Raw genomic sequence first — 56,088 nt, forward strand, 5'->3', positions numbered from 1 at the left:
CATAAAATCTGCAGCAGCAGCGCCGGCATCCGGCTATGTATCAGGGCAATCGTGCGGGGATACAAATCGATAAATGGTATTTTGTTAAACATAAAAAAGCACACGCGTTCTTTTATTGTTAACATTTCTCCCTATCGAGGACTATTTGAATCCCCTTTCCTACCTGCCCTATACCCCTGAGGTCGAAGTCGTCGCCGCCGATGAAGCCCTCCTGACCACCGAAATCGTCGAGACCATGGCCGCCTCGTCGCGCTGCGCGTTCGAGCGCCACCGCCATGCGATCCGCGATGCGCACGCCAAGTCGAACGGCCTGCTCAAAGGCGAACTGACCATCCATGCCGGCCTGCCTGCCGAATTGCGCCAGGGCGTCTTCGCCGAGCCGCGCGTCTATCAGGTGGTCGCGCGCCTGTCATCCGCGCCCAGCGACATCCATTCCGACAAGATCCCGGCCGCGCGCGGTTTTGCGCTCAAACTGATGGCCGTGGACGGCGAACGCCTGTCGCCCGACATCGAGGGGCACAATCAGGATTTCCTGATGGTGAATTTTCCCGCCCTCGCCTTTGGCACCATCGCCAAATACAAGCGCATGCTGGCCCTGCTTGAAGCGAATTCGCACGCGCCCGACACCTTCCAGCGCCTGCTGGCCGGCACCGCCCATGGCGCCAGGCACTTGCTGGAAAGCCTGGGCGGCACGCCCGGCGCGACGCTCGATGGCCTGGCGCGCGACAACCATCATCCACTCGGTGAAACCTACCATACCCAGGCGGCTCTGCGCTTCGGCAACTACATCGCCAAGCTGTCGCTGCACCCGGCCTCGGACAGCGTGGCCAGCCTGGCCGGCCGGGCAATCGACGATGTACAGTATGCGAGCCTGCGCGATGTCGTCAGTACGCATTTTGCCGAACACGGCGCCGAGTACACCTTGTGCGCGCAGCTGTGCACGGACCTGGAACAGATGCCGGTGGAAGACGCGGCCATCGCCTGGCCCGAGGCACTGTCGCCGCATCAGCCGATTGCCACCCTGCGCTTCGCGCCGCAGGCCACGGCCAACCCGGCACGCCAGGTGTATGGCGACGACGTGCTGTCGTTCAATCCGTGGAACGGCGTGGCGGCGCACCGGCCGCTGGGCGGCATCATGCGCATCCGCCGCAGCGCCTATGAGCGCTCGACCACTTTCCGCCACGCCATGAACGCGCAGCCGCGCGTCGAACCTGCGCAAGCTGCAGATATCCCCGATTAAAGGACACACCATGACCGACCACAGTCCAGACCCGCGCCTGGCCGATGAAACCATGCTGGAAAAAATCCGCCGCCAGGTCGACGCCGTCGCCCACGACGCGCCCCACCTGGCGAAGATCGCCCTGGAGGCAATGGTGCGCAAGCATAATCCCGACCTGAAAGGCACGGCCAACTTGGCCGGCAGGGTCGGCAAGCAGTCCGGCAACGTGTCGGAACTGACGGCGATTGCGCCCCTGAAGCCGGGCGGTGCCGAACGCCTGCGCCGCATTTTCGATCTGACCAATGGCAATATGGATGGCGCGCAGCGCGTGTCCACCATGCACGACATGCGCTTCGTTTTTTTTCGACGATGACACGCGCATCCTGTTTGCCACCACCTATGACGGCGACTGGGACAGCTATATCAACGATTTCGCCACCAAGATCCCCGAACTGATGGACCTGCTGTTTGCGAATATCGAAGGCTGGCCCGGCATCGACAGTCCAGCCGTAAAAGACTTTATCGCCGGCCACCAGATCGACGCGGCCGGCTGGTTTGTCGCCAATCCGCAAGTGACCGTGGTCGATACGCGCCGCTTCCAGCGCATGGACAAGGCGCTGACCATTTTTCTCGACCAGATGGCCGCCCACCCGCCGCAGGACGAGGCCACCCGCAAGGCGCTCGACACCCTGAGCCAGTCCCTGGCGCAACCGGAAGGAGTCGATTACTGATGGCCTTTCTGACCGACCTGAAAGCGCGCTTCACGCGCGAACATGTGACGCTGGCGCTGGACGATATCCAGGCATTGATATTGCGCTCGCGCCCGGAACCGTACGTGGGCATCCACGCCATGCTGCATATCGATGATGCCGAGGGCGGCCGCGACTTGCTGCTGCGCATGGCCGCGCATGTGCCGTCGGCCGCCGGCTGGACCGACGACCGCGACGCCTGGATGGGCGTGGCGCTCAGTTTCGAAGGTCTCAAGGCGCTGGGCGTGCCCGACAGCTCGCTGGCCAGTTTTCCACTGCCCTTCCAGCAAGGCATGGCCGGCCGCGCCGAGCATTTGCGCGACGTGGGCAGCAACGCGCCAGAGCACTGGGACGAGGCTTTCCAGCCCGGCACCTGCCATGTTGCGCTGACCATTTACGCCCGCGACGAAGCGGCGCTGGCCGTGGCGCTGGCGCAGGCGATGGGCGAGCTGGAACGCGCCAAAGGCGTGACACTGGTGGGCAAGCACGCGTTTGGTGCCGATGCCGACGCGAAAAATCCGTTCGGCTTTCGCGACTCGATTTCGCAGCCCTTCGTTGCCGGCAGCGGTGTGGCTCCCCTGCCCGGCCAGGAACGTCCGATCGCTGCCGGCGAATTCATCCTCGGCGAAAACAGCGAAACGGGCAAACCGGTGGCGATGCCCGAGCCACCAGAACTGGGCCGCAATGGTTCCTTCGTCGTGCTGCGCAAATATGAGAGCAAGGTCGGCGCCTTCAACGATTTCATCCGCAGCCATGCGCAGGACGAGGCCGCCGAAGAACTCCTCGGCGCCAAGATGGTGGGCCGCTGGCGCAGCGGCGCCCCATTGCCGCTGGCGCCCGAGCGCGACGATCCGGCGCTGGGAGCAGATCCGGCGCGCAACAACGGCTTCGATTTTTCAAACGATGCGCGTGGCCTGATGTGCCCGCACGCTGCCCATATGCGCCGATTGAACCCACGCGACAGCCAGCTGACCATCATGACCGACGTCAATATCCACCGCATTATCCGCCGCTCGTCCACCTTCGGCCCGAAATGGCGGCGTGAACTGACGGCAAGCGACGACAAGGGCGAGCGCGGCATCTTTTTTATCTTTATCAGCGCGCGCGCCTACGACACCATCGAATTTTTCCAGCAGGAATGGATCAACCGCGGCAACTTCATCGACCTGGCGGAAGAACGCGATCCGGTGGTGGGCCTGCAGGAGCGGCCGGGCACCTTCACCATGCCGCAAGTACCGGTGCGCAAACGCGTCGATGGCGTGGGCACCTTCAACCAGTTGCGCGGTGGGGAGTATCTGTTCATGCCGTCGCTGGGGGCGTTGCGGTGGATAGGTGCTGCCGCATGGTCTGCGCCAGCGCAGTCATGATTCAGCCAAGCCGCGCCGCCACTTGCGCCACGCGCTGGCCATAGGCCTTGGCCGTATCGAGGTCGCCCTGTGGGATTTCTTCGACGCTGGCGTCCGATGGCGACTGCACCAGGAGACCAACCGAGCCGCCCAGGTTGTTCAGGTCGGTGCGTTGCGCGGCCTTGCTGTTCGATGGCAACTGGCCCAGGCTGACCCAGATGCCGCCATGCTGCGAAGCCAGGGTCTGCAGGGCAATCAGGGAGACGGCCTTGTCGCCATTGAAGCTGGCGCTGTTGCTGAAGCCGCCAAACACCTTGTCCTGCCAGGCGCGTGCAAGCCAGGCCTTTGAGCTGGCTTCGGCAAATTTCTTGAACTGCCAGCTCGGGCTGCCCATGTAGGTCGGCGTGCCGAAAATGATAGCGTCGGCCGCCTGGAGTTTTTCCCAGCCACCCTCGGGCAGATTGCCTTCGGCATCGATGGCCAGCAGTTCGCCTGCCGCGCCTTCGCTGACGTATTCTGCAACGCGCTTGGTATGGCCATAGCCGGAATGATAAACAACCACGGTTTTTGTCATGAGATTCTCGTTGTAAGGAAGAATCTTCAGTGTAAATGAGGCAGGGCCAGCTTGAAAGTACGTACCAAAAGGTAAGTGTCGGCCCAGCCTGTCGCCTCAGTCAAGCAACGTCACCACCGTCTTGCCAAGCTTCGACTCGGTACGATGGCGTTCGATCGCCGCCGGCAACTCCTCAAAGCGCACTACCGCAACGACCTTCGATTGCAAGCGGCCCTGTGCCACCTCCTCGGCGATCGCTTGCAGGCGTGCCGTATCGAGGGCGTTGACGAACCACAGGCCGCGCTGCCCGGCCGGGGTGTTTGCGGCGATATCGGGCGCAGCGGCGCTGACGATGGCGCCGCCGGCGGCCAGCACCGGCCACGAGCGCTGCACGGCGTCGCCACCGGCGTAGTCCAGCACCAGGTCGATATTGCTGGCGACGTCCTCGAAGCGCTCCTGGTCGCAGGCGATGACATGATCGGCACCCAGGCTGCGCAGGTAGTCCAGGTGGCTGCTGCGCGCGGTGGCAAACACCACGGCGCCGGCCTGGCGCGCATATTGCACCGCAAAGCCGCCCAGGCCGCCGGCCGCTCCATGGATTAATATGCGCTGGCCGGCGTGAAGCGGGCCGGCAAAGTGCAGGCTGCTCCAGGCGGCGCCTGATGCCAGCGGCAAGGCCGCCGCCTGCACGAAGTCCAGCGCATCGGGCACCAGGGCCAGGTTGGCTTGATTGACGGCGACCAGTTCGGCATATGCGCCCAGGCCACCGAGCGGCCCTAGCACCCGGTCACCCTGGCGCAAACGGGTCACACCCTCGCCCACCGCCTCCACCACGCCGGCCAGTTCCTAAAATGGAGACATACCTTGTCGCGCCGTGTCGCCGAGCTTGAAGAGGCCATCGGACTGCGCCTGATCGAGCGCGGCGCGCGGCGCCTGGAGCTGACCGAAGCGGGCCAGTTGCTGCTGCGGCGCACGCAAGGCCCGATGCACGAGGTGGCCGAAGCGGTGGCGGCAGCGCGCGACGGCCTGGCGACGCCGCGCGGCCGGCTGCGGCTCGCCGCAACGCTGCTGTTTTCGCAGGTGGCGCTGGGCGCGATTGCCGCGCGCTTCCTGGCGCGTTATCCGGCAGTGGAGCTCGACGTCGTGGCGGAAGGCCGTGTCGTCGATCTGGTCGACGAGCATTTCGATGTCTCGATCCGCATCAACCCGCCCAACAGTGCGCTGGTCGGCCGGTGTTTTGCGCGGGACAGGATGGTGCTGGCGGCCGCGCCATCAGTCCTCAAACCAACGACCGAGGGCAACACGCAGGCCCTGGTGCCGGCGGTTGTAATGCCCAGCTACCGCGACGGCGACATGTGGCCGGTAGACAGGGGAAACTTTACGGTTGTGCCACGGCCGGTGCTACGCGCGTCGTCGCTGCTGATGGCGCGCGAAGCAATTGCCGCCGGCGCGGGGGCGGCGCTGCTGCCGCGATCGATCATCGGCGCGCTGCTCGATGCCGGTACGCTGGTGTCGTGGGGCGAAGCAGACGAGGAAGTCGAACTGTGGGTGCTGCACACCTCGCGCCGGCTGCAAAGCCCGAAAGTGCGCGCGTTTGTCGACTTCATGTGCGAGCAGTATCCCGCTGGCGCGTTCCAGGCGCCGCTGCGCTAGAAACCGCTAGCCCGGCTCGCCCTCCAGGCGCTGCTTGATAAATTCGATGAAGCGCTGCGTTTTGGCCGGCAGCAGGCGCGTTTCGGTGACGGCGTACACCGGCACCGGCTTGCCATGCCATCCCGGCAGTACCTGGCGCAGCCGGCCCGCCGCCAGGTCGTCGGCGACGATGGCCGGCGGCGTGAGGATAATGCCCTGGTCGAGGGTCGCCAGGCGCCGCAGCATGCCCATGCTGTTGAGCGTGTAGCGGCAACCCACCGTCACCTGCGCTACCTCCGCGCTGTTGTGCAATATCCACTGGCCATTCTTGCTCATGTTGAAGCACTGGTGGCGCACCAGGTCCGCAGGCAAGACAGGCTCGCCTTCGCGCTCCAGATACGTGGGCGAGGCGTACAGGAACGGTGCCAGCGATGCCAGGTGGCGTGCCACCAACTGTGAATCGTCCAGCGCACCTATGCGTATCGCCACATCGAACGGTTCGCTCACCAGGTTGATCTGGCGCGGCGTCAGATCGAAATCGAACGCAATGCCCGGGTACATCTGCGCAAATTCGGCGATCAGCGGCGCCATGTAGGTTACCGCGAAATCGACTGGCAGCGAGGCGCGCAAGGTGCCGCTGGGCTGGGCCAGCATGTCGCCCAACTGCTCATGCGCCAGCCTGGCCTCGTCGACGATGCGCTTGCAGCGCTCGAAATAAATCTGCCCCGCCTCGGTCAGCTCGACCTTGCGCGTGGTGCGATGCAAGAGCCGCAGCCCGATGGCCTTTTCCAGCAGGCTGATCCTGCGTGAAATGGTGGAATTGGGCATGTGCAGCGCTTCGGCAGCACCGCGAAAACCCTTGGCCTTGACCACCTCGACGAACAGTGCCATGTCATTCAAGAACGCCATCATTGCTCCATTTTTGGATCAGTGTATTGCAAATATGCGTATTTATCCTGCTGGATAAGCAGTGCATGATAGCGCAATCGAACAACACGAGATAAGCAAAATGAAGCGAAATACACAACTGTCGTGGGTACCGGCCCAACCGACCTCGGCGGCAGGAAAGCAGGTAGTGATAGTCGGCGGCACCGGCGGCATCGGCCGGGCCCTGGGCAGGCAACTGGCCGCCCAGGGCGCCAAGGTCACCGTGGTCGGCCAGACTTTTCGCGACGCCGACGTGGCCGGCATCAGCTTTATCCAGGCCGATCTGGGCCTGATGAGCGAAGCGCGGCGCGTTGCCGCGCTGCTGCCGGCGCACGCACTGGACTTGCTGATTTTCACCACCGGAATTTTCGCAGCGCCGCAGCGCCAGCAAACGGCTGAAGGGCTGGAGCGCGACATGGCGGTCAGTTTCCTGAACCGCCGGCTGATGCTGGCCACCCTGGCGCCGGCCATGGCGCAGCGCGGCGGCAAGCGCGCCACGCGTCCGCGCATCTTCATGATGGGATACCCCGGCACCGGCGCCGCCGGCAACCTGGACGATCTCAATGCGCAGCGTTCGTACAAGGCCATGCAGGTGCACATGAACACGGTGGCCGGCAATGAAATGCTGGTGCTCGACACGGCACGTCACTACCCGCAACTCGCCAGCTTCGGCCTCAATCCCGGCCTGATCAAGACGAATATCCGCGATAACTTCCTGGGCCAGGGTTCGTGGAAATCGCGCCTGGCGGAGTTCCTGATCGGCGTGCTGTCGCCAAGCGCCGAAACCTACGCGCGCCGCATCGTGCCACTGCTGCTCAGTCCTGGCCTCGATGTGCACAGTGGCGCCATGTTCAACAACAAGGGCCAGTCCATCCTGCCCTCGCCTGCCCTGACACCCGCCCACATCGACAGCTTCATGCAAGCATCGGACACCCTGATCGCCCGCGCCATCACTACCAACCCAACCAGGAAAGAGCATCCCATGACCACCTTATTCGACTCCGTCCGCATCGGCCGCCACGAACTGCCCAACCGTGTGGCCATGGCTCCGATGACGCGCTCGCGCGCCCGATACGACGGCACGCCAGGCGAACTGGCAGCGCTCTACTATGGCCAGCGCGCCAGCGTCGGCCTGGTGATCAGCGAAGGCACCCAGCCATCCGAAGACGGCCAGGGTTACCTGGTCACGCCTGGCATCTATACCGACGCCCATGTCGCCGGCTGGAAGAACGTGGCCGACGCCGTGCACGCCCGGGGCAGCCGCCTGTTCATCCAGCTGATGCACGCTGGGCGCATGTCGCATCCCGACAATACGCCGCACCACCGAGCCCCGGTCGCACCATCGGCCGTCGCCCCCGGCGTGCCGATGTTTACCGCCAGCGGCATGCAGGACATCCCGACGCCGCGCGCCCTGAGCACGCAAGAAGTCCCAGCCACCGTGGCTGACTTCCGCCTGGCCGCGCGGCGCGCCATCGAAGCCGGCGCCGACGGCGTCGAGATCCACGGCGCCAATGGCTACCTGGTGCACCAGTTCTTCGCACCCAATGCCAACACCCGCGGCGACCAGTATGGCGGCGAGATCGCCAACCGCGTCCGCTTCGCGCTGGAAGTGGTGGCGGCGGTGGCCGATGAAATCGGTGCGGACCGCACCGCCATCCGCCTCTCGCCAGGCAGCACGGCCGGCGGTATCGCCGAAGGCAAGCAAGGTCCCGACCTGTACCGCTATCTGGTGGCGGAACTCGACAAGCTGGGCCTGGCCTATCTGCACCTGATGGACCAGGGCGACGAAGATTTGCTGCGCCAGCTGCGCGCCGCCTGGCACGGCACCCTGGTGCTGAACCGCCCGGGACGAGCGCGCGAACAAATAGGCTTTGACGTGGCCAGCGGCCTGGCCGACGTGGAAGCGATAGGCCAGCTGGTACTGGCCAACCCCGACTTCATCGCCCGCCTGCAGGCTGACGCACCGATGAACTCGCCACGGCACGAAACCTATTACGGCGGCACGGAGGTGGGGTATACCGATTATCCGACGCTGCAGGAAAATTCTGGCACCGCAGACGGCAAGGTTCACGCCGCAAATTAAGCGCCGCGCATTTCCAGGCCGCCGCAGCAGGGACTTCGTGTGGCAACCGATGCGCTGGCGATGGCATCATTGCCGCATACCATATGAACAAGGATTATTGGGTCAGTATCGTGTTAGATGGTTCAGTGCCGGCCGACTTGATCTGGAAACTGCTCGATGCCAGTTTCAAGCTGACAAAATAACCAATCAGCAAGGATTCGATCAGCGCATCAGGGGCAGGCTGCACGATTGCATTTTGTGCATTTCGTCAGCCAGTTTGTTATTATAAAGAAATGAAAAAACTCCTCCTCCTGATCTGCCTGCCACTGCTGCTGGCTGCCTGCGGCGCGTTTTCCGGCGCCTTGAGCGACGCTGATGTGGCCCGCTACATCAAGGCCTACGACAACTTTGCCGCTGCGGCGCCTGAACTGAACAAGCTCAAGAGCGAGGACCAGGCCATGTCGCTGCTGACATGCGGGCCGTGCCTGGTGCGGCTGGAAAAAGCGGTGCAGGATGCCGGCTACAAAGACATGAAGACCTTCATCGCGTTTGATATCCGTATGCATGTCACGCTCAGGGCCTGGGCTTACGTGGCCATTACCAAACTGGCCGGGGAGTCCGGCCAGGCGGTGGCGGCGGAGGATTTCTGCAAGATCAAGGAAAATATCGCACGATCAAAAGATGCCGCGGAAATGAAGGTGCATTGCACACGCCTCAAATCCTATACCAGCTTCCTCGACAAGGCCGGCGCGTTTGCGGTGAAACTGGCGGAAAAGCTGCTCAAGGACGGCGATATCGATGTGGTTGCCAGGCATATCGATGCCATCAGCGCCGCCCTCTCTAACGAAAAGCTACCGGCGGACTTGCGTCACAGTGGTGGCGGCTTCGACGACTGATATGTATTGACCTGTCAAATGCTTCGATAAAAATTCCTGTTTTTGTACAGCGCGTTGGTAGCAGAACGGGCGGCATGCCGACGGTTGATCAGTCTGATATGCGCGGGTTGGTTACCGCATGACAACCGATTCGTCGGGGAGCTGCCTTGCTCTAGGATCGAGGATCATTCCATCGCTGGATGCCTCATAGTCGTACCGAGGGTTCTCCCACCGTTGCCCATTCTGCTACCGACGCGCTGTGTGTTCATGCTGCTCTTCTTTATTGATTGACGGCTGGCTGAGGCAGCGCCTGACCGATGGCCCAAATAAAGCCAGCTAGTTCGCGGGACACGGCTGTACATGCCTGTACCTTCAATTTCCCTTTGCCTTCCATCAGCCGATAGCGGGCGCACAGACGCTTTTGTGCTTTCCAGGCAATCTCCTGAACCGCATCGGATGTGCGCTCGGCACGGCGCTCCAGGTGCTTGGTCTTGCGAGCCGGGTGACGGTAGCTCCACGCAGCTTCCACCAACACCCGGCGCACATGGCCGTTGCCGGTCTTGGTGATACCGCCGCGCGACTTGGTGGCGCCGCTTGAGTGTTCGCTCGGCACGACGCCGAGATAAGCCATCAGTTGCGGTGCACTGGCAAATCGCCGCAAATCGCCGATCTCGGCGATGATCGTCACCGCTGTCAGCAGATTGACACCGCGTAACGCCATCAAACCTTCGATCACCGGCCAGAACACCGATCCGCTTGCCGTGACTTCGAGCTGCCGGTCCAGCGCATCGACTCGTTTGCTGAGCATCTTGACCGCGTCCACATATTCTTGGAACACGATCTGCTGGACTGGTTGGAATTTCATCTGTTCAAGCCAGCGGAAATGAGCTTGGGTCCAGTTGGTCTTACCTGCGTAGCTCTTGCCATACCGTAGCAGGAAGGCTGACAGCCGCTGCTTGGCCTTCAATTGCAGACTCTTCATATCTTCGCGCGCCCGTGTCAGATCGCGCAAGCCCTCCTGCGCATCGTCGGGCACCCATACCGCCGTCAGCTCGCCGGCACGATGCAGCCGCGCCAGCATCAGGCTGTCGCGTCTGTCGGTCTTGACACGGTCTCCGGCCTTGCGTGGAATCAGCGACGGCGCCACCACCTGGCAGTCCCAGCCCAGGTCGGTAAGCTGGCGGTGCAGGCCATACCCGCATGGTCCGGCTTCGTAGCAGAAGGACAGTCGCGCGTCGCTCTTGCGCAACTGCCGCACCAGCTTGGCAACCGCTTCTGGCGTATTCTCGATTTCTCCGTGCTAGCGCAACTCGCCTCCGTTTGCCTCAGCTACCGAAACCGCAATCGTCGCCTTGTGCACATCCATGCCCACGTATTTGCTAAACTGTTCCATGACCTGCCCTCCTCAATTGCGGCTCTGCGCCTGGGGTTCCTCGGACCTCAAGCTTAACCCGCGTCGCTTGAGGTCCGGCAGGTCAAATACATTATGTCTAGCGCTTTACTCCCGCTCCCCTTTGGCCATTTGCCCAAACACCTCATCACGCCGCACCCAGGCATGAAACAGGGCCGCGCCGAGGTGGGCAAGAATGGTGGCGAACAGGACATACGCCAGCACGCCGTGCAAGGGACGCAGCATGCCATACACCTCGGGGCTGTGCGGCATGATCGCCGGCAGGGTCACCACGCCGAACATCGGGATCGGATAGCCGCCGGCCGACAGCATGGCCCAGCCGATCAGTGGCATCGCCAGCATCAGGCCATACAGCAGCCAGTGCGAAACATGTGCGGCAAACTTCTGGATGGCAGGCAGGTCGCCCGGCAGCGCCGGCGTCGGCCGGCTCAGGCGGTTGAGCAGGCGCACGATGGCTAGCAGCAAAATGGCGATGCCGAGCGGGCGATGCAGGTCCAGCAAGGGGGCGCGGTATTGCAGTGAGACGACCATGCCGGCGCCGACGAACAGCATGGCGAGTATGGCGGCGGCCATCGACCAGTGCAGCGCGCGGGCCAGCAGATTGAAGTGGCGTGGGCGATTCATCGGGCAGCTCCGTTCTGGTTGACAGGATACGCGGATTTGCCGGTGCTGATTTCGCGTTCGCGGCGGTTGAACGACACCGAATATGCGGCCGAGCGGGCACGCAGGATGGGATCGTCGCTGCCGGCTATGCCGACTGGCAATATCATGGGATCGAAATTGAGGTCGCGGCAAGGGCCGGTCGCTTGCGGCTCAGCATGCGCCAGGGTCAACGTGCCGATGGTGGCCTCCTTGCGTGAATCGGGCCAGGCCTTCGAGGGATCATTGACCGGGTCATCGGCTTCGGCAAATTGCAGCACCATGTCCCACACCAGCGGACCGGCGGCCAGGCGCTGGTCCAGGTCGGTCATCAGGAAATTCGGATCGGCCGCTTTCAGCTGTTCAGGGCTCATGGCGACGAATGGCGTGCGCGGACGCATCGACCAGCGCACCATGCGGTCCACTCCCTTCGGGTCCGTCAGGCGAAACGCGTTGACACCATTGAAACGGGTATTGCCCAGGCTGTCGGAGCGCGGTGCGGTTTTCGCCCAGGCCTGGAAGGCGGCGATCTCGGGATGCGCGGCCAGCACCGCCTTCATCTTCTCCGGGTCGGACTTGCCGGTGGCGGGATCGGGCTTGCCGGCCTCGTTCATCGCCTGGAATGCCTGCGGCGTGGCGGCGGCAAAAAACGGGAAGCTGTTCATGGCGATGCGCCATTCCTGGCCGTCGTCGGTTTTCAGCTGCACCGCCATGCCACGCACCGGAGAAGCACCGTCCGGCGCATAGGGATTATTGGACGACGCAGAGAAGCGTCCGATGACGGCAATCGACGGCTGCGAGAATGCGCGCGCCTTCGACAGGCTGGCAGCGTCAAGCGTGGGGGCAAAGGTGCCGGCAAAGCAGACGCCCTTGCTGTGCGCACGCCGGAAGCCAGGCGCCTGCGTACCCGATCCCTGGGCCAAGTCCATCATTTTTTGCGGGGTCAGCCTGGCGTTGCCGAACCAGCCGCCGACCCACGCGAACAGCGCGGCCAGGACCAGCAGGATCAAGGCAATTGGTAACAGCAGCAGCAAGGAGCCGCGGCGCGGCGGAGAACTGGGGGTGGACATGTCGGTCTGGCTTTCGTTGATATGATGGCTGGCGACAAAGAATAGTCGTTTTGCCGGCGATGATAACGCGTCCGGCACAGCTGCGTGCGCCAACCAATAAACGCCGCACCGCGCGCACGATAGCGAGGCATTCTCCTACAGCGGCTTCGCGGCACCGCATTTGCTGGTAAATTGCGAACTTACCAGATACACGACTCCCAACTTCTTTTCCCGGCACCCCATGAAAACGTTTCATTGCAACAAGTGTTCACAGCAGGTTTTTTTCGAAAACACCCACTGTTCCAACTGCAACAGCATGTTGGGCTTCGAGCCCACGCTGCGCACCATCAACAGCTATGAACCAGCCGGGGATGGCTTGTGGAGTAGCCTGAACAGCAAAGACGCAGGCAAGCTGTACAAGCAATGCAGCAATTATGTGCAGTACAACGTCTGCAATTGGATGATTCCTGCCGACGATCCGCATGAGCTGTGCCAGTCTTGCCAGTTCAACGATGTCATACCGGAGCTGTCCACGGAAAAGAATCTGGTGTTGTGGTCGCGCCTGGAAACGGCCAAACGCCGCCTGCTGTTTTCCCTGGCCGCCCTGAACCTGACCCCGGACTCGAAAGACGATCAGCCTGAAACCGGCCTGGCCTTCAATTTCCTCGAAGACGGCGTGACGGATGAGTGCGTGATGACAGGCCATGACAACGGACTGATCACGCTCAATATCGCCGAAGCCGATCCTGCCGAGCGTGAGCGCACGCGCGAACAGATGCATGAGCGCTACCGCACTTTGCTGGGGCATTTCCGCCATGAAAGCGGACACTATTATTTCGACCGGCTGGTTGCTGACACCCCATGGATAGACGGTTTCCGTGCCCTCTACGGTGACGAACGCGCCGACTATGGCGAAGCCCTGCAGCGCCATTACAGCGCAGGCCCGGTTGCCAACTGGGAAGAGCGCTTCGTCAGCAGCTATGCCAGCTCGCACCCCTGGGAAGACTGGGCCGAAACCTGGGCACACTACCTGCACATGCTCGACACGCTGGAAACAGCGCACGCCTGCGGCCTGTCGCTCAAGCCTGCCAGGCCTGACGAGCCCTCCATGGAAGGCGTGACCCTGCCGGCGCGGCTCGACACCTTCGACGATACGATAGCCGACTGGTTTGCCCTGACGTATGTGCTCAACAGCCTCAATCGCAGCATCGGCATGCCGGACTCCTATCCGTTCAAGCTCAGCACGCCGGTGCTGGAAAAACTGACCTTCGTGCACAAGGTAGTGGCGTCGTACAAGCAGACCGGCATCAAAAACCTGGTCAAACCGGCGGCTCCAGCAGCTGCACCGTTACCTGCATCCGATGCGGTGGCACCGCCGGTCCAAACTGGTTGAAAATGGCCACGTCGGCCGCGTCGCGCCCGTAGGCAAGGGTGACGCGGCCGCCGCGCGCAGCTTCTTGCGTGGGGTCGAAGGTATACCAGCGCCCCCCTGCCCAGGCCTCGAACCAGGCATGCAGATCCATCGGCGCCAGGTCGTGCAGATAGCCCACCACGATACGGGCCGGAATACACAGGCTGCGGCACAGCGCAATGCCCAGATGGGCCAGATCGCGGCACACGCCTTCGCGCCGCAGGTTGACCTCGGCGGCCGTCATTTGGCCGTAGGCCGTGGCCGGATCGAAGCGCACCTCGCGCCGTATCCAGTCGCACAGTGCGGCTACCTGGTCGTAGCCCGGCGCCACGCCGGCGACAATCTCGCCGGCCATGGTTGAAAATTGCTCGGATTCACAATAGCGGCTCGGCAGCAGGAAGGCCAGCACGGCGTCGGGCAGATCTTGCACGGCATCGAACGGCGCACCGGGCGCCACATCGATGTCGTGCGAGGTCATCACGTCGGCATTCGTGTCGATGGAAAATTCGCCGGCCGGCGCCACCAGACGCTGGCACAGGTTGCCGTACATATCGGTGAACTCGATCACCGGCACGCTGGGCGTGAGCAGGTAGGCTTCGCGCGCCACCCATTGTTGGGCGCCGCTGCGGGGACGCAACATCAGGATGAACGGGGTCGCACTGTCAAGTGTGAAGTCCAGCTTGCAGGCAGTACGCAGCCACATGGCGTTAATCGCTTTCAATTTTTGTGTGATTTGCACCATCATGGTGCGTCGCGCGAGACACAGATCGTCGCTGCGGTGCATTGCTGGCGTGCAGAAGGCAGGAAGTATCTTAGCACTACAGTATTATCAAGAACTGTGCCTGCGGTACGCGGCGTGTTACGCTGATACTTATGGTATGAATTATGCTTACCCAAGCTTATCGCGATGATACAAATCGCGTCCACATGAAAAGGCATTCCGCATGGCTATCCGTATCGCGCTGCACCACAAGACCAGTTACCGCTATGACCGCCTGGTCAATCTGTCGCCGCATGAAGTACGTCTGCGTCCGGCACCACACGCGCGCACACCGATCCTGTCGTACTCGCTGACGGTGCAGCCCCAGGATCACTTCATCAACTGGCAGCAAGACCCCTACGGCAACTACATCGGCCGGTTTGTCTTCCAGGAAAAAACTGACGTACTCGACTTTACGGTTGACCTGGTGGCCGACATGACGGTCATCAATCCCTTCGATTTCTTCGTTGAAAAATACGCCGAAAAATTTCCATTTTCCTACCCGGAACAGCTGGCAGCGGAACTGAGCCCCTACCTGATGACGGAAACGGCCGGGCCGCTGCAAACCGAATGGGTGGCGTCGGCCCGCGCTGAGCTGCTGGCGCAGCCCATGCTGACCAACGACTTCCTGGTGGCCATCAACCAGCGCCTGCAGCGCGATATTGCCTACCTGCTGCGTATGGAACCAGGCGTGCAGGCGCCCGAGGATACCCTGGAAAAACGCTCGGGCTCGTGCCGCGACACAGGCTGGCTGCTGGTGCAGATCCTGCGCGAAATGGGGCTGGCGGCGCGTTTTGTGTCCGGCTACCTGATCCAGCTGCGCCCCGACCAGGAGTCGCTTGACGGCCCCAGTGGCGCGGCCGAAGACTTTACCGACCTGCATGCATGGACCGAAGTCTATATTCCCGGCGCCGGCTGGATCGGGCTGGACCCGACCTCCGGCATGCTGGCCAGCGAGGGCCATATTCCGCTCGCCTGCACCGCCATGCCCTCGTCGGCCGCACCGGTCAGCGGCTACACAGACCAGGCCGAAGTGACGTTCTACCATGAAATGACGGTCACCCGCATCCACGAAGACCCGCGCGTGACGAAACCATATTCGGAAGCGGACTGGCAAAAAATCGACCAGCTGGGCCAGCAGGTCGATGCCGACCTGAAACGCCAGGACGTGCGCCTGACGCAGGGCGGCGAGCCGACCTTCGTGTCGATCGATGACATGGATGGCGCGCAGTGGAACACCCTCGCCCACGGTGACGAAAAACGCGAACTGGCCGGCAATCTGATGCACCGCCTGAAAAACCACTTTGCGCCGGGCGGCATGCTGCATTACGGCCAGGGCAAATGGTATCCGGGCGAGCCGCTGCCGCGCTGGGCGCTCAATATCTTCTGGCGCGTCGACGGCCAGCCGATGTGGCTCGACGCCACCCTGTTTTCCGACGAACATGTGGACGACGGCTATGGCAGCGAGCAGGCAGCCAGCTTTGCCGCCGAACTGACCCGTACATTGCGCCTGCCGGCCGGCAGCGCCATCGCCGCCTATGAAGACGTGCTGCTGCAGGCCCAGCGCGAACAGGCGTTGCCGCGCAACCTCGACCCGCTGCAAGCCGACCTGAAGGCGCCCGAAGAGCGCCGCCGCCTGGCGCGGCTGCTCGAACGCGGCCTGGGCCAGGTGGCAGGCTACGTGCTGCCGCTGAAGGCCGCCGACTACGATCCATCCGTCATGCTGGGTACCAACTGGCGTACCTCGGCCTGGCCGCTGCGGCGCGAACACCTGTACCTGATCGAAGGCGATTCGCCGATGGGCCTGCGCCTGCCGCTGGCCAACTTGCCATGGGTCCTGCCGGAAGAGCGTGAAGCCGATCTTGAGTTCGACGTCGATCCGTTTGCGCCGCGCGGCGCGCTGCCAGCCGCGAAAAAAGACAAGCGCCCGGTGCTGGGCGTGGCTGCCGGCAAGGCCGACAACAGCGCGAAAGCGCGCACGCCGCAAGACCCGGCTGCCCGCGAGGTGATCCACACGGCGCTGTGCATCGAAGCGCGGGCCGGCCGCCTGTACATCTTCATGCCGCCGCTCAAGCGCATCGAAGACTACCTGGCGCTGGTGACGGCAGTGGAAAATACTGCCTCCAAATTGAAACTGAAACTGCGCATGGAAGGCTATCCGCCGCCGCGCGACCCGCGCATCAAGCTGCTCAGCGTGACGCCCGACCCTGGCGTCATCGAAGTCAACATCCATCCGGCGGCCAGCTGGAACGAGCTGGTGTATAACATGTCGACCCTGTACCAGGAAGCGCGCCTGACACGCCTGGGCACCGAAAAATTCATGCTCGACGGCCGCCATACCGGCACCGGCGGCGGCAACCACGCCACACTTGGTGGCGCCACCGCCGAAGACAGCCCGATGCTGCGCCGGCCCGACCTGCTGAAAAGCCTGATCACCTACTGGCAAGTGCATCCGGCGCTCTCCTACCTGTTCTCGGGTACCTTTATCGGGCCGACCAGCCAGGCGCCGCGCGTCGATGAGGCGCGTGACGACAATCTGTACGAACTGGCCATCGCCTTCCAGCAGATGGACCAGGTGCTGCCAAACATGCACCCGGGCGACAAGCCGTGGATGGTCGACCGCCTGCTGCGCAATATGCTGGTCGACCTGACCGGCAATACGCACCGCTCGGAATTCTCGATCGACAAGCTGTATTCGCCGGACGGCCCGACCGGCCGCCTGGGCCTGGTGGAATTCCGTGCCTTCGAGATGCCGCCGCACGAGCGCATGAGCCTGCTGCAAATGCTGCTGCTGCGCGCTTTGGTGGCGCGCTTCTGGCGCCAGCCGTTCCAGGCCAGGCTGGTGCACTGGGGTACGGCGCTGCATGATCGCTGGATGCTGCCGCATTTCGTCGCCCAGGATATCCGCGATGTGGCGCGTGACCTGCGTTCGGCCGGCTACCAGTTCGAGGATCACTGGTTCGAGCCTTTCATCGAATTCCGCTTCCCCCGTTTCGGCACGGTGGTCTACGAGGGCGTGGAAATGGAACTGCGCCAGGCCATCGAGCCATGGAACGTGCTGGGTGAGGAAGTTTCCGCCGGCGGCACGGCGCGCTATGTCGATTCGTCGGTCGAGCGCATGCAGTTGCTGGTGCGCGGCCTGACGGACGGGCGCCATATCGTGGCCTGCAACGGCCGCATGCTGCCGCTGCATCCGACCGGCGTGCCGGGTGAATACGTGGCCGGCGTGCGCTTCCGTGCGTGGAGTCCATGGTCGGCCCTGCATCCGAGCATCGGGGTACAGGCGCCGCTCACCTTCGACCTGGTCGACACCTGGAGCGGACGCGCGATCGGCGGCTGCACCTACCATGTGGTGCATCCGGGCGGACGCAGCGAGGCCGGCTCGCCGGTCAATGCCAACGCCGCCGAAGCACGCCGGTTTGCGCGCTTCTGGCCACATGGCCACACGCCAGGCCCGATGACTGTGATGAAAGAGGCACATAATCCGAGCTTCCCGATGACCCTGGACTTGCGCTGGCAGCCGTATTGACCTATTGTTGCGATCCTGCAATAGAATCGCAACGCGTGCCCATGTCCTCTCCCCTCCTTGCCCACTACCTGGCCGCGCCCGACAGCTACGATGAAATGCTGGACGCGGCCAAGGTACCGCGCGCCCACTGGCGCGCGATGCTGGCCAACCTGGAGCTCGAAGCGCCGGGCATGATGCGCCAGCGCAACGAGATGGTGCAGCGCCAGGTGCGCGAAAACGGCGTCACCTACAATGTGCCTGCAGACCGGGACGGGCGCCAGCGGCCCTGGGACCTCAACGCCCTGCCGCTGATACTGCCGCCCGACGAATGGAGCGTGATCGAAGCGGCGGTGATACAGCGCGCCACCCTGCTCAACAATATCCTCGGCGATGTGTATGGCGAGCAGCGCATGCTGCGCGAAGGCCTGCTGCCGCCGGCACTGATACACGGCCATGCAGGCTTCCTGCGCCCCTGCCACGATATTGCGCATCATGACAACGTGGCCCTGCATTTTTACGCGGTGGACCTGGCGCGCGCGCCCGATGGCAAATGGTGGGTGGTAGCCGACCGCACGCAGGCGCCTTCGGGCGCCGGCTATGCACTGGAAAACCGCGCCATCATTTCGCCCACCTTCCCCGACCTGCTGCGCGAACTGAAAGTGCAGCCGCTGTCGCAATTTTTCCGCACCATGCACGACAGCCTGGTGCACTGGGGCAGGCAGTGCGCGGCAAGCGGCGACACACCGGCGCCGCTGCGCGACGGCGACAACCCGCTGATCGTGCTGCTGACGGCCGGCCCGCGCACCGCCAGCTATTACGAGCAGGCCTACCTGGCGCGCCATCTGGGCCTGCCGCTGGTCGAAGGCGGCGACCTGACCGTGCGCGACGGCGTGGTCTACCTGAAAACCCTGGCCGGCCTGCAGCGGGTTCATGTGATCATGCGCCGGGTCGACGACGAGGCCTGCGATCCGCTGGAACTGGACAGCTCGATGCTGGGCGTGGCGGGCCTGACCCAGGCGGCGCGGCGCGGCAATGTACTGCTCGCCAACAGCCTCGGCTCCAGCCTGCTTGAATCGGGCGCCCTGCTGGGCTTTTTGCCGGCACTGTCGCGCCGCCTGCTGGGCGAGCCATTGAAGATGCCGTCGGTCGCCACCTGGTGGTGCGGCGAACCGGCTGCCCTGGAGGCAGTGATCGGCAAGCTTGACCGGCTGGTCATCAAGCCAAGTTTCTCTCAGCGTCCCCAGTCTGCCGTGTTCGGCAAGGATCTCGATGGCACGGCACGCGAGGCGTTTATCGCCGCACTGCGCGCCAACCCCGGCAATTTCATCGCCCAGGAAGTGGTGCGGCTGTCGCAGGCGCCGGTGTGGAAAGGCGGCGCCACGCCAGGCTTGCAGGCGCGCGCCATCGGCCTGCGCGTGTTCGCCTGTGCCACCCCAACCGGCTATGTGGTGATGCCGGGCGGCCTGACCCGCGTGGCCACCGGCCCGGATGCACGCGTACTGACCATGCACATGGGCGGCGCCAGCAAGGACACCTGGGTGCAGGCGCGCGCAAAAGTGGAGGTGCAACGCCCGCAGCACCGCAGCATCACCAGCGAGAACCTGGTACGCGAAGACACCAACCTGTCGAGCCGGGTGGCGGAAAACCTGCTGTGGTTCGGACGCCACGCGGAACGCTGCGACAATACCGGCCGCCTGCTGCGCGTGGCGCTGCATTTCCTGTTCAATGTGCGCTTCGACCAGCGCGGTGCGGAGTGGCCCACGGTGGAAGCCTTGTGCATCCATTTCCAGCTGCTCGACGCTGCCAGGAAGCCGGCGCCGCTGGCTGCTGTCCAGTCCCAGTCTCAGTCCCAGTCGCAGTCACAAAGCCAGGGCGCGCAAGTCATGGCGCAGAGCCAGGCCGGTGTCGCGCCGGCCACCATTTTCAGCGACGCCGAGATCGAATCGGCGCTGCTGCTGGCCGTGGTATCACCGGACGTGCCCGGGCTGGCGCGCCAGCAGCACCAGTTGCACCGCGTCGCCGGCCAGTTGCACGAGCGCTTTTCGGTCGATAACTGGCGCGCCCTGAACCGCATGGTGCAGCCGGCGGTGTACGCCGGCGAGCGGCCGTCGCAGTCGGCGGCCATGACCATTCTGGACGATGCCGCCGCCTCGCTGATGATGCTGGCCGGCTTTGCGCTCGACGGCATGACGCGCGACCTGGGCTGGCGTTTCATGTCGATAGGCCGGCGTCTCGAACGGCTGCAATTCCAGTGCGAGGTGCTGCAGCGCGCCCTGGCAATGGATCGCAACGCCAACCTGGAATGGCTGCTGGAGCTGTCCGACAGCATCGTTACCTACCGCGCCCGCTACCGCGCCCAGCCCGAGTGGCTGCCGGTGCTGGACCTGCTGCTGTGCGACGAGAGCAATCCGCGCTCCGTGCTGTTCCAGATCGACGGCATCCTGGGCACGCTGCAAAGGGTCGAGCAGACCCACGGTGCCTGCGGCGCCCACCTGCTGGCGCCCTTGAGGGATGAATTGAACGCGCTGGCGCCGGGCACCGACCTCAACTACGGCAACGCCACCCTGAGCGCCCTGCTGAACCGGATCCAGCTGGCCAGTGCGGCCCTGTCCGAGCAGATCAGCGTGCAATTTTTCAGCTATACCGACAATGGCCAGCAAAGGAAGCGCACATCATGAGTGACTGGCCCGCCGGCACGGCAGCCTGCGCCCGCTACCGCGTGGTGCACGAAACGCGCTACCGCTATCAAAGCACGGTGACCCTGTCGCAGCAATACCTGCACATGACGCCGCGCCCGTTTGCCTGGCAGCAGACCGAATCGCATCTGATCTGGCTCGATCCGGTAGTGAACGAAAGCAGAGAGGGACTGGACTACTTCGGCAACCTCATCCGCCACGTGGCGCTCACTGCGCAGCACGACAGCCTGCTGGTGCATGCCGAGTCGACGGTAGTGCTGCGCGCACGCCCCGGCCTGGCGGCGATCGCCGCAGCCTTGCCGTGGGAAAGCGTGCGCGACATGATGGGCAAGGAGAAAAGCGCTGCCACACTCGAAGCATGCCGCTATCTGTACGCCTCGCCGCACGTCAAGTGGTTCCCGGAACTGGAAGACTACGCACGCGTCAGCTTTACGGCAGGCCGCCCGCAGCTCGACGCGGCACTGGAGCTGACCCAGCGCATTTTCGACGACTTTGAATTCGACAGCAAGGCGACCGAGATTTCTACCCCGCTCGAACAGGTGATGCGCGGCCGGCGTGGCGTGTGCCAGGATTTTGCCCAGCTGATGATAGGCTGCTTGCGCAGCATCGGCCTGCCGGCGCGCTACATCAGCGGCTACCTGCTGACTCACCCGCCCGCCGGCAAGCCGCGTCTGGTCGGCGCCGACGCCTCGCACGCCTGGGTATCGGTATATTGCCCCGCGCTGGGCTGGATCGATTTCGACCCGACCAACCGCTGCCTGGTGCAGCACGAACACATCACGCTGGGCTGGGGCCGCGACTTCAGCGACGTCACGCCGATGCGTGGCGTGGTGCTGGGCGGCGGGCGGCAGGATCTTGATGTGCAGGTGACGGTGACGCCGTTGCCGGTGCTGCAGGGGGCCTGACCGGCCTTGCAGACTCCGATTTCGTTCGCTGGGCGGTTTTGCTGAACTGACAACCTCGCGCCATTCCAGGAAAACTTGGGCGATAATGCTGCACTGCGGCAGCAGCGCTTGCCGAACGGTTGCGTTGCCAACGCTGACGCCACTTACATACTGGATAGCTGCGCACTATAGTGCTGTTGCTTTGGAAACATTTCCATATTGGCGCTATGATGCAGTGCAGCAGCCACTATCCATGCTCCCATATCAATTTTACAGGCGCATTATCATGGCACCTTCATTCCTGTTACACCTGCCACGCTCATCTGTGTGCCACATCTGTCAGACACGTCGATCATGAGAGACTCGCCTGACCATGCCCCGCCCGACGCGGCCGCCCGCCCTGGCCTGGCGCACCTGTTCGCACCTTACTGGGGTACGCGCCAGCGCTGGCGCGCCTGGCTGCTGGTGTTGCTGTGGCTGGCAATCACGCTCGGCTCCGCATGGCTGTATGTCCGGGCCAATGAACTGACCGGCGAACTGACCGACGCACTGCTGGGCCGCAAATGGGATGTGCTGAAAAAGGTGGTCTGGCTGACCATCAGCGTCGGTTTGCTGGTCGGTGCGCTCGGCGTGGTGCGGACCGCCATCATCGACCTGATCGACCTTGACTGGCGCACCTGGCTGAGCAACCACTACCTGGAACAGTGGTTCAGCTCGCACGCTTACTACAATATGGAGTCCGATGGCGCGCTCTCGAATGCCGACCAGCACATCGCCGAAGACGTCAGGCTGTTTGCCAACAGCAGCGTCGTCAACATTTCCAACATGATCAATGTCGTGGTCAACATTGTGGCCTTCACAGCCGTCTTGTGGGAACTGTCCGGCACCCTGACCATTCCGCTCGGCAACTGGAGTCTGCACATCCCCGGCTACATGGTCTACGTTGCCCTGATTTACAACCTGGCGTATTTGCTGCTGGTCCATTGGGTCGGCAAGCGCCTGATCGTGCTGGGCATGAAAAGACAGACTGTCGAGGCGGACTACCGTTACGGCGCCATGCAAGTGCGCGAAAACGCCGTGCAGATCGCGTTTTATGATGGTGCCGCAAACGAGCTGCAGCGCCTGCGCCGCCGCTTCGAGAAAATCCGCGACAACGTATTGGCCACCCTGGTGCGCAACGCCAAGCTGGAAATGACCAGGACGGTCTACGGCCATCTGTTCGCCGTGTTGCCGACGCTGACGGCCCTGCCGCGCTATTTTGCCGGCGAGATCACGATGGGCGGCGTGACGCAGGCAGTCGGCGCATTCGGCCAGCTCAGCGCGTCGCTGGGCTATTTCCAGGAATCGTACAAGAGTTTTGCGATGTGGCTGGCCCTGGCGAACCGGCTGCGCGATTTTTCCTGGGCCATCAACAAGGCGCATGCGCGGCCGAACGGTTTTACCGTGGCGCGCGTCACCCAGGACGGCATCCACAGCAGCGTGCTGGCGCTGCGCACTCCTGACGGCGACCCGCTGGCCGATGTAGCGCCACTGCAACTGGCGGCCGGCAGCCGCACGCTGGTGCGCGGTCCTTCGGGCACCGGCAAAAGCACCTTGCTGCGTACCCTGGCCGGTTTATGGCTGCATGGGGCCGGCACCGTCACCCTGCCTGCCGACGCCCGCATCATGTTTTTGCCCCAGCGTAGCTACCTGCCGAGCGGCACCTTCAAGGCCGCCATGTGCTATCCCCTGGCACCCGATCAATTCGACGACGCCACGTGCCGGCGCGTGCTGGAAGTCTGCGGCCTGGGTAGCCGGATCACCTCGCTGCAAACCCGCGACAACTGGCAGCAATTGCTGTCCGGCGGCGAACAGCAGCGCGTCGCATTCGCCAGGGTGCTGTTGCAGCGGCCCGACTTCGTGTTTCTCGATGAAGCGACCAGCGCGCTCGACCCGGCCACCGAGGCGAGCCTGTACCAGACCTTGATCAAGGAACTGCCCGACAGCGCCATCATCAGCGTTGCGCACCGCACTGCCGTAGCCGACTACCACGACGACATCATCGAACTGGTGCCCAGCACTGCGCAGACAGCGCAAACTTGCTGACCGCCGCCTTTCTTGAATGGAGAGCCGGACTGTTGCTCTACTTCGATTGGCGCGTGGCTTCGCCCGGGCTTGTGAAAATGAATTGGGAATCAAGCGATCTTGTAGCGCGGGGCCGGCGTTCCCGCCTGGGTACTTGCGAACAGTTCGGTGCGGGCGGCCTCGTATTTTTCCCACAGGCTTGCATCGACGACCGATGGACAGGTGATCGTTTCGCCCTGGTCCAGGCCCGCAAGCGCCGCGTCGACCATGTTTTCGGTCGTCATCAGGGCGCTCTTGTTGAGGGCCGCCAGCGGAATGCCTGACAGATCCCACAGTTCAGTCGCAGTCGATGCAGGCAAGACCAGTTGCACCTTTACCCCGGTTTCGGCCAGTTCCTGCTGCAGGCCCCTGCTGTATTGCAATACAAAGGCTTTGGTACCGCTGTAGATGGCGCTGATGGGCAGCGAGTGGATAGCCAGGACGGAAGCGATATTGATGATCAAACCCTGCTTCCTGGCCACGAAGGCCGGCACCGCAGCTTGCGTCAGGCGCGCGACCCCGGCGTTGTTGATCAGCACCTGCACATTGTCACGGGTGGCCAGCAACATTTCGATACGCGCCACATCCTCGTTTTTGGTCAGATCGGCCGCGATGGCTTCGGCTTTTACGCCATGCGCCCTGGCGAGCTGCGCGCAGAGTGTGTCGAGCCGGTCAGCGCGCCGGGCGACCAGGATCAGATCGTATCCGCGCGCAGCGAGGCGGTCTGCATAGACAGCGCCGATGCCGGAGGATGCCCCGGTAATGAGGGCACTTTTTTGGGAAGCCGGAGTTTGTCATGAATTGCTTTCTGCTTGAATTGAGCGATGGACTTCTGGCATGCTGGCAACGGGCTTTGATTCGCGGCGGGCATTGCATCTGTAGCGCCAGCCGCCGCTGGCAAAATGCTGGCAACTATTACGAGCCCCACCAGAGCGGACTTCAGAAACTTTGTACTGCCCCGGTTTTCATGGTGTGGCTCCTATCATTGCTCAGTTGGCTTGAGGCAGGTAGACCGGGCGAGCTGCTGTCAGCCCTTGCCTTACCTGCTGCGTCAGCTCGTCGGCCAACACTTCGTCCGCGCCCGCTTCCAGGCCGTCGAGCGCGCGCTTGACAATGTCCTCGGCACTGGTCTTCTGAACATCAAAGCCACGGGTCAGATCCGTGTCCACGTAGGCCATATGCAGACCCAGCACCTGTGTTTTCTGCGCGGCCAGTTCGTGGCGCAGTGCGTTCGTCAGCGACCAGGCGGCCGATTTGCTTGCCGAATAGGCGGCCAGGTAGCCGTCGTTGACCCACGACGCGACCGACAAGACGTTGAGCAAGCCACCGCCACCATTGCCCTTGAGCACCGGTGCAAAGGCTTTGCTCATGTTGAGCACGCCAAACACATTGGTCTCGAAAATGCGCCGTGCGACGGCGTCACTGTCGGCATCCAGGAAACCGCCCGGTTGTGCAATACCTGCGTTATTGATAACCAGGGTTACGTCCGAGGCCTGCTTGACGGCGGCAGCGACCTCTTCAGGTTTGGTGACGTCAAGCTGCAGGGCTACGACACCGGGCAAAGTCACCGTTGCGGGGTCGCGCGCCGCTGCATAAACCTTGCGCGCGCCACGAGCAAGCAAGGCTTGTGCGAAGGCAAGACCGATGCCACGGTTGGCGCCGGTGACAAGAACAACAGAATTTTCGATTTTCATTTGGATACTCCTGGGTTTGAAAGAACAACATATATGACAAACGTCATAAAAAAGAACCGGCCATCGCCACAAGCGATGGCGATGGTTCAGCGAACCTTGATCACAACCTTGCCTTTGGCACGCCTACTTTCGACGTAAGCAAGGGCCTCGTTGCTTGCTTCAAACGGAAATACTTTGTCAACCACGGGCCGCATGGCACCCGATTCGATGAGCGAGGTGATTTGTTGCAACTCGCTGCCATTAGCTTGCATGAACAGAAATGAATAGCCAAGCTGCAGGCGTTCGGCCTTTCTGCGGGTGCCGAAGCTCAGCGCACGCATCACTTGTCTGACCAGCCACGGTGCCTTGATTGCTTCGGCAAACACCGCGTCCGGCGGGCCGGAGATGGAGATCAGTTTTCCACCGGGCTTGAGCACATTGAGCGACTTCGCCAGTGTTTTCCCATCCTGGCTGTTCAGCACGACGTCGTAGTCGCCCAGCACGCTTTCAAAATCGTCTTTTTTATAGTCGACAACTATGTCGGCGCCCAGGCTTTTCACCCAGGCCAGATTGCTGGTGCCGGCAGTGGTGGCGACGGTCGCGCCCAGATGCCTGGCCAGCTGAATCGCCACTGTGCCCACGCCACCGGAGCCAGCCTGGATAAAGACCTTCTGCCCCTTCTTCAGATCCGCTCTGCCAACCAGTGCCTGCCAGGCGGTCAGGGCCACCAGGGGAACTGAGGCGGCTTCTTCCATGGTGAGATTGCCGGGCTTGAGTGCGACAGAGCTTTCCTTGACGGCGACGAACTGCGCGAAGGTACCTATGCGCAAGTCGTCAGGCCTGGAATAGACTTCATCGCCTACCTTGAACTGCCGTACCCGGGGGCCGATCCTGGTCACTACCCCGGCCACGTCGTGCCCGAGGATAAAAGGCGTGGTGTAAGGCAGGATGAGCTTGAATTCTCCGCTGCGGATCTTGGCGTCCAGCAGGTTCACACCGGCCGCATGCACCTCGATCAGGACCTCGTCGTCGCGCAGTTCCGGCATCGGCACCTCTGCCTGCTGCAAGGCGTTCTTTTTTCCATAACGCTCGACAATAAATGCTTGCATGGCTATTCCTGTTCTCAAAAAATGGTGTGGTGATCACCTGCTTCAGGCTATCGCAAAACTTCGCATGATGGTCATCATATTCCTGGGTAAAAAAAAATCAGTCGCTGGTTTTCGCGCTGGCACCAGCCAGGCTCTTCATGGTAGCTGCGCACCACGCGTTTGACAAAACCGGGTCATCGACAGCGCGCGCCAGCATCAAGGTGCCGACCATGGTGGCGATCGTCACCAGCGCGCGCTCGTGTGCACTGGGCTGGCCCCAGTCTGGACACTGGCGAGCGACGAGATCAACCATCTCCTTGATGCGACGCGTGGCAGCAAGACGCACCTCGGGCGATTGACGTGGCATCTCGGAACCCAGCGCTGAATTGGGGCAGCCTGTTTCAATGTTTTTCAAATGTTGTTCAGAAAGATAAGCCTGCACCAGAGCCTGCAACGCCTGCCCTGGCGGAACCGCGGCGACTATGCTCGCGGCGGCAGCATTCGACTCGGCGCCGGCACGGTCTGCCGCTTCGGCCAGCATCGCATCGCGTGATGCGAAGTGGGCATAGAAAGCACCATGCGTCAGACCTGCTTCTTTCATGATGTCGGCCACGCCAGTGCCGTCGTAGCCGGTACGACGGATGGCACGTGCAGCGGCATCGACGATACGCTCGTGTGATGCTTCTTTTGCACTCGGTCGCGTGATGGCTTTTTCTTTTCGCATGATGATCATCATACGCCATATTTTTTAACTTCGCAAAAGTTCTTTCAAGGCGTGACGGCGCTGAAGGTAGTTTTTGGTCGTATGCATTTTCGTGCATACCAGGCCAAGCCCATGGGCACGCTGGAAAACCGGACGGCACGAAGCGCGGCGTACCACGGGCCTTTGAACGGCGTTTGCTCATCCACGCGTTCAAGCGTGAACCTGGCGCGCTTCAGTGCGGCAGCCAGTGCCGCGAGGCCTGTCGCCAGCGGCTTTGCCATCACTGCGGCGACTGCATCGGCGTAGCTGAGCATATGCCGGATCAGCAGCCGCTGACATGCGCTGGCCGGAAGACATGCCGTGAAGTCTTGTGCATCGGCGCCGACATCCGGGGGCAAGCCGGCCCAGCAACTGCAACGTCTGCAGCATGGATCAACGATGTTCAGGCCAACTTGCGCCACGCAGTGTATGCGCTGGTGGCCTGGCTGGTCGTGGCCTGCGGCCACAAACAGCTCTGGACGCACCAAACAGGGGGCCGGCCCTGAAGCGCTTCCACCTTTTCCGGGACCTGGTCGAGCAGCACGTCGAGATGGCGGTTCAGGCTGGCGCGGCTCATGCCACTGGCTTCACACAGTGCCTCGATGCGCAAGCGGGTGTTGTGACTGTCCCTGATCCAGCAGGTCGCTCGCCGGATGCGCGCCAGCGCGCCTTCGGGCTGGCGCGCATCCGGCGCAACAAACGACCTTGCGGGCCTCGCAGAAGGCGATGGAGCAATTCGCGCTCCGCCATCGAGGTGAGGAAGGGAATATCGGCCGGCGTGTCAAGCAAGCTCAGCAGCCGCAGCAAAGGGTCGCGCACCCGGCGGCATGGTGGAAGAGACTAGAGGAACTCAAGGCAGCGCAGCGCTGCATGCAGGCCACCCGCTCGCTCGTGCCAGGCAGCGCGGCTGGGTCCAGCGGTGCCGTACCGATTTTCGAGGGCCTGCCAAGCGTGCTGGCGTGGCGCGCGGTGCCGGTCGCATCACTGAGTGTCGTTGCCGCTGTTCACGCAAACGAATTATGCTCGGCGCAGCAAATTTCGCCGCCATAGTGACAGCGAAGCACAAATAGCTGGCATAACAATAAAGCTGGCTTTGCTTCCGCTGTAGAACAGCGTCGCAAAGTAGATCGCAGCGGCTGCGCAAGCCAGGTAGTACGCGGAAAAACCGCTGAAGCGTCCTCCACGATCGCCTGGGCTGGCTGCCAAATTTAATAACAGCGGGCGACGTTTGAAAAAGTAAGTGCGGAAAGCTGTCCACAAAAATAACGACCCCGCAAAAACCATCAGCAACGCAGCAATCTTCATCCATGTCCCCCATGTTTATCATGGTCCGGTTGTGGCCGGGACCCATGCGCACATCATTTTTATTTCAAGCCGTGCGCTGCATTCAATGCCTTGTGCGGCCAAATAATCGACCCTGCTCGCCATCCAGACTGGCCGAGCATCGAAGATTAGTGTACGGTGTTGTTCCGCCCATGACAAGCGGCCAGTTTTGGGCACTTCATGTTAGCGCCAGCCCTCGGTCGCCAGCTTCTGGCAAGCTCTGCGGTTGAACCTCGGTAAGCGCAATTGTAATCTCGACGCCGTCCTAATGACGTATGGCCATGCACCCCAAAATGAAAAAACCCCTGAAAAATCAGGGGTTTGTCTTGAGCGTCCTACCCGGCGCTGCCAACGGCTGCCGGATGGCAGATTATTCCCACTCGATCGTCGCCGGCGGCTTGCCCGAGATATCGTAGACCACGCGGTTGATGCCACGCACTTCGTTAATGATGCGGTTCGACACCTTGCCCAGCAGCGCGTGCGGCAGGTGTGCCCAGTGCGCCGTCATGAAATCCTGGGTTTGCACGGCGCGCAGCGCCACGACCCATTCGTAGGTGCGGCCGTCGCCCATCACGCCCACCGATTTGACCGGCAGGAACACTGCGAAGGCCTGGCTGGTGGCTTCGTACCAGTTGGTCGGCACGCTGTCCTGGTCGAAGCCTGGCACCACCGCCGGCTCATATGGTGTATTGCGCAGCTCTTCTATAAAGATGGCGTCGGCGCGGCGCAGCAGGTCGGCGTAGTCTTTCTTGACTTCGCCCAGAATGCGCACGCCCAGGCCAGGGCCAGGGAACGGGTGGCGGTAGACCATGTCATGCGGCAGGCCCAGGGCAACGCCGAGCTTGCGCACTTCGTCCTTGAACAGTTCGCGCAAAGGCTCCAGCAGTTTGAGTTTCATCGTGTCCGGCAGGCCGCCCACGTTGTGGTGGCTCTTGATGGTCTGGCCTTTCTTGCCCTTGCCGGCCGACTCGATCACGTCCGGGTAGATGGTGCCTTGCGCCAGCCATTTGGCGTTGACCAGCTTGCCTGACTCAACCTGAAACACTTCAACGAATTCGCGGCCGATGATCTTGCGCTTCTGCTCGGGATCGGAAACGCCGGCCAGGTGGCCCATGAACTGGTCTTCCGCATCGACGCGGATGACTTTCACGCCCAGGTTCCTGGCGAACATGTCCATCACCATCTTGCCTTCGTCCAGGCGCAACAGACCATGGTCGACGAATACGCAGGTCAGTTGGTCGCCGATGGCGCGGTGGATCAGGGCCGCCGCCACGGACGAATCGACGCCGCCGGACAGGCCCAGGATCACCTCATCGGTACCGACTTGCGCGCGGATTTTTTCCACCGCTTCGCTGATGTAGTCGGGCATGTTCCAGTCCGATTTGCAGCCGCAGATTTCATGCACGAAACGGCCGATCATGGCCTTGCCCTGCACCGTGTGCGTCACTTCCGGGTGGAACTGCACGCCGTAGAACTGACGCTCTTCGTCGGCCATGGCGGCAATCGGGCAGCTTGGGGTGTTGCCCATCAGCTTGAAGCCTGGCGGCATTTCCAGCACCTTGTCGCCGTGGCTCATCCACACTTTCAGCATGCCGTGGCCTTCGTCGGTAACGAAGTCGGCAATGCCGTTCAACAATTTGGTATGACTGCGGGCGCGCACTTCGGCGTAGCCAAATTCACGCACCAAGCCGTTTTCAACCTTGCCGCCCAGCTGAGCAGCCATGGTCTGCATGCCGTAGCAGATGCCCAGCACGGGCACGCCCAGCTCGAACACGGCTTGCGGCGCGCGCGGCGAATCGCCTTCCAATGTGGAATTGTGGCTGCCAGACAGGATCACGCCCGCGGCGCCATAGTTGCGCACGAATTCCTCGCTGACGTCGTACGGGAAGACTTCGGAGAACACGCCGGAATCGCGCACGCGGCGCGCAATCAGCTGGGTGACTTGGGAGCCGAAATCGAGAATAAGGATTTTAGAGTGCATGGTAGAGGACTTTATCTGGGTTCAATTGCAAGACCGGCGCACTAGGCGCCGGTCTGATTGTCGCTAATTACTCGGAACGGTAATTTGGCGCTTCTTTCGTGATCTGCACATCATGGACATGCGACTCGCGCATGCCGGCCGAGGTGATTTCCACGAATTCCGCCTTTTCGCGCAACTCGTCGATGGTGGCGCAACCGCAGTAGCCCATCGATTGACGCACGCCACCGACCAGCTGGAAGATTATCGCCAGCACGCTGCCCTTGTAGGCTACACGGCCTTCGATACCTTCAGGCACGAATTTGTCGGCCTTCATGGTGGCATCCTGGAAGTAGCGGTCAGCCGAACCGTCGGACATCGCGCCCAGCGAACCCATGCCGCGGTACGACTTGTACGAACGGCCCTGATACAGGATCACTTCGCCCGGTGCTTCTTCGGTACCGGCAAACATCGAACCCATCATGACGGTCGAGGCGCCTGCTGCCAGTGCTTTCGAGATATCACCCGAGAAACGGATGCCGCCGTCGGCGATACATGGCACGCCCGTGCCCGCCAGCGCTTCGGCCACATTCGAAATGGCGGTAATTTGCGGCACGCCAACACCGGCGACGATACGCGTCGTGCAGATCGAGCCAGGGCCGATACCGACCTTGACGGCGTCAGCGCCGTATTCAACCAGCGCCTTGGCGGCCGCAGCGGTGGCGATATTGCCGCCAATAACTTCCACTTGTGGGTACTTGGTCTTGATCCAGCGTACGCGGTCGAGAATGCCTTGCGAGTGGCCGTGAGCGGTATCAACTACCAGCACGTCGACACCGGCGGCGACCAGCAGGTCGATGCGCTCTTCATCCTTGGCGCCAACGCCAACGGCAGCGCCGACCAGCAGCTTGCCCTGGCTGTCTTTCGACGCGAACGGGTGCGAGGTCGACTTCTGGATATCCTTGACGGTGATCAGGCCGCGCAGTTCAAATGCGTCGTTGACGACCAGCACGCGCTCAAGGCGGTGCTTGTTCATCAGGCGCTTGGCTTCGTCGCGGTCGGCGTCTTCGGTCACGTACACCAGCTTGTCGCGCGGGGTCATCTTGGCGCGTGCTTCGGCGTCCAGTTCCTGTTCAAAGCGCAAGTCGCGGTTGGTAATGATACCAACGACGACCTTGCCTTCGACCACAGGGAAACCGCTGATGCCATATTGTTCTGTCAGGGCGATCACATCGCGGATCTTCATTTCCGGCGGAATCGTGATCGGATCGCGCAATACACCAGCTTCAAAACGCTTGACGCGGGCTACTTCACGGGCCTGATCTTTCGGGTTCAAGTTCTTGTGAATAATACCGATGCCACCTTCCTGCGCCATCGCAATCGCCAGGCGTGCTTCCGTCACCGTATCCATGGCTGCGGACAGCAAGGGAATATTCAGGGTGATATTGCGGGTCAGGCGAGTTTTGAGGGACGTATCGGCGGGCAGAACGTTGGAGTAGGCGGGGACGAGCAGCACATCATCGAATGTGAGTGCTTTTTGAAGTAGACGCATAGTATTTCCTATTGGCGCAAAAGCAGATTATACGGAAATTCCTGCTTCTTGTCCCGAACCTTTGCGATAACTCCAACTACTCTGGCTAAATTTGCCTGAACTGCTTGATTTTTTGTATCCCAAAAAATACACTAATCATGAAAAGTATCCTGACCACGGCTACCTTAGATCACCGGTTCAGCAAGCTCAAGGACCTGCAGGCTTTTTCCGCATCCAGGCCTCCCCCCTACCTGCAAAAGACATCAGGGCAGCGCTGCGGCTGGCGCAAGAACTTTAAGAGACAGAGGTCGTCATGACACAAAAACTGAGCAAATGGGATAGCGCGCAATACCTGAAAAGCAAGGAGGATATACTGGCTTACTTCGAAGCCTGCCTGCAAGAAGCCGGTGACGACTCCGCTTTTATCGCCAAGGCGCTCGGCAATATTGCCAAGGCACGCGGGATGACCCAACTGGCCAGGGATACGGGGCTGGGCCGCGAAAGCCTGTACAAGGCGCTGTCGGGCGAAGGCAACCCCAGCTTTGCGACGATTTTGAAGGTGACGCGCGCGCTGGGCCTGCAGCTGCGCGCCAGCTCGCTTGCCAGCTAAGTCTTGCTGGCCTTGCCGCCTGCACGGCGCCGGCGCGCTTCCTTCGGGTCCGCCTGCAGGGGGCGATACACTTCCACCCGGTCCTGGTGACGCAATACCGTATCGAGCGTTTTTTTCTTGCCGTAGATGCCAACCATATTCACGGCCAGGTCGATCTCGGGATGTTGCTGCAACACGCCGCTCTGCTCGAACGCCTGGCGCACGGTACTGCCGGCAGGCAGGTCCAGGGTACGCAGGAAGGCGGCATCGGGCAGTGCGTAGCAGACCTGCACCTCAATCGACTCAGGCGCCGCCATAGACCGTCTCGGCGCGCTTGCAGAAGGAGTCGACCATGCTGTTGGCGATCATGCCGAACACGGGGCCGATAATTTGTTCGAGCACGCGGCTGGAAAACTCGTAGCGCAGGTCCAGCTCGATTTTGCAGGCGTCTTCGCGCAATGCTTTGAAGGTCCACACGCCATCGAGGGTCTTGAAAGGACCGTCCACCAGCTTCATCTTGATCGCGCTGAACGGCACGTTCTCGTTGGACGTGGTGAAGCTTTGGCGTACGCCGTGGTACTGTATGCCCACGCTGGCAACGACGGTGTCGTCGCCGCGTTCGCGTATCTCGACCGCGCCGCACCAAGGCAAAAACTTGGGATAATCTTCCACTGCCGCCACCAGCGCGAACATTTGTTCGGCGCTGTAGCCGAGAAAAACTGATTTATGTACTACTGCCATTGAAGAACCATTTGCTATGATGTTGGATACACTTGGATTTTATCGCGCTTGCGCGAGACAGTAGTTTAACCGACCCGCGCACATTTACCATTCTCATGACCATAGCAGACAATAGAAAAGCATTCCACGACTACTTCATCGAGGATCGCTACGAAGCCGGCATCGTGCTCGAAGGCTGGGAAGTCAAGGCCATTCGCGACGCCCGCGTACAAATCAAGGAAGCCTATGTCGTCGTCCGTGGCGACGAGCTGTTTCTGTTCGGCGCGCATATCAGCGCCCTGCCGACCGCATCCACCCATATCCACCCGGAGGCGGTGCGCACGCGCAAGCTGCTGTTGCACCGCGCGGAGATGGACAAACTGATCGGCAAGGTGGAACGTTCCGGCTTTACGCTGGTGCCGCTCAACCTGCATTACAAGGGCGGCCGCGTGAAATGCGAAATTGGCCTGGCCAAGGGCAAGAAGCAGCACGACAAACGAGCCACCGAACGCGATCGCGATGGCGCGCGCGAAGTGCAGGCGGCGATGAAAACCAATCGCCGCTGATAGTCAGGCAGCTCGCTCCACAACCCGGCCATGTGCCGGGTTTTATTTTGCCTTTGCATGCGCCGTCATGCCCAACCGGCATCATCAGGATAAAAAAGACAAGGGCAAAGATAATAATCCGGTGTTATTCACGCAGAATGCCAGAATAACAAAAGAGATAAGGAACGGGAATGAGTGGCCTGGAAGACGACCGGTTACGGCAGATAAAATTCCGGATGCTTGCAAGCTGTTTGGCCAGTACGGCGAAATTAACACAGTACAAGCATCCGAATGAAAGACAATTACACCTTCAACAGGTCACGCGATTTACCCGAATCGGTCCATTCCTTGACCCATTTCGGCTGACGGCCACGGCCAGTCCATTGTTGCGATGCATCGTCAGGATTACGATAACGCACGGCTACCGTACCGGTTTTTGCACGAATACCCGTACCCACCAGATCTTTGACGGACACGCCCACGCTTTGCGCGATGGCCAGGATTTGCTCGCGCGCTTTCGACAGATCGTCATGTTCGCGTTTCTTCATCTGCTTCTTGATGTCTTCTTGCAGCGTGCGCAATTCCGACAGGGATAAACTGGACAGATCCATGATATTTCCTTTGTGTGAGTTGAAAAGAGTGCTGAATACGCAAATTCTATCCAATTGTAACGCGCTTGACGAGATTTTTTTAGAAAATTTAAAGTTTTTTCAATAATTTTCTTACGGCAGCGTCATTATCATGGCATCTGTGGCAAACACAAAACACTCCAACCGGTATTGAACATCATAAAAAAAACAATTTATCCAAAAACATGTTTAATTCATGATATGCCGCAAATACCAGACTAACCGCACAATTCTGGTGCATCGCCATTGACTGCGATGACGCACACTCTAATCGAAAAAACCAATAGACGGTGCACGCTACGCATCACATCAAAAACAGAGAAACAGCTGCCTTGATTCAAATAAAACATGATGATAACGCAAAAACGCCCGCAAAAGCGGGCGACGGTACTATTGAATAAGTGGTGATTACTCAGGGAAGCGCCACTCCGCCTTTCGGCTTTTGCGTTTTCACCACTTGCATGGCGGTAGCGATCAAACTGCTCATCTCGCCCAGATTGGCCGGCACGATAATCGAGTTATTGGTTTTGGCCAATTGCGCAAAGGCCCCCACATACTGTTCTGCCACTTTCAGGTTGACAGCGTCCTCGCCGCCGGGCTCCCTGATGGCGGCGCCCACCTGGCGCAGCGCTTCGGCGTTGGCCTGCGCCAACGCGACGATGGCGGTGGCCTGCCCTTCGGCGCGGTTGATCGAGGCCTGCTTTTCACCTTCGGAGCGGGCAATCGCCGCTTCGCGCTCGCCTGTGGCGATATTGATCTGCTCCTGTTTGCGACCTTCCGAGGCAGCGATCAGCGCGCGCTTTTCACGTTCTGCGGTAATCTGCGCCTGCATGGCATGCAAGATTTCCTTCGGTGGCGTCAGATCCTTGATTTCATAACGCAATACCTTGACGCCCCAATTGGCCGCCGATTCGTCTATGGCGTTGACGATGGCGGTATTGATATGATCACGTTCCTCAAAGGTCTTATCGAGTTCCATTTTGCCGATCACGGAACGCAAGGTGGTTTGCGCCAACTGCGTAATGGCCGCGATGTAATTGGATGAGCCATAAGACGCGCGCATGGCATCGGTAATCTGAAAATATAAAATACCGTCGACTTGCAACTGCGTATTGTCACGCGTGATGCATACCTGCGGTGGCACATCGAGCGGAATCTCCTTGAGCACATGCTTGTAGGCGATGCGGTCGACAAACGGCACCACGATATTAAGGCCAGGACCCAGCACGGCGTGAAATTTGCCCAGACGCTCCACTACCCAGGCATGCTGTTGCGGCACCACATTGACGGTCTTGAAGACAAATACCAGCGCCAGCAATAACAAGACCAGCGATACGCTTCCGATGCTAATTTCCATAACTTACTCTCCAGTGTTATCCAACAATCAAACGGCTGCCGCGCACGGCACGTATGGTGTACTGCCCTGCCTGGGTATCGCTGCCAGGCATTAATTCCACATCCCATAAGGCGCCGCGATACATCACGCGCGCCACGCCATCGACCCAATGCGCCACAGCCACATGTTGACCGATATCGAGGTTCACATTCGGATCCTGGGCCGCATCGCGGCGGGCCGCCTTGCCGAAGCGGCTGCGGCGCAATAACAAGGTGGCCACCACGCCGACAATCGCGGCGCACAAGACCTGCAATGGTCCATTTGCACCTGCCAGGGCGGCCAGTGCGCCGGCACTCAAGCCGATGGCGATCATCAGCAGATAAAACGTGCCGGTGAATAATTCCAGGATCAATACGACACCGGCGGCGATAAACCAGCCTGTCCAATCGGCCATGATGTTTTCCTTTCAGTCAGCCGTTGCGAAAAATAAAAACCCCCGTGACCAATACAGGCGACGGGGGTTTTTACATATAAATATTGCCAGACATTTACTCTTGCCATACACCTATGAGTAACAGTCTAAAGCAAATTTCGCTTGCGTCAATAGCAAGCGCCATTTCGTTTTACTCTTCCAGCAGGCTGCGCAGCATCCAGGCAGTTTTTTCATGCAGGTCCAGGCGCTGCGTGATCAGGTCGGCGGTCGGCTGGTCATTGGCTTTTTCCAGCAGCGGGAACAGGGCGCGTGCCGTGCGGGCCGTCGCTTCCTGTGCCGACACCAGATGGCGCACCATTTCCAGCGCTGGGGGCACGCCTTCGATTTCCTTGATCGAGGCCAACTCGACGAACTGCTTATAGGTACCTGGCGCAGGATAGCCCAGCGCGCGGATGCGTTCGGCGATCAGGTCCAGTGCGCCCCACTGCTCAGTGTACTGCGTCATGAACATCAGGTGCAGGGTATTGAACATCGGGCCCTTGACGTTCCAATGGAAATTATGTGTCATCAGGTACAGGGTATAGCTGTCGGCCAGCAGGCCCGACAAGCCTGCAGCGATCTTCGCGCGGTCCGATTCGGAAATGCCGATATCGATTTTTGCCGAGCCACTTTTAGGATTTACCGTTGGTTTCTTGCTTGCCATTTCAACTCCTGTCGTGTGTAAGTGAAACCATTTTAGCCGATCTTGCGCTACCTCATCAGCCTCTGCCGTGCAGCCGAAAAAAAACCCGCCGCCATTACTGGCAACGGGTTTTTCACAGGAGAGAAGAACAGGCTTACGCTTTCAGCGCCGCCAATTTTTGCCAGGTATCAATCACCGAATCCGGGTTCAGCGACATCGACTCGATGCCCTGCTCCATCAGCCAGACGGCGAAGTCAGGGTGGTCCGAAGGACCCTGGCCGCAAATGCCGATGTATTTGCCGCGCGCCAGGCAGGCCTTGATCGCCAGCGACAGCAGCGCTTTCACGGCAGGGTCGCGTTCGTCAAAGTCCGCGGCCAGCAATTCCATGCCGGAATCGCGGTCCAGGCCCAGGGTCAGCTGGGTCAGATCGTTCGAGCCGATCGAGAAGCCATCGAAATGGTCGAGGAACTGGTCGGCCAGGATGGCATTCGACGGCACTTCGCACATCATGATGACGCGCAGCTCGTTTTCACCGCGCTTCAGGCCATTTTTCGCCAGCAGGTCGATGACTTTCTCGGCCTGCCCCAGGGTCCGCACGAACGGCACCATGATTTCCACGTTGGTCAGGCCCATGTCATTGCGCACGCGCTTCATCGCTTCGCATTCCATGTTGAATGCTTCCGAGAAGTCGGCCGACAGGTAGCGCGCCGCGCCACGGAAGCCCAGCATCGGGTTTTCTTCGTCCGGCTCGTAGCGCGAACCGCCGATCAGCTTCTTGTACTCGTTCGACTTGAAGTCGGACAGGCGCACGATGACTTTTTTCGGCCAGAACGCAGCGGCGATGGTGGCAATGCCTTCGGCCAGCTTGTCGATATAAAACGCTTTCGGCGAAGCATGGCCACGCGCCACCGATTCGACTGCCTTTTTCAGGTCGGCATCGATATTCGGATACTCCAGGATCGCGCGCGGGTGTACGCCAATATTGTTATTGATGATGAATTCCAGGCGCGCCAGGCCCACGCCGGCGTTCGGCACGGACTGGAAGTCGAACGCCAGCTGCGGATTGCCGACGTTGAGCATGATCTTGGTATCGAGTTTCGGCAGTTCGCCGCGCGATACTTCCGATACTTCCGTTTCCAGCAAACCATCGTAGATCTTGCCTTCGTCGCCTTCCGAACACACCACGGTCACAAAAGTGCCGTCTTTCAGCACGTCTGTGGCGTCGCCGCAACCGACCACGGCCGGCACGCCCAGCTCACGCGCGATGATCGCCGCGTGGCAGGTACGCCCGCCTCGGTTGGTGACGATGGCGGCAGCACGCTTCATGACCGGTTCCCAGTTCGGGTCGGTCATGTCGGCCACCAGCACGTCGCCGGGCTGCACGCGCTCCATGTCGGCCGGGTCGTGGATCACGCGCACGGGACCGGCGCCGATCTTCTGGCCGATGGCGCGGCCGGACGTCAGCACTGTGCCGGTGCTTTTCAGTTTGAAGCGTTCCTGCACGTCGGTCGCTTTCTGCTGCGACTTGACGGTTTCAGGACGCGCCTGCAGGATGTACAGCTTGCCGTCGCGGCCGTCCTTGCCCCACTCGATGTCCATCGGACGGCCATAGTGGTTTTCGATGATGACGGCGTATTTGGCCAGCTCCACCACTTCGCTGTCATTAAGCGAGTAGCGGTTGCGCATTTCCACCGGCACGTCGACGGTTTTCACGGAACGGCCAGCTTTCGCTTCGCTGGTGAATTCCATTTTGAGCAGCTTGGAGCCGATGTTGCGGCGGATCACAGGCGACTTGCCTTTTTCCAGCATCGGCTTGTGCACATAGAATTCGTCCGGGTTGACGGCACCCTGCACCACGGTCTCGCCCAGGCCATAGCTGGAGGTGACGAAGACCACGTCCTTGAAGCCCGACTCGGTATCGATGGTAAACATCACGCCGGCCGCGCCCAGGTCCGAGCGCACCATGCGCTGCACGCCGGCCGACAGGGCCACTTCGGCGTGGGTAAAACCCTTGTGCACGCGATACGAGATGGCGCGGTCGTTGTACAGCGACGCGAACACCTGCTTCATGGCATCCAACACATTGTCGATGCCGACCACGTTCAGGAAAGTTTCCTGTTGCCCAGCAAACGATGCGTCCGGCAAGTCTTCTGCGGTGGCGGACGAGCGTACGGCAAACGACATTTCGGTATCGGAGTCGGCCACCAGCCTGGCGTAGAAAGCATCGATTTCGGCAGCCAGGCGTGGCTGGAACGGAGTTTCGACGATCCACTGGCGAATTTCGGCGCCGGCTTGCGCCAGGGAGCGCACATCGTCGATGTCCAGGCCTTCCAGGCGGTCGGCGATGCGCTGCGCCAGCGGCAAGTCACCATTGGCGCTGTACGCCAGGAAGTCGCGGAACGCTTGCGCGGTGGTGGCGAAGCCGCCAGGCACGCGCACGCCGGCTTCGGCCAGCTGGCTGATCATCTCCCCCAGCGAGGCGTTCTTGCCGCCGACGGATTCGACATCCGTCATGCGCAAATGTTCGAACGAGGCGACGTACACCGCGTCCCGATCTGCTCCCTGAACGTGCTGTTGCTGCTCCTGCAATGATGCGTTGGTCATAATGACACCCTTACTGATTAGAAACCTTTAGGCGCGGCGCACAGACAGTCTTCTTGTTATTCTTGGCGTCGTGCAGCACAATCAATACCATTCCGGCCATTTTACCTTGTGCGGCGCAAATTGACGACGCACAATCTTGAACTCAAAACCATGACAACCGAACCACGCCTTCCCTTGCCCTCGGCCGCGCGCACCGTCTTCTTCGTCTCTGACGGCACCGGCATCACTGCCGAGACTTTCGGCCATTCTGTGCTGTCGCAGTTCGAATTGCGCTTTCGCCAGGTGCGCCTGCCCTTTATCGACACCATGGACAAGGCCTACGAGGCGGCGCGCAAGATCAACGAAGCCTTCGCCACGGACGGCCAGCGCCCGATCATCTTTTCGACGCTGGTCAAGGCCGACCTGTCGGCCGTGATCCGCAAGTCCAGCGGCATGCACATGGACCTGATCCAGACGTTCGTGGCGCCGCTGGAGCAGGAACTGGGCGTCATGTCGACCCATACCATCGGCCGCTCGCACAATATCGTCGACAGCGAGGAATACAAAAACCGCATCGAGGCGATCAATTATTCGCTGGCGCACGACGATGGCCAGTCGCATAAAAACCTGTCCTCGGCCGACGTCATTCTGGTCGGCGTATCGCGTTCGGGCAAGACCCCAACCAGCCTGTACCTGGCGATGCAGTACGGCATCAAAGCCGCCAACTACCCGCTGATTCCCGACGATTTCGAGCGCGACAAGCTGCCCTCGGCCTTGTACGAATTCAAGAATAAAATTTTTGGATTAAGCATTACGCCCGAACGTTTGTCGGAAATACGCAACGAAAGAAGGGCTGGCAGCAAGTATGCGGCGATTGAGAACTGCCGCTACGAGGTCAACGAGGCAGAAAAAATGATGAAACGCGAGGGCATACGCTGGCTGTCATCGACCACCAAGTCGATCGAAGAGATTTCCACCACGATCCTGCAGGAGATCAAGCCGAACCGGCGCGAGTACTGATGTAAAAACAGACCATTGCGCCAGGGCCGTTTAGTTAACGCCCTTACGCCACCAGTAAACCTGCAAAACGGATTAAAGCCCCTGTCGCCCGCACAGGCCCTCCGGGCCAAGCGGGCCCGAAAAATGTCGAGGGCAAGGCGCAGCGACGACGACAGTACGCATGTACGGCTATGGAGCTGCAACGCCGCCATCGGCATTTTCTCGGGCTCGCGTTTCCGCCCGCCATTTTTAAGTTTTTACGCCTTGCGCCTTACGCCTTTAAATACGTCAGGCACCTTAACTTACTTCTGACTCTGGCGCAGCTGCTCAAAAAAACACACGGCAGCGCAAGCGGCAACATTGAGCGACTCAATCTGTCCCAGATGCGGTATCACCACCTGGTGCGTGGCCATCGACAGTAAATCGTCGGCCACGCCCTGCCCTTCATGGCCAAACAGCCAGGCCACCGGCTGGCACAGGTCGACGTCGTACAACTGTTTGGTGGCATAGCCGCTGGTGGCCAGGGTCGCCACCTGCGCGTTCGACACCAGCGCGGCCAGGTCGACGTTTTCAAAGATATCGAGCACAAAGTGGGCGCCCATCGCCGCGCGCAGTACCTTGGGCGACCAGCAAAAAGCCGTACCGGCGCTGCAATACACCTGCGTGATCCCGGCTGCTGCCGCGCTGCGCAAAATTGAGCCGACATTGCCTGGATCCTGCAGGTTATCGAGCAGCACCGCCGATACCGTCATCGGGGCCGTTACCGCCCGCTCGGGCGTCTCGATCAAAAACATCACGCCAACGCCATGCTCGACCTGGCTGACAGCGTTGTAAAGCGCATCAGGCAGGCCCAGCACATGGGCGCGTTGGCTTTCCAGTTGGCCGACAATCTCCATCACTTCAGGATTGCGCACGGCGCTTTCGCTGACGATGCACTGCCCGGGCAGGCCGCGCAACTGCAAATAGGACTGGCACAGATGGACGCCGTCGAGCAGCGTACGGCCCGACTTTCGGCGCGCCTGCGAACTGCCGGCCAGTTTCAGCAAGTCCTTGTACTGCGCGTTGTCGCGCGAGGTGATGGTCTTCATGCGGCCTCCTCCTGCGCGCCAAACAGTGCAATCACATTGCGCACCGGTGCGAACGAGCGGCGGTGTACGGGCGAGGCGCCATGCAGGTGCAAGCGCTCGATATGCAATTTGGTGCCATAGCCTTTGTGCTGGTCGAAGCAGTATTCGGGATACTGCGCGTGCAAGCGCACCAGCGCGGCGTCGCGCGCCGTCTTGGCCAGGATAGAGGCGGCCGAGATTGCATCGACCTTGTCGTCGCCACCGATAATGGCCATGCCGCGCACAGCCATCACGGGGCAGCGGTTGCCATCGATCAGGGCCAGGGTCGGCACAGTGGCCAGTGCTTCGACTGCGCGGCGCATGGCCAGCATCGATGCCTGCAAGATGTTCAGGCGGTCGATCTCTTCTTCCGACGCTTCGGCGATCGCCCAGGCCAGCGCCTTGGCACGGATCTGCGGCGCCAGCAAATCACGCTTGGCTTCGCTCAGCTTTTTCGAGTCGCGCAGGCCGTCGATGGGTTGATTCGAGTCGAGGATCACGGCGGCGGCAAACACGGGGCCGGCCAACGGACCGCGCCCTGCCTCGTCGACGCCGCAAATGATGTCATCAGGCGAGAATGGCAAGTCGTCAAACAGGCCGGGATAGCTATTTTTCACGTTAAATCTTTTTCAGTTACTGTCAGTTACTTCGTGTTGGCGGCGATCACCTGCATTACCGCGTTGGCGCTGTCGCGCGCACTGTCACGCAGCAGGCTGTGGTGCATATCGGTAAAGCGCTGCACCAGGCGCAAGCGGCCGGGAATGTCGCTCAGCTGCTGCCATACAGCGTCGGCCAGCGCTTCGGGACTGGCGGCGTTCTGCAACAGCTCAGGCACCAGATAGTCGCGCGCCAGGATATTGGGCAGGCCTATCCACGGCTGGTAGCCCATGTGGCGCATGATTTCCCACGAGGCGCGCATCATCTTGTAGGCGATCACCATCGGCTTTTTATATAGCGCCACTTCCAGCGAGGCCGTGCCGGAGGCGACCAGCACCGCGTCGGCAGCGCAGATTGCAGTATGCGAGCCGCCGTCCGTCAGCATGATCTCGATATCCTGCAGGCCGGCCTCTTTCACCAGTTGCAGGAAATACTGGCGCTGCTTTTCGCCCGCCATCGGCGCCAAAAAGCGCAACGAACGGTCGCGCGCCAGCAGCAGCTTGCAGGCGGAAACAAACGCCACCGTATTGTATTTGAGTTCGCCCATGCGGCTGCCCGGCATCAGGGTCACCACATTGGCGTCTTCAGGCAAACCTAGCGTGCGGCGCGCGGCCGCTTCGTCGGGCTGCAAGGGAATCATCTCGGCCAGCGGATGGCCGACATAGGTCACCGGCACGCCGGCCTTGCGGTAGATCGCTTCCTCGAACGGGAAGATCACCAGCATGTGCGAGACGGCCTTGATGATCTTCTTGATGCGCCCGCCGCGCCAGGCCCAGATCTGCGGTCCGATATAGTGCACGGTCGGGATGCCGGCCGCTTTCAGCTGCTGTTCCAGGCCCAGGTTGAAGCCTGGATAGTCGGCGCCGATAAACACGGCCGGGCGCTCGGCGATCAACTGGTCGCGCAGCTTGTTCTGGATGCCCTTGATTTCGCGGTAGCGGGGAATGATCTCGAACAGCCCGCGCACGGTCAGTTTTTCCAGCGGCCAGTCCGAGACAAAGCCCTGGGCCGCCATATGCTCGCCGCCGATGCCGTGAAAGCGCGCGCCGGGCAGCTGTGGCGCGAGGCCGGACAGCAGCCGGCTGGCCAGCAGGTCGCCCGACACCTCGCCGGCCACCATGGCGACAGCAAGCTTATCGGACGATGCCACGCGAGGCCACGCCGAGGAATTCGCGCATGGCGCGGATATGTTCTGCCACGTCAGGCGCGCTGTCCTGCTCTTCTTCGAACAGCGCCGCCTTTGATTCTTCCAGGGTCAGGCCCGAACGGTAGATCAGTTTGTAAGCAGTGCGTATGCCGTTGATCTGCTCGCGCGTAAAGCCGCGGCGCTTCAAGCCTTCGATATTGACGCCGTGCGCGGCCGCCGGATTGCCGTTTAACAGCACGAACGGCGGCACATCCTGCGTCAGGCTGGTGCTCATACCGACAAAGGCGTGCGCGCCGATCTTGCAGAACTGGTGGACGTTGGCAAAACCGCTCATGATGACCCAGTCGCCGATCTCCACGTGGCCCGCCAGTTGGGCATTGTTGGAGAAAATCGTGTGGCTGCCCACCTGGCAGTCGTGCGCCAGATGCACATAGGCCGAGATCCAGTTGTCATTGCCCAGGCGCGTCACGCCGCCGCCCTGTACCGTACCGGTGTTGAAGGTACAGAATTCGCGGATGGTGTTGCGGTCGCCAATTTCCAGGCGGGTCGCCTCGCCCGCCCATTTTTTATCCTGCGGCTGCGCGCCGATCGAGGAAAACTGGAACAGATGATTGTCCGCACCGATGGTGGTATGGCCGTCGATCACCACATGCGGGCCGACCTTGGTGCCGGCGGCGATGCGCACGTGCGGCCCGATGATGGTGTACGGACCCACCTCGACCGAGCTGTCGAGCTCGGCCTTCGGGTCGATCACCGCGGTGGGGTGGATGGCCGCCATCTTACTGCCCCGCAGGCTGGCTTGCGTCCTGCGAACTGCGGATGGTGCACATCAGTTCCGCTTCCAGTGCCACTTTACCGTCGACCGTGCCGACTGCCTTGTATTTCCAGATACCGCGCGACACGCGCAGGATTTCGACGTCCATCTTCAGCTGGTCGCCCGGCTCCACCGGACGCTTGAAGCGCGCGTTGTCGATGCCGACGAAATACACCACCGAATTTTCGTCAGGCTTGACGCCCATCGACAGGAACGACAGCAAGGCGGCCGTCTGCGCCAGCGCTTCGATCATCAGCACGCCCGGCATTACCGGCTTGTGCGGGAAGTGGCCCTGGAAGAACTCTTCGTTGACCGTCACGTTCTTGATGGCGGTGATAGTTTTGTTGGCCTCCCAGTTCAGCACGCGGTCCACCAACAGCAGCGGATAGCGGTGTGGCAGCAGCGATTTGATGGCCAGGATGTCGAGGGTCTTGTTTTCGGTAGTCGTCATTTTTCGTCTTGCTTGGTCAGTGTTTTAATGGTTTTTTCCAGCGCGCGTATCTTCTCGCGCATGCTGCTGAGATTGCGCACGATGGCGGCGCTTTTTTCCCAGTCGGCGTTTTTCGCCAGCGGGTAAAAGCCGGTGTACTGGCCCGGCTCCAGGATAGAGCGCGAGACCATGCTGCCCGAGCCCACATGGACCCGGTCGGCGATCGTCAGGTGGCCCAGCACCATGGCGGCGCCGCCAAAGGTGCAGTATTTGCCAATCACGGCGCTGCCGGCCACGCCAACGCAGCCGGCCATGGCGGTGTGCGCGCCGATATGGCAGTTGTGGCCGATCTGGATCTGGTTGTCGAGCTTGACGCCGTCTTCGATAATGGTGTCGGCCAGCGCGCCACGGTCGATGGTGGTGTTGGCGCCGATATCAACATCGTCGCCGATTACCACCCTGCCCGTTTGCGGAATCTTGATATACACGCCGCCTTCGTTGGCAAAGCCGAAACCGTCGGTGCCGATCACGGCGCCCGAATGGATGATGCCGCGTGCGCCGATCACGCAACGCGCGTGAAAGGTGACGTTGGCCAGCAGTTGCGTACCTTCGCCAATCACCGCGTCGCGGCCGATCACGCAGCCGGGCCCGATCATGCAGCCGGCAGCGACCACGGCGCCCGCTTCGATCACGGCACGCGCGCCGATGGAAGCAGTCGGATCGATCTGTGCGGAAGAGTCGACGATGGCGCTGGCGTGTATGCCTGCCGGTGCCTTGATCTCGGTCAGGGCGGCGAAAAACTGCGCCGCGCGGGCAAAATACACGTAAGGATTCGGTGTCACGATGCGCGCGCCGGCATACTCGCCGTTAATCAGCGCGTCGTCGGCCGGTGTCAGTATCAGTGCGGCAGCGCCACTGCTGGCAGCCTGCGCGCGAAATTTGCTATTGCTGAGAAAGCTGATGTGCGAAGCGCCGGCGTCGGCCAGCGGTGCGATGCCTGTTACTTCCAGGTTGGCATCGCCTGCCAGTTGTCCGCCGAAGCGTTCGACCAATTCACCTAGTCGAGTGCCCATCTATGAAACCCCTATAAAAACGCCTGCCAGTGCCTACTGCGCGGCGCGATTTGCGGTTTCCGATGCTCACTGTGCCTACGCACAGCTCCGCGTCTCAACCACAGCTCACATCCGCTCGCTACGGCACTGTCAGGCGTAAAACCGTTCTATTACTTGTCCAGCGCCTTCAATACCTTGTCGGTAATGTCGATGCGCGGGCTGGCCCACAGGGCTTCCTGCAGCACGATGTCATAGCCTTCGACATGCGCGATTTGCTGGATGATGCTATTGGCTTTTTCCGCGATGGCGCTGCGCTCTTCGTTGGTGCGCTGGTTCACGTCTTCGCGGAACTCGCGCTGGCGGCGCTGCAGTTCCTTGTCCAGTTCGAAAAATTCGCGCTGGCGCTTGGCGCGGTCGGCCTCGCTCAAGGTCGGCATGTCGCGTTCGAGCGCTTCATTGGCCACCTTGAAGCGGGCGCCGAGCTCCTGCACCGCTTTTTCGCGCGAGCGGAACTCTTCGGCCAGCTTGGCGCTGGCCAGTTTCGCCAGTTTCGACTCGTTATAAATACGTTCGCTGCTGATCCAGGCGATCTTCGATTCCTGGGCCAGTGCGTGCACCGGCAACAGCGAACTCCAGCACAATGCGATTGCAGCAAGAGACTTGGGCAGGGTGGCGGATGCGGTATTCATGATACTCCATGGTCAAAATGTGTAAGCTGGCGCCCCATGCGGATGCCGGTCAGAAACCGGTACCCATCTGGAACTGGAAACGTTCCAGGCGGTCGGTCGGCTTGGCGTTCAACGGCTTGGCGTAGCTCAGCTTGAGCGGGCCCACCGGTGAAATCCAGCTGATCCCCAGACCAGCAGAATAACGCATTTGCGAGATGCGCATCTTTTCGCCTTCCTGATAAACCTGGCCGCCGTCAAGGAACCCGAACCAGCGCAAGCTGCGGTCATTGCCCGAGCCGGGGAATGGCATCTGCAACTCGGCGTTGGCGATCATGCGCGAGGCACCGCCCAGCGCATCGTTAGTGGTCGGTTCGACCGCACCGAGCGACGAGCTCAGGTAGCCGCGCACCGAACCGATGCCGCCGCCGTAGAAGTTCTTGAAGACCGGGTAGACGTGGTTGCCGATGCCGTGGCCGTAATCGAGCTCGCCCTTCAGTGCCAGCGTGACCTTGCTGAACAGGGGACGGAAATACTGGTGCTCATAAATGGCGCGGAAGTATTTCTGGTCGCCGATCAGGTCGGCCTCGAGGTTGACGCGCTGGTAGCGGCCGATCGATGGCGTCAAGGCGCTGTCGCGGCTGTCGCGCTGCCAGGCCGCCGTCAGCGGGATGGAATTGGTGGTAGCCGAACCGATGCCGTCCGATGGACCGCCGTTGTCGGTCACATACTGGCGGAAGCGCAGCGGACTGGTCGAGTCTGTTTCGATCTGCGAGCGCTCGGCGCCGATACCGAAGAAGATGGTGTCGACTTCCGAGAACGGCACGCCGTAGCTGACGCGGCCACCGGTCTGCTTGATCTTGTAGCTGCCGATGTTCAGCGCCGGCGGTTCGGTGGTGCGCAAGTAAATTTCGAAGCTGCGCGAAATGCCGTCATCCGTGTAGTACGGATTGGTCTGCGAAAAAGCGATGGTGCGGCTGTAATGGCTGGTGTTGAGCTCGATGCCTACCGTGTTGCCGCTACCGGCAAAGTTGGCCTGCGAAATCGATGCCGACAAGGTGAATTTTTCCGATTGCGAGAACGCGCCGCCGATCAGGAAGTTACCGGTTGGCTTTTCCACCACCGTCACGTTGACGTCGACCTGGTCGGACGTGCCCTGCGCTTCCGGCGTATCGATGGTCACATCCTTGAAGTAGCCGAGGCGGTCGACACGGTCGCGCGACAGCTTGATCTTGTTGCTGTCGTACCAGGATGATTCGAACTGGCGGAATTCGCGGCGTATCACTTCATCGCGGGTGGTGGTATTGCCGGCGATATTCATGTGGCGCACGTAGACGCGCTTGCCCGGATCGATGAAGAAAGTGAAGCCCACTTCATGCTTTTCGCGGTTGATTTCCGGGTTGGCGTTGACGTTGGCAAACGCGTAGCCGAAGGTGGCCAGGCGATCCTGGATGCGCTTGTTGGTGGCCGTCAGGCGCGCACCCGAATAGATATCGCCTTCGCGCATCAGGTTCAGCGCCTTGATCTCTTCTTCGCGGCCGAACATCTCGCCTTCGAACTTGCTGCCGGTGACCTTGTATTTCTCGCCTTCGGTGATATTGATGGTCAGGTAGATGTCTTTTTTATCGGGCGTGATCGACACTTGCGTCGAGTCGACCTGCATCTCGATATAGCCGCGGTCCAGGTAGTAGGACTTGAGCGACTCGATGTCGCCGGTCAGCTTGGTCTTCGAATACTGGTCGGCCTTGGTGTACCAGCTGAACCAGCCGCCCGTGTTCAGGGCCAACTGGTCGCGCAACTCCTTGTCGGTAAATGCCTTGTTGCCGACGATATTGATCTGCTTGATGCGTGCCACGTCGCCCTCGTCGACGGCGAACACCACGTTGACGCGGTTGCGCTCGATCGGCGTGACGGTAGTGGTGATCTTCACGCCATACAGGCCATGCGACAGATACTGGCGCTTGAGTTCCTGTTCGGCGCGGTCGACCGAGGCCTTGTCGAAAATCTTCGCCTCGCCGACGCCGATTTCCTTCAACGCCTTGACCAGCACGTCTTTTTCAAATTCCTTGGTGCCGGTGAATTCCACCGTCGCAATCGCCGGACGTTCCTCGACCAGCACCACCAGCACGTCGCCGTCGGCTTCCAGGCGCACATCCTTGAACATGCCGGTCGCATACAGCGCCTTGATGGCGGCGATACTCTTCTCGTCGGAGAAGGTCTCGCCGACCTTTACCGGCAGGTAGGCAAAGACGGTGCCCGCTTCGGTACGCTGGATCCCTTCGACCCGGATGTCCTTGACAGTGAACGGAGCGACAGCAAGCGCATGGCCGGAGCAGAAGGCCAGGACGGCGGCGCCGATCAGGCTGCGGCGAAAGGAAGGCAAGGCAATACGAGCAGAATGTAATTTCATTGGATAATCAATGGATAAATCAGTGGACAACATACACAAAAGATTGCTTGTGCGACTCACGCAATGGCAGGAACAGTGGCATTAGTTGAGCAGCCGCAGCACATCATTAAAGACGGCAAGCACCATCAAGGTCAGCAACAGACCGAGCCCCAGGCGCTGGGCAATCTCGCCTACGCGTTCCGGCAAGGGGCGTCCGGTCAAAACTTCCAGCGAATAATACAGCAAATGCCCGCCATCCAGAACAGGAATGGGTAGCAAATTCATCACGCCCAGACTGATACTGATGAAGGCGATGAAGCTCAGGTAGCTAACCAGGCCGATGCGCGCCGTCTGGCCCGCATAGTCGGCGATGGTGATCGGCCCCGTCACGTTCTTCAGCGAGACCTCGCCGGTGAACATCTTGCCGAGCATTTTCAGGCTCATGATACTGGTATCCCAGACCTTTTCGGCGCCCTTGCCGACCGCTTGCAACGGCCCGGAGGCGACGACGATCATATCCGGCGTTAAAGCGATCTCTGCCTTGATCTTACCAACTGTTACAGCTGCCTTGGAGTCGCCTTGGCCACCCTTCGCCGCTTCGCCTTCCGGCGTGACCGGCACGGTGAGGTCCTGGCCATGACGGCGCAGCAATACCTGCAAGGTCTTGCCCGGCGAGGCCATCAAGGTTTCGATCACGGCAATGCCGTCCTGCATCGGCCGGTCGTCGATGGCGAGTATCAGGTCGCCCGGCTGCAGGCCGGCCTTTTCGGCGGCGCCACCGGGCATGATTTTACCCAGCACAGGCTTGGGCCGCGCCAGCACCAGGCCAAGCTTGCCCAGCACATCGCCTTCCAGATCCAGCCCCGCCAGCGTGTCGGCGCCGAAGGTAGCCTGCTGCTCCCCACGATCAGGACGATGCACGTCGATGCGCGCAGCCTGCTTGTCGAGTGCCGCTTGCATCAATTCCCAGCGCAATGCGCTCCAGCTGGCCACTTCCTTGCCGTTGACGGAGTGTACCGTATCACCGGTGCGAAGGCCCGCGAGATAGGCGGCGCTCTGCTCAGCCACGACGCCGAGCTTGCTCGACGGCTCTTCGATGCCATGCATGAACAGGCCCGCATACAGCACGATGGCAACCAGGAAATTGGCCAGGGGACCTGCGGCAATGATGGCCATGCGGCGCCACACGCTCTGGCGCGTGAATTCGCGCGCCATGTCTTCTTGTGTCAACACGCCGGTATCAGGATCGCGACTGTCGAGCATTTTCACGTAGCCGCCCAGCGGCAGCGCGGAAATCGCCCATTCGGTTTGGTCGCGACCAAACTTGCGCGAATACACTACCTTGCCCATGCCGACCGAAAAACGCAGCACTTTTACGCCGCACAGTCGCGCCACCAGGTAGTGGCCCAGCTCATGCAGGGTGACCAGCGAGCCCAGCGCGACGATAAACGCCAGCAAGGTGGTAATCAGCGTCATGCCGCCAGCCTGCCGGCGATGTATGCCTGGGCACAGTTGCGCGCCAGGCGGTCCTGCTCGAGCACCGTCTCGATGCTGGATGCCGCGCTGTGCGGCAAGGTCTCGATCACGTGCGCCACCACCTTGTCGATCTGGCGGAAACCGATGCGCAAGTCGAGGAAGGCTTGCACCGCCACTTCATTGGCGGCGTTCAGCAGGGCCGGCGCCGTGCCGCCTGCACGCAAGGCATCGTAGGCCAGTTGCAGGCACGGAAAGCGCAGCATGTCGGCGCGCTCGAACTGCAGGCTAGCCACTTGCGCCAGGTCCAGCTGCGCCACGCCTGAATCGATGCGCGCGGGCCAGGCCAGCGCATTGGCGATCGGCGTGCGCATGTCCGGATTGCCAAGCTGGGCCAGCACGGAACCATCAACATACGAAACCATCGAATGGATCACGCTTTGCGGGTGGATCAGTACCTCGATCCGGTCGGCCGGCGCGCCGAACAGCCAGTGCGCCTCGATCACTTCCAGGCCCTTGTTCATCATGGTGGCCGAGTCAACCGAAATCTTGCGCCCCATCACCCATTTCGGATGCGCGCAGGCCTGGTCCGGCGTGACATGGTCGAGCGTTTCCACCGCGCGCGTCAGGAACGGTCCGCCAGAGGCGGTCAGCACGATCTTCGCCACGCCGGCCGCCTGCGGCACGCGGCCGTAGTTATGCGGCAGGCACTGGAAAATTGCATTGTGCTCGCTGTCGATCGGCAGCAGCACCGCACCATTTTCCTGCACCGCATCCATGAACAGCTGGCCCGACATCACCAGCGCTTCCTTGTTGGCCAAGAGCACCTTCTTGCCGGCGCGGGCCGCCGCCAGGGTCGGCGCCAGGCCGGCCGCGCCAACGATGGCCGCCATCACACTGGTCACCTGCGGCGCACTGGCAATCGCGCACAGTGCGTCGACGCCGTGCTCGACTTCGGTAGCGACGTCCATCTCCACGAGCAGGCGGCGCAACTCCTGTGCCGCTTCCGGTGTGCCCACGACGGCGCGCTGCGGCCGGAACTGCTGGCATTGGCTGGCAAGTTCGGCCACCTTGCCGTGTGCGCTCAGGGCGTAGACGCTGTACTGCTCCGGGTGACGCGCGAGCACGTCCAGCGTGGAGACGCCGATCGAGCCGGTCGCTCCAAGAATGGTGATGTATTGCATTGAGAGTAATTCCTTAAAGCCAGTTGCTTATAAAGGCGGCAAACGGCAAGACGGGGATCAGCGCGTCGATGCGATCGAGCACGCCGCCGTGGCCAGGCAGCAGGTTGCTGCTGTCCTTGATGCCGGCGCGGCGCTTGAGCTGCGATTCAAACAGGTCGCCGACAATGCTGGCAGCCACCAGCACCAGCAGCACCAGCAGTGTCATCGGCCAGCCGCGGTGCAATTGCAGCTGCACCGCGAAAGTGTTCTGCAACCACGGCGCCGACGGCGCGGCAAAGATGGTGATGGCGGCAATCACCAGCACGGCAATACCGCCGCCGATTGCGCCTTCCCAGGACTTGCCGGGCGAGATGCTGGGCGCCAGCTTGCGCTTGCCAAAGGCCTTGCCGGAGAAATACGCACCGATATCGGCGATCCAGACCAGCGCCATTACCGACAGCAGATACAAAGGGCTGCGCATGAACAGCGCCACGATAGCGACAAAGCAGCCGACGATGGTTACTGCATAGACCAGGCTGAGCAAGGTATTGCCCATGCCGTCAAGCGGCGGCAGGCCGGTTGCCAGCGATGGCGCGAAACGGATCAGCCAGATGGCGACACAAATACCGAACCAGAAATTGAGCTGTGCCATGCCATTGCTGAAGAAGAAGGCGTAGGCAAAGGCGGCAGTCCAGACGGCGGCAATCAGCAGCGCCTGGCGACTTTTGAAAATGCGGAAGCTTTCCCATACGGCAGCGCCGAAGAACGCCGTGGCGATCACGGCGAAGGCAGGGAAATAATTCAGATACAGAACCGGCAGCAAGACCGCCAACAAGACCAGGGCAGTGATTATCCGTGTTTTCAGCATCAGTTTTTCTTTTCGGTTAGTTGCGCGCTGGTGCGGCCAAAGCGCCGTTCGCGCTGCTGGTAAGACGCGATTGCCGCGTCGAGACACTCGACATTGAAGTCGGGCCAGAAGGTTTCGGTGAAAAACAACTCAGTGTACGCCAGTTGCCACAGCAGGAAATTGGAAATGCGCTGCTCGCCGCCGGTGCGGATAAACAGGTCGGGTTCGGGCGCGTAGGCCATCGCCAGATATGGCGCCAGTTGCTCTTCGGTATAAACCGTTTCTTGCGGCAAGCCAGACACGGCTGCCTCAGCCGTCATTTTGTTGACCGCCTGCATGATGTCCCAACGGCCGCCGTAGTTGGCGCAGATGGTCACGGTCAGCCGGGTATTGCCGGCGGTCTTGCGCTCGGCATTCGCCACCAGGTCCTGCAACTGCGTATTGAAGCGCGACATGTCGCCCACCACTTTCAGGCGGATATCGTTGGCGTGCATGCGCACCACTTCACGTTCCAGCATGGTGACGAACAGGCGCATCAGCATCGACACTTCTTCTTCGGGACGGCGCCAGTTTTCCGAGCTGAAGGCAAACAGGGTCAGGTATTCGACGCCACGGTCCAGGCAAGCCTCGACGACGTTGCGCACGGCGTCGGCGCCCTTTACGTGGCCAGCCACGCGCGGCAGGAAGCGCTTGGTGGCCCAACGACCATTGCCATCCATAATGATTGCAAGATGGCGCGGCACGCAGCCCACGCTTGGCACCGCCGTTGTCGAACTCGAATAGATCATGAAAACAATAATACCAAATGAAAAGAACGCTATTATGCGCCAAATGGCACTGCCCGGGATAGCGCAGCCGTCCCGGGCAGTGTCGGCCTACCTGAAAAACTAAACGGTCAGCACTTCTTTTTCTTTGTCGACAACCATCTTGTCGATGTCGGCGATAAATTTGTCCGTCAGTTTCTGCACTTCGTCGGACGAACGGCGCTCGTCATCTTCGGAACAAGCCTTGTCCTTGACCAGTTTTTTCAGCGATTCATTGGCATCGCGGCGAATATTGCGTACGGCAATTTTCGCGTCTTCCGCTTCGCTCTTGACCAGCTTGACCATTTCCTTGCGGCGCTCTTCCGTCAGCGGCGGCGTCGGCACGCGGATCATGTCGCCCTGTGCCGAGGGATTGAGGCCCAGGTCGGCGTCACGAATGGCTTTTTCGATGGTGTTGGCCATCTTCTTTTCATACGGCTGCACGCCGATGGTGCGCGCGTCGACCAGCGTTACGTTGGCAACCTGGGTCAGCGCCGTCGGCGAACCGTAGTACTCGACCATTACGTGATCGAGGATACCCGTGTGGGCGCGGCCGGTACGCACCTTGGCCAGGTCGGCCCTCAGTGTATCAATCGACTTCGCCATGCGTTCCTGGGTGTTCTTTTTAACGTCAGCTAAGGACATACGCCCTCCTATATCTTGATAATAAATGAGTAGTTTTTACACGTGCACCAAGGTGCCTTCATCCTCGCCCATGATGACGCGCATCAGCGCGCCCGGCTTGGTGATGGAGAACACTTTGATCGGCAGCTTCTGGTCACGGCACAGGGCAAATGCGGTGGCGTCCATTACCTGCAGATGCTTGGAGATGGCGTCGTCGAAGCTGATCGTATGGTACAGCGTGGCGTTCGGGTCCTTCTTCGGATCGGCCGTGTACACACCGTCGACCTTGGTTGCTTTCAGGACGATTTCGGCACTGATCTCGGAACCGCGCAGAGCGGCGGCCGTGTCGGTGGTGAAGAACGGGTTGCCGGTACCGGCGGCGAACACCACGACCTTGCCTTCTTCCAGGTATTGCAGCGCTTTCGGACGTACATACGGCTCGACGACCTGCTCGATGCCGATCGCCGACATGACACGCGCGGTGATGCCGACGTGGCGCATGGCGTCGGCCAGCGCGAGCGCGTTCATCACGGTGGCCAGCATGCCCATATAGTCGGCGGTGGCACGGTCCATGCCTTGCGCACCAGGTGCGACGCCGCGGAAGATATTGCCGCCGCCAATCACGATAGCCAGTTCCACGCCCAACTTTGCCACCTCGGCCACATCGGCGACCATGCGCTCGATCGTGGCGCGATTGATGCCGTAGGGATCATCGCCCATCAGGGCTTCACCGGACAACTTCAGAAGGACACGCTTGTAGGCTGGTTTTGACATGAGCTGGGGCTCCATAAATGAGGTTATTCGAGTATGACATGGCACAGTGCCTCGCAGCGCCGGATAGGCGGGAGGTAGCTGCCCATGCCGCCGCCCGGCAGGCGTCGCTGCGGGCGGGCCAAAAAAACGGGCCTCTCGGCCCGCTTTGCTTACGCTCCCTGGGAGGCAGCCATCTGTGCTGCGACTTCTGCTGCGAAGTCGTCTTGCTTCTTCTCGATGCCCTCGCCGACCACGTACATGGCGAATGCCTTGACGCTGGTGTCAGCGGCTTTCAGCATTTGTTCAACCGACAGCTTGTCGTTTTTCACGAAAGCCTGGTTGAGCAGCGATACTTCTTTCAGGTACTTCTGTACCGAGCCTTCCAGGCGCCTGGCCAGGATTTCCGGCGACTGCGCTGGCTTGCCTTCGGCGACCGCTTTGGCTGCATCTTCTTCGGCTTTCAGTTTTGCAACCGAACGCTCTTTTTCGATCATTTCCGCAGGAACTTGTTCCGACGACAGCGATACTGGTTTCATGGCAGCGATGTGCATCGCCACGTCCTTGCCCACTTGCTCATCGGCGCCGTCGAATTCGACGATTACGCCAATGCGCGAGCCGTGCAGGTAGGAAGCCAGCTTGGCGGTCGTTTCGAAACGCTGGAAGCGGCGGATAGTCATGTTTTCGCCGATTTTGCCGATCAGGGCAGCGCGCACATCTTCCAGGGTCTTGCCGTCGAGCGGCAGGGCAAGCAAGGCAGCGACGTCAGCCGGGTTGTGCTCCGCGACCAGGCGGGCGGCATTGTTTGCCAGCGCCAGGAAGTCGTCGTTTTTCGCAACGAAGTCGGTTTCCGAGTTCACTTCGACCAGGGCACCCACGCCGTTGGCGATATAGGTTGCCACTACGCCTTCGGCGGTGATGCGTGCCGATGCTTTCGATGCCTTGCCGCCCAGTTTGACGCGCAGGATCTCTTCCGCACGTGCCATGTCGCCTTCGGCTTCGGTCAGTGCTTTTTTGCATTCCATCATTGGTGCGTCGGTCTTGCCGCGCAATTCGCCTACCATCGCTGCTGTAATCGCTGCCATGTGTTTCTCCTGATTCGGTGAGTCGATAGCCGCGGCGCAGGTTTTGCCTCGCCAGCTGACACCATCGTTTTTTGTTAAAAAAAAGGGGGAGCTGCTGCCACCCCTTTTCCATTACTGCTGAGCTTTACAAACCGCTACCCGAGGGCAGCATGGCATCAAGCCTGTTCGTTGACTTCGACGAATTCGTCGCCAGCAGCGGCTTTAACCATTTCAACCACTTCGTTACCGGCAGCTGCACGGCCTTCGATGATTGCATCAGCAACACCGCGAGCGTACAACATGATGGCTTTCGAGGAGTCATCGTTACCTGGGATAACGAAGTTCACGCCTTCTGGCGAGTGGTTGGTATCGACCACGCCGATGACCGGAATGCCCAGTTTTGCCGCTTCGGTGATCGCGCCTTTATGGTAGCCAACGTCAACGACGAA

At 61.1% G+C, this 56,088-nt stretch carries 54 protein-coding genes and 3 pseudogenes (2 of these 57 cut by a window edge); 17 read left to right on the top strand and 40 right to left on the bottom strand.

Going from position 1 to position 56,088, the window contains the following annotated elements:
* The 5 genes from ACQ4WM_RS01535 to ACQ4WM_RS01555 form a co-directional block, all read left to right on the top strand.
* Positions 1–5, top strand: the 3' end of a protein-coding gene (locus ACQ4WM_RS01535) for a nuclear transport factor 2 family protein (protein ID WP_436544959.1). The gene continues 454 nt to the left of window position 1, outside the view; the window shows 5 of its 459 coding nt (coding positions 455–459); the start codon falls outside the window, past its left edge; it ends in the stop codon at positions 3–5.
* Between the two features lie 140 nt (positions 6–145).
* On the top strand, positions 146–1,240 hold the full coding sequence (locus ACQ4WM_RS01540) for a catalase family protein (protein WP_436544960.1): 1,095 nt from the start codon (positions 146–148) through the stop codon (positions 1,238–1,240).
* 10 nt (positions 1,241–1,250) lie between these two features.
* Positions 1,251–1,592 carry a hypothetical protein gene (locus tag ACQ4WM_RS01545; protein WP_436544961.1) on the top strand — a complete coding sequence of 114 codons (342 nt, stop codon included), beginning with the start codon at positions 1,251–1,253 and terminating at the stop codon, positions 1,590–1,592.
* A complete protein-coding gene (locus ACQ4WM_RS01550; RefSeq protein WP_436544962.1) occupies positions 1,534–1,950 on the top strand; it encodes a hypothetical protein in 417 nt (138 codons plus the stop codon). Before ACQ4WM_RS01545 ends, ACQ4WM_RS01550 begins: the two co-directional genes overlap by 59 nt.
* On the top strand, positions 1,950–3,335 hold the full coding sequence (locus ACQ4WM_RS01555) for a Dyp-type peroxidase (protein WP_436544963.1): 1,386 nt from the start codon (positions 1,950–1,952) through the stop codon (positions 3,333–3,335). Before ACQ4WM_RS01550 ends, ACQ4WM_RS01555 begins: the two co-directional genes overlap by 1 nt.
* Position 3,336: 1 nt before the next feature.
* On the opposite strand, the gene ACQ4WM_RS01560 is transcribed toward ACQ4WM_RS01555, so the two are convergent.
* Together ACQ4WM_RS01560 and ACQ4WM_RS01565 are read right to left on the bottom strand one after the other, a co-directional pair.
* Positions 3,337–3,888 (bottom strand): flavodoxin family protein, encoded by a 552-nt coding sequence (locus ACQ4WM_RS01560; RefSeq protein ID WP_436544964.1) that lies wholly within the window; start codon positions 3,886–3,888, stop codon positions 3,337–3,339.
* A 96-nt stretch (positions 3,889–3,984) separates the two neighbouring features.
* A pseudogene (locus tag ACQ4WM_RS01565) lies at positions 3,985–4,713 on the bottom strand (NADP-dependent oxidoreductase); the annotation flags it as partial.
* Positions 4,714–4,731: 18 nt separating this feature from the next.
* Between ACQ4WM_RS01565 and ACQ4WM_RS01570 the strand changes: the two are divergent.
* A complete protein-coding gene (locus ACQ4WM_RS01570) occupies positions 4,732–5,520 on the top strand; it encodes a LysR family transcriptional regulator (RefSeq protein WP_436544965.1) in 789 nt (262 codons plus the stop codon).
* 6 nt (positions 5,521–5,526) lie between these two features.
* Here the strand turns inward: ACQ4WM_RS01570 and ACQ4WM_RS01575 are convergent, their stop codons facing one another.
* Complete coding sequence (locus tag ACQ4WM_RS01575) at positions 5,527–6,408, bottom strand: LysR family transcriptional regulator (RefSeq protein WP_436546182.1); 882 nt, start codon at positions 6,406–6,408, stop codon at positions 5,527–5,529.
* A 100-nt stretch (positions 6,409–6,508) separates the two neighbouring features.
* On the opposite strand from ACQ4WM_RS01575, the pseudogene ACQ4WM_RS01580 reads away from it, so the two are divergent.
* The 3 genes and pseudogenes from ACQ4WM_RS01580 to ACQ4WM_RS01595 form a co-directional block, all read left to right on the top strand.
* Positions 6,509–6,901: pseudogene (locus tag ACQ4WM_RS01580) on the top strand (SDR family NAD(P)-dependent oxidoreductase); the annotation flags it as partial.
* Between the two features lie 507 nt (positions 6,902–7,408).
* The gene (locus ACQ4WM_RS01585) at positions 7,409–8,509 is read left to right on the top strand and encodes an alkene reductase (protein ID WP_436546183.1); all 1,101 of its coding nucleotides are present in this window, start codon (positions 7,409–7,411) and stop codon (positions 8,507–8,509) included.
* Positions 8,510–8,781: 272 nt separating this feature from the next.
* Positions 8,782–9,384, top strand: coding sequence for a hypothetical protein (locus tag ACQ4WM_RS01595; RefSeq protein ID WP_436544966.1), 603 nt, complete (start codon positions 8,782–8,784; stop codon positions 9,382–9,384).
* A gap of 259 nt (positions 9,385–9,643) precedes the next feature.
* Here the strand turns inward: ACQ4WM_RS01595 and ACQ4WM_RS01600 are convergent.
* From ACQ4WM_RS01600 to ACQ4WM_RS01610, 3 genes and pseudogenes are all read right to left on the bottom strand, one after another.
* A pseudogene (locus ACQ4WM_RS01600) lies at positions 9,644–10,756 on the bottom strand (IS110 family RNA-guided transposase).
* Positions 10,757–10,861: 105 nt separating this feature from the next.
* Complete coding sequence (locus ACQ4WM_RS01605) at positions 10,862–11,398, bottom strand: cytochrome b (RefSeq protein ID WP_436544967.1); 537 nt, start codon at positions 11,396–11,398, stop codon at positions 10,862–10,864.
* Positions 11,395–12,483: a catalase family peroxidase gene (locus ACQ4WM_RS01610; RefSeq protein WP_436544968.1), complete on the bottom strand. Its 1,089-nt coding sequence runs from the start codon at positions 12,481–12,483 to the stop codon at positions 11,395–11,397. The genes ACQ4WM_RS01605 and ACQ4WM_RS01610 overlap by 4 nt, the downstream gene beginning before the upstream one ends.
* Positions 12,484–12,703: 220 nt before the next feature.
* Here ACQ4WM_RS01610 and ACQ4WM_RS01615 point away from each other — a divergent pair, with 220 nt between their 5' ends.
* On the top strand, positions 12,704–13,855 hold the full coding sequence (locus ACQ4WM_RS01615; protein ID WP_436544969.1) for a zinc-binding metallopeptidase family protein: 1,152 nt from the start codon (positions 12,704–12,706) through the stop codon (positions 13,853–13,855).
* Here ACQ4WM_RS01615 and ACQ4WM_RS01620 read toward each other — a convergent pair.
* The gene (locus ACQ4WM_RS01620) at positions 13,782–14,618 is read right to left on the bottom strand and encodes a transglutaminase-like domain-containing protein (RefSeq protein WP_436544970.1); all 837 of its coding nucleotides are present in this window, start codon (positions 14,616–14,618) and stop codon (positions 13,782–13,784) included. The genes ACQ4WM_RS01615 and ACQ4WM_RS01620 overlap by 74 nt on opposite strands.
* 199 nt (positions 14,619–14,817) lie before the next feature.
* On the opposite strand from ACQ4WM_RS01620, the gene ACQ4WM_RS01625 reads away from it, so the two are divergent.
* The 4 genes from ACQ4WM_RS01625 (at position 14,818) to ACQ4WM_RS01640 (ending at position 23,806) form a co-directional block, all read left to right on the top strand.
* Entirely contained in the window at positions 14,818–18,162 is a 3,345-nt protein-coding gene (locus ACQ4WM_RS01625) for a transglutaminase family protein (RefSeq protein WP_436544971.1), read from the top strand.
* A 41-nt stretch (positions 18,163–18,203) separates the two neighbouring features.
* The gene (locus ACQ4WM_RS01630) at positions 18,204–20,819 is read left to right on the top strand and encodes a circularly permuted type 2 ATP-grasp protein (RefSeq protein WP_436544972.1); all 2,616 of its coding nucleotides are present in this window, start codon (positions 18,204–18,206) and stop codon (positions 20,817–20,819) included.
* Positions 20,816–21,742: a transglutaminase family protein gene (locus tag ACQ4WM_RS01635; RefSeq protein WP_436544973.1), complete on the top strand. Its 927-nt coding sequence runs from the start codon at positions 20,816–20,818 to the stop codon at positions 21,740–21,742. Before ACQ4WM_RS01630 ends, ACQ4WM_RS01635 begins: the two co-directional genes overlap by 4 nt.
* A gap of 333 nt (positions 21,743–22,075) precedes the next feature.
* Positions 22,076–23,806, top strand: coding sequence for an ABC transporter ATP-binding protein/permease (locus ACQ4WM_RS01640; RefSeq protein WP_436544974.1), 1,731 nt, complete (start codon positions 22,076–22,078; stop codon positions 23,804–23,806).
* An 89-nt stretch (positions 23,807–23,895) separates the two neighbouring features.
* Here ACQ4WM_RS01640 and ACQ4WM_RS01645 read toward each other — a convergent pair whose 3' ends face one another.
* The 10 genes from ACQ4WM_RS01645 to guaB all read right to left on the bottom strand — a co-directional run bounded on the left by ACQ4WM_RS01645 (position 23,896) and on the right by guaB (position 32,159).
* On the bottom strand, positions 23,896–24,588 hold the full coding sequence (locus ACQ4WM_RS01645; protein ID WP_436546185.1) for an SDR family NAD(P)-dependent oxidoreductase: 693 nt from the start codon (positions 24,586–24,588) through the stop codon (positions 23,896–23,898).
* Positions 24,589–24,813: 225 nt separating this feature from the next.
* Complete coding sequence (locus tag ACQ4WM_RS01650; RefSeq protein ID WP_436544975.1) at positions 24,814–25,518, bottom strand: SDR family oxidoreductase; 705 nt, start codon at positions 25,516–25,518, stop codon at positions 24,814–24,816.
* Positions 25,519–25,604: 86 nt separating this feature from the next.
* Positions 25,605–26,606, bottom strand: a complete 1,002-nt coding sequence (locus tag ACQ4WM_RS01655) for an NADP-dependent oxidoreductase (RefSeq protein WP_436544976.1) — start codon at positions 26,604–26,606, stop codon at positions 25,605–25,607.
* Between the two features lie 97 nt (positions 26,607–26,703).
* A complete protein-coding gene (locus ACQ4WM_RS01660; protein WP_436544977.1) occupies positions 26,704–27,321 on the bottom strand; it encodes a TetR/AcrR family transcriptional regulator in 618 nt (205 codons plus the stop codon).
* A 32-nt stretch (positions 27,322–27,353) separates the two neighbouring features.
* Complete coding sequence (locus ACQ4WM_RS01665; protein ID WP_436544978.1) at positions 27,354–27,602, bottom strand: hypothetical protein; 249 nt, start codon at positions 27,600–27,602, stop codon at positions 27,354–27,356.
* A gap of 128 nt (positions 27,603–27,730) precedes the next feature.
* Positions 27,731–27,904, bottom strand: coding sequence for a hypothetical protein (locus ACQ4WM_RS01670; RefSeq protein WP_436544979.1), 174 nt, complete (start codon positions 27,902–27,904; stop codon positions 27,731–27,733).
* Positions 27,901–28,146: an AraC family transcriptional regulator N-terminal domain-containing protein gene (locus ACQ4WM_RS01675; protein ID WP_436544980.1), complete on the bottom strand. Its 246-nt coding sequence runs from the start codon at positions 28,144–28,146 to the stop codon at positions 27,901–27,903. Before ACQ4WM_RS01675 ends, ACQ4WM_RS01670 begins: the two co-directional genes overlap by 4 nt.
* A gap of 198 nt (positions 28,147–28,344) precedes the next feature.
* Entirely contained in the window at positions 28,345–28,632 is a 288-nt protein-coding gene (locus ACQ4WM_RS01680; protein ID WP_436544981.1) for a hypothetical protein, read from the bottom strand.
* Between the two features lie 388 nt (positions 28,633–29,020).
* On the bottom strand, positions 29,021–30,631 hold the full coding sequence (guaA, locus tag ACQ4WM_RS01685) for a glutamine-hydrolyzing GMP synthase (RefSeq protein ID WP_436544982.1): 1,611 nt from the start codon (positions 30,629–30,631) through the stop codon (positions 29,021–29,023).
* Positions 30,632–30,698: 67 nt separating this feature from the next.
* The gene (guaB, locus tag ACQ4WM_RS01690; RefSeq protein ID WP_436544983.1) at positions 30,699–32,159 is read right to left on the bottom strand and encodes an IMP dehydrogenase; all 1,461 of its coding nucleotides are present in this window, start codon (positions 32,157–32,159) and stop codon (positions 30,699–30,701) included.
* A gap of 292 nt (positions 32,160–32,451) precedes the next feature.
* Between guaB and ACQ4WM_RS01695 the strand changes: the two genes are divergently transcribed.
* Positions 32,452–32,748, top strand: a complete 297-nt coding sequence (locus tag ACQ4WM_RS01695) for an addiction module antidote protein (protein ID WP_436544984.1) — start codon at positions 32,452–32,454, stop codon at positions 32,746–32,748.
* On the opposite strand, the gene ACQ4WM_RS01700 is transcribed toward ACQ4WM_RS01695, so the two are convergent.
* Both ACQ4WM_RS01700 and ACQ4WM_RS01705 read right to left on the bottom strand, forming a co-directional pair.
* On the bottom strand, positions 32,745–33,044 hold the full coding sequence (locus ACQ4WM_RS01700; protein WP_436544985.1) for an RnfH family protein: 300 nt from the start codon (positions 33,042–33,044) through the stop codon (positions 32,745–32,747). The two genes, ACQ4WM_RS01695 and ACQ4WM_RS01700, sit on opposite strands and share 4 nt — an antisense overlap.
* Positions 33,031–33,468 (bottom strand): type II toxin-antitoxin system RatA family toxin, encoded by a 438-nt coding sequence (locus ACQ4WM_RS01705; RefSeq protein WP_436544986.1) that lies wholly within the window; start codon positions 33,466–33,468, stop codon positions 33,031–33,033. Before ACQ4WM_RS01705 ends, ACQ4WM_RS01700 begins: the two co-directional genes overlap by 14 nt.
* 95 nt (positions 33,469–33,563) lie before the next feature.
* On the opposite strand from ACQ4WM_RS01705, the gene smpB reads away from it, so the two are divergent.
* Positions 33,564–34,013, top strand: a complete 450-nt coding sequence (smpB, locus tag ACQ4WM_RS01710; RefSeq protein ID WP_065309555.1) for an SsrA-binding protein SmpB — start codon at positions 33,564–33,566, stop codon at positions 34,011–34,013.
* A gap of 281 nt (positions 34,014–34,294) precedes the next feature.
* On the opposite strand, the gene ACQ4WM_RS01715 is transcribed toward smpB, so the two are convergent.
* The 5 genes from ACQ4WM_RS01715 to ppsA all read right to left on the bottom strand — a co-directional run bounded on the left by ACQ4WM_RS01715 (position 34,295) and on the right by ppsA (position 39,677).
* On the bottom strand, positions 34,295–34,603 hold the full coding sequence (locus tag ACQ4WM_RS01715; RefSeq protein ID WP_436544987.1) for an H-NS histone family protein: 309 nt from the start codon (positions 34,601–34,603) through the stop codon (positions 34,295–34,297).
* A 430-nt stretch (positions 34,604–35,033) separates the two neighbouring features.
* Positions 35,034–35,978, bottom strand: a complete 945-nt coding sequence (locus tag ACQ4WM_RS01720; protein ID WP_436544988.1) for an SPFH domain-containing protein — start codon at positions 35,976–35,978, stop codon at positions 35,034–35,036.
* 16 nt (positions 35,979–35,994) lie between these two features.
* On the bottom strand, positions 35,995–36,411 hold the full coding sequence (locus ACQ4WM_RS01725; RefSeq protein ID WP_436544989.1) for an NfeD family protein: 417 nt from the start codon (positions 36,409–36,411) through the stop codon (positions 35,995–35,997).
* 169 nt (positions 36,412–36,580) lie between these two features.
* Entirely contained in the window at positions 36,581–37,093 is a 513-nt protein-coding gene (locus tag ACQ4WM_RS01730; protein WP_065305942.1) for a Dps family protein, read from the bottom strand.
* A gap of 133 nt (positions 37,094–37,226) precedes the next feature.
* On the bottom strand, positions 37,227–39,677 hold the full coding sequence (gene ppsA / locus ACQ4WM_RS01735; protein ID WP_436544990.1) for a phosphoenolpyruvate synthase: 2,451 nt from the start codon (positions 39,675–39,677) through the stop codon (positions 37,227–37,229).
* A 150-nt stretch (positions 39,678–39,827) separates the two neighbouring features.
* Between ppsA and ppsR the strand changes: the two genes are divergently transcribed.
* Positions 39,828–40,676, top strand: a complete 849-nt coding sequence (ppsR, locus tag ACQ4WM_RS01740; protein ID WP_436544991.1) for a posphoenolpyruvate synthetase regulatory kinase/phosphorylase PpsR — start codon at positions 39,828–39,830, stop codon at positions 40,674–40,676.
* A 281-nt stretch (positions 40,677–40,957) separates the two neighbouring features.
* On the opposite strand, the gene ACQ4WM_RS01745 is transcribed toward ppsR, so the two are convergent.
* From ACQ4WM_RS01745 to rpsB, 16 genes are all read right to left on the bottom strand, one after another.
* Positions 40,958–41,743, bottom strand: coding sequence for a TrmH family RNA methyltransferase (locus ACQ4WM_RS01745; RefSeq protein ID WP_436544992.1), 786 nt, complete (start codon positions 41,741–41,743; stop codon positions 40,958–40,960).
* Positions 41,740–42,378 (bottom strand): ribonuclease HII, encoded by a 639-nt coding sequence (gene rnhB, locus ACQ4WM_RS01750; protein WP_436544993.1) that lies wholly within the window; start codon positions 42,376–42,378, stop codon positions 41,740–41,742. Before rnhB ends, ACQ4WM_RS01745 begins: the two co-directional genes overlap by 4 nt.
* Positions 42,379–42,404: 26 nt before the next feature.
* On the bottom strand, positions 42,405–43,538 hold the full coding sequence (gene lpxB / locus ACQ4WM_RS01755; RefSeq protein WP_436546186.1) for a lipid-A-disaccharide synthase: 1,134 nt from the start codon (positions 43,536–43,538) through the stop codon (positions 42,405–42,407).
* 13 nt (positions 43,539–43,551) lie between these two features.
* A complete protein-coding gene (gene lpxA, locus ACQ4WM_RS01760) occupies positions 43,552–44,343 on the bottom strand; it encodes an acyl-ACP--UDP-N-acetylglucosamine O-acyltransferase (protein WP_436544994.1) in 792 nt (263 codons plus the stop codon).
* A gap of 1 nt (position 44,344) precedes the next feature.
* Positions 44,345–44,830, bottom strand: coding sequence for a 3-hydroxyacyl-ACP dehydratase FabZ (gene fabZ, locus ACQ4WM_RS01765; RefSeq protein WP_436544995.1), 486 nt, complete (start codon positions 44,828–44,830; stop codon positions 44,345–44,347).
* Positions 44,827–45,882 carry a UDP-3-O-(3-hydroxymyristoyl)glucosamine N-acyltransferase gene (gene lpxD, locus ACQ4WM_RS01770; protein ID WP_436544996.1) on the bottom strand — a complete coding sequence of 352 codons (1,056 nt, stop codon included), beginning with the start codon at positions 45,880–45,882 and terminating at the stop codon, positions 44,827–44,829. Before lpxD ends, fabZ begins: the two co-directional genes overlap by 4 nt.
* 149 nt (positions 45,883–46,031) lie before the next feature.
* The gene (locus ACQ4WM_RS01775) at positions 46,032–46,550 is read right to left on the bottom strand and encodes an OmpH/Skp family outer membrane protein (RefSeq protein ID WP_436544997.1); all 519 of its coding nucleotides are present in this window, start codon (positions 46,548–46,550) and stop codon (positions 46,032–46,034) included.
* 49 nt (positions 46,551–46,599) lie between these two features.
* Entirely contained in the window at positions 46,600–48,936 is a 2,337-nt protein-coding gene (gene bamA / locus ACQ4WM_RS01780) for an outer membrane protein assembly factor BamA (protein WP_436544998.1), read from the bottom strand.
* A gap of 81 nt (positions 48,937–49,017) precedes the next feature.
* A complete protein-coding gene (gene rseP, locus ACQ4WM_RS01785; protein WP_436544999.1) occupies positions 49,018–50,391 on the bottom strand; it encodes an RIP metalloprotease RseP in 1,374 nt (457 codons plus the stop codon).
* Complete coding sequence (gene ispC, locus ACQ4WM_RS01790) at positions 50,388–51,572, bottom strand: 1-deoxy-D-xylulose-5-phosphate reductoisomerase (protein WP_436545000.1); 1,185 nt, start codon at positions 51,570–51,572, stop codon at positions 50,388–50,390. The genes rseP and ispC overlap by 4 nt, the downstream gene beginning before the upstream one ends.
* Positions 51,573–51,585: 13 nt before the next feature.
* Positions 51,586–52,419 (bottom strand): phosphatidate cytidylyltransferase, encoded by an 834-nt coding sequence (locus ACQ4WM_RS01795; RefSeq protein WP_436545001.1) that lies wholly within the window; start codon positions 52,417–52,419, stop codon positions 51,586–51,588.
* The gene (uppS, locus tag ACQ4WM_RS01800; RefSeq protein ID WP_436545002.1) at positions 52,419–53,186 is read right to left on the bottom strand and encodes a polyprenyl diphosphate synthase; all 768 of its coding nucleotides are present in this window, start codon (positions 53,184–53,186) and stop codon (positions 52,419–52,421) included. Before uppS ends, ACQ4WM_RS01795 begins: the two co-directional genes overlap by 1 nt.
* Positions 53,187–53,285: 99 nt before the next feature.
* Positions 53,286–53,846, bottom strand: coding sequence for a ribosome recycling factor (gene frr, locus ACQ4WM_RS01805; RefSeq protein WP_436545003.1), 561 nt, complete (start codon positions 53,844–53,846; stop codon positions 53,286–53,288).
* Positions 53,847–53,882: 36 nt separating this feature from the next.
* Positions 53,883–54,599, bottom strand: a complete 717-nt coding sequence (gene pyrH / locus ACQ4WM_RS01810; protein ID WP_065305958.1) for a UMP kinase — start codon at positions 54,597–54,599, stop codon at positions 53,883–53,885.
* A gap of 149 nt (positions 54,600–54,748) precedes the next feature.
* Positions 54,749–55,660 carry a translation elongation factor Ts gene (gene tsf, locus ACQ4WM_RS01815; RefSeq protein ID WP_436545004.1) on the bottom strand — a complete coding sequence of 304 codons (912 nt, stop codon included), beginning with the start codon at positions 55,658–55,660 and terminating at the stop codon, positions 54,749–54,751.
* Positions 55,661–55,815: 155 nt separating this feature from the next.
* Positions 55,816–56,088: the final stretch of a 30S ribosomal protein S2 gene (gene rpsB, locus ACQ4WM_RS01820; RefSeq protein ID WP_436545005.1), read on the bottom strand. The gene runs 480 nt beyond the window's last position; only the last 273 of its 753 coding nucleotides appear in the window; its start codon lies beyond the right edge, outside the window; the stop codon is at positions 55,816–55,818.

The organism is Janthinobacterium longum, assembly GCF_051380735.1.
GTDB lineage: Bacteria > Pseudomonadota > Gammaproteobacteria > Burkholderiales > Burkholderiaceae_D > Janthinobacterium.

Excerpts from the sequence above, each read along its gene's own strand:
- ACQ4WM_RS01585 (WP_436546183.1), top strand. The coding sequence starts at position 7,409 with ATGACCACCTTATTCGACTCCGTCCGCATCGGCCGCCACGAACTGCCC.
- ACQ4WM_RS01775 (WP_436544997.1), bottom strand. The coding sequence starts at position 46,550 with ATGAATACCGCATCCGCCACCCTGCCCAAGTCTCTTGCTGCAATCGCA.
- ACQ4WM_RS01680 (WP_436544981.1), bottom strand. The coding sequence starts at position 28,632 with ATGAAGATTGCTGCGTTGCTGATGGTTTTTGCGGGGTCGTTATTTTTG.
- smpB (WP_065309555.1), top strand. The coding sequence starts at position 33,564 with ATGACCATAGCAGACAATAGAAAAGCATTCCACGACTACTTCATCGAG.
- uppS (WP_436545002.1), bottom strand. The coding sequence starts at position 53,186 with ATGATCTATTCGAGTTCGACAACGGCGGTGCCAAGCGTGGGCTGCGTG.
- guaA (WP_436544982.1), bottom strand. The coding sequence starts at position 30,631 with ATGCACTCTAAAATCCTTATTCTCGATTTCGGCTCCCAAGTCACCCAG.
- ACQ4WM_RS01730 (WP_065305942.1), bottom strand. The coding sequence starts at position 37,093 with ATGGCAAGCAAGAAACCAACGGTAAATCCTAAAAGTGGCTCGGCAAAA.
- ppsR (WP_436544991.1), top strand. The coding sequence starts at position 39,828 with ATGACAACCGAACCACGCCTTCCCTTGCCCTCGGCCGCGCGCACCGTC.
- ACQ4WM_RS01795 (WP_436545001.1), bottom strand. The coding sequence starts at position 52,419 with ATGCTGAAAACACGGATAATCACTGCCCTGGTCTTGTTGGCGGTCTTG.
- ACQ4WM_RS01545 (WP_436544961.1), top strand. The coding sequence starts at position 1,251 with ATGACCGACCACAGTCCAGACCCGCGCCTGGCCGATGAAACCATGCTG.
- ACQ4WM_RS01670 (WP_436544979.1), bottom strand. The coding sequence starts at position 27,904 with ATGAGCCGCGCCAGCCTGAACCGCCATCTCGACGTGCTGCTCGACCAG.
- bamA (WP_436544998.1), bottom strand. The coding sequence starts at position 48,936 with ATGAAATTACATTCTGCTCGTATTGCCTTGCCTTCCTTTCGCCGCAGC.
- ACQ4WM_RS01640 (WP_436544974.1), top strand. The coding sequence starts at position 22,076 with ATGAGAGACTCGCCTGACCATGCCCCGCCCGACGCGGCCGCCCGCCCT.
- ACQ4WM_RS01695 (WP_436544984.1), top strand. The coding sequence starts at position 32,452 with ATGACACAAAAACTGAGCAAATGGGATAGCGCGCAATACCTGAAAAGC.
- ACQ4WM_RS01630 (WP_436544972.1), top strand. The coding sequence starts at position 18,204 with ATGTCCTCTCCCCTCCTTGCCCACTACCTGGCCGCGCCCGACAGCTAC.
- lpxA (WP_436544994.1), bottom strand. The coding sequence starts at position 44,343 with ATGGCGGCCATCCACCCCACCGCGGTGATCGACCCGAAGGCCGAGCTC.
- ACQ4WM_RS01665 (WP_436544978.1), bottom strand. The coding sequence starts at position 27,602 with ATGCTCAGCTACGCCGATGCAGTCGCCGCAGTGATGGCAAAGCCGCTG.
- ACQ4WM_RS01620 (WP_436544970.1), bottom strand. The coding sequence starts at position 14,618 with ATGATGGTGCAAATCACACAAAAATTGAAAGCGATTAACGCCATGTGG.
- ACQ4WM_RS01705 (WP_436544986.1), bottom strand. The coding sequence starts at position 33,468 with ATGGCAGTAGTACATAAATCAGTTTTTCTCGGCTACAGCGCCGAACAA.
- ACQ4WM_RS01555 (WP_436544963.1), top strand. The coding sequence starts at position 1,950 with ATGGCCTTTCTGACCGACCTGAAAGCGCGCTTCACGCGCGAACATGTG.
- ppsA (WP_436544990.1), bottom strand. The coding sequence starts at position 39,677 with ATGACCAACGCATCATTGCAGGAGCAGCAACAGCACGTTCAGGGAGCA.
- ACQ4WM_RS01720 (WP_436544988.1), bottom strand. The coding sequence starts at position 35,978 with ATGGAAATTAGCATCGGAAGCGTATCGCTGGTCTTGTTATTGCTGGCG.
- pyrH (WP_065305958.1), bottom strand. The coding sequence starts at position 54,599 with ATGTCAAAACCAGCCTACAAGCGTGTCCTTCTGAAGTTGTCCGGTGAA.
- fabZ (WP_436544995.1), bottom strand. The coding sequence starts at position 44,830 with ATGACGACTACCGAAAACAAGACCCTCGACATCCTGGCCATCAAATCG.
- ACQ4WM_RS01615 (WP_436544969.1), top strand. The coding sequence starts at position 12,704 with ATGAAAACGTTTCATTGCAACAAGTGTTCACAGCAGGTTTTTTTCGAA.
- ACQ4WM_RS01625 (WP_436544971.1), top strand. The coding sequence starts at position 14,818 with ATGGCTATCCGTATCGCGCTGCACCACAAGACCAGTTACCGCTATGAC.
- ACQ4WM_RS01650 (WP_436544975.1), bottom strand. The coding sequence starts at position 25,518 with ATGAAAATCGAAAATTCTGTTGTTCTTGTCACCGGCGCCAACCGTGGC.
- ACQ4WM_RS01560 (WP_436544964.1), bottom strand. The coding sequence starts at position 3,888 with ATGACAAAAACCGTGGTTGTTTATCATTCCGGCTATGGCCATACCAAG.
- ACQ4WM_RS01655 (WP_436544976.1), bottom strand. The coding sequence starts at position 26,606 with ATGCAAGCATTTATTGTCGAGCGTTATGGAAAAAAGAACGCCTTGCAG.
- ACQ4WM_RS01700 (WP_436544985.1), bottom strand. The coding sequence starts at position 33,044 with ATGGCGGCGCCTGAGTCGATTGAGGTGCAGGTCTGCTACGCACTGCCC.
- ACQ4WM_RS01725 (WP_436544989.1), bottom strand. The coding sequence starts at position 36,411 with ATGGCCGATTGGACAGGCTGGTTTATCGCCGCCGGTGTCGTATTGATC.
- lpxD (WP_436544996.1), bottom strand. The coding sequence starts at position 45,882 with ATGGGCACTCGACTAGGTGAATTGGTCGAACGCTTCGGCGGACAACTG.
- ACQ4WM_RS01550 (WP_436544962.1), top strand. The coding sequence starts at position 1,534 with ATGGCGCGCAGCGCGTGTCCACCATGCACGACATGCGCTTCGTTTTTT.
- ACQ4WM_RS01595 (WP_436544966.1), top strand. The coding sequence starts at position 8,782 with ATGAAAAAACTCCTCCTCCTGATCTGCCTGCCACTGCTGCTGGCTGCC.
- ACQ4WM_RS01660 (WP_436544977.1), bottom strand. The coding sequence starts at position 27,321 with ATGATGATCATCATGCGAAAAGAAAAAGCCATCACGCGACCGAGTGCA.
- ACQ4WM_RS01635 (WP_436544973.1), top strand. The coding sequence starts at position 20,816 with ATGAGTGACTGGCCCGCCGGCACGGCAGCCTGCGCCCGCTACCGCGTG.
- rseP (WP_436544999.1), bottom strand. The coding sequence starts at position 50,391 with ATGACGCTGATTACCACCTTGCTGGCGTTTATCGTCGCGCTGGGCTCG.
- ispC (WP_436545000.1), bottom strand. The coding sequence starts at position 51,572 with ATGCAATACATCACCATTCTTGGAGCGACCGGCTCGATCGGCGTCTCC.
- ACQ4WM_RS01575 (WP_436546182.1), bottom strand. The coding sequence starts at position 6,408 with ATGGCGTTCTTGAATGACATGGCACTGTTCGTCGAGGTGGTCAAGGCC.
- tsf (WP_436545004.1), bottom strand. The coding sequence starts at position 55,660 with ATGGCAGCGATTACAGCAGCGATGGTAGGCGAATTGCGCGGCAAGACC.
- ACQ4WM_RS01715 (WP_436544987.1), bottom strand. The coding sequence starts at position 34,603 with ATGGATCTGTCCAGTTTATCCCTGTCGGAATTGCGCACGCTGCAAGAA.
- ACQ4WM_RS01745 (WP_436544992.1), bottom strand. The coding sequence starts at position 41,743 with ATGAAGACCATCACCTCGCGCGACAACGCGCAGTACAAGGACTTGCTG.
- frr (WP_436545003.1), bottom strand. The coding sequence starts at position 53,846 with ATGTCCTTAGCTGACGTTAAAAAGAACACCCAGGAACGCATGGCGAAG.
- lpxB (WP_436546186.1), bottom strand. The coding sequence starts at position 43,538 with ATGGTGGCCGGCGAGGTGTCGGGCGACCTGCTGGCCAGCCGGCTGCTG.
- guaB (WP_436544983.1), bottom strand. The coding sequence starts at position 32,159 with ATGCGTCTACTTCAAAAAGCACTCACATTCGATGATGTGCTGCTCGTC.
- ACQ4WM_RS01610 (WP_436544968.1), bottom strand. The coding sequence starts at position 12,483 with ATGTCCACCCCCAGTTCTCCGCCGCGCCGCGGCTCCTTGCTGCTGCTG.
- ACQ4WM_RS01605 (WP_436544967.1), bottom strand. The coding sequence starts at position 11,398 with ATGAATCGCCCACGCCACTTCAATCTGCTGGCCCGCGCGCTGCACTGG.